Genomic DNA, 53,625 nt, shown 5'->3' on the forward strand with positions numbered 1-53,625 from the left:
GGTCACCGATGGCAATCGCGATATCGGCGAAATCATCTGCGCGCAGGCGGGCAGTCCCGCGCTCGCGCTCGGGGTGATGCCGCTGGAACGCGAACCAGCCACGCTGGCGGCGAGTGGTGTCGCCTTGAAGGAAATCCCGCTGCTGGACTAATCGCGTCCGCGCCAGCTTGATCCAGGTCAATTACGCGCGCCGGCGGATGCCTACACTGCGGAAAGTTGCCTTCCGCAAGGATGTATATGCATGCGCCACGACGTGATCATCATCGGTGCCGGTCCCGCGGGACTGTGCCTGGCCCGCGCCCTGGCCGGGCAATCCCTGCGGGTCGCGCTGGTCGAACGGCAGCCGGAAGCGGCCATCGCCGAACCGGCTTTCGACGGACGCGAAATCGCCCTCACCCAGGCTTCGATCCGCCTGCTGCGCGAACTCGGCGTGTGGGAACACATTCCCCAGGACGATGTCGCCCCGCTGCGCGCGGCGCGGGTCATGGAGGGTGAATCTCCGCACTGGATGACCGTGGAAGGCACGCTGGTCGGCAGGTCGCAACTGGGCAGCCTGGTGCCGAACCACCGTATCCGCGCCGCCGCCTGGCGGGCCATCCAGGATCTGCCGACGCTGGACTGGTATCCGGACGCGCGGGTCGAATCGGTCCGCACCACGCCGGAACAGGCCGAAGTGCATCTGCAGGACGGAACGCACCTGCATGCGTCACTCCTGATCGCCGCCGACAGCCGCTTCTCTGAAACCCGTCGCGCACTCGGCATCGGCGCCCGCCAGAACGATTTCGGCAAGAGCATGCTGGTATGCCGGATGCAACACGAACTTCCGCACCACGGCGTCGCATGGGAATGGTTTGGCCAAGGCCAGACCCTGGCCATGCTGCCGCTGCGCGAACATCTCTCCTCCGCGGTGCTGACCGTGCCCCACGCCGAAGCCCGGCGCCTGCAGGATCTGCCCGCCGAGGCATTCGCGGCCAGCATGCGCGAGCGTTATGGCAATCGCCTAGGCGCAATGCAACTGGAAAGCAGCCGCCATGTCTATCCGCTGGTCGGCGTCTACGCGCACCGCTTTGTCGGCCAGCGTTTCGCGGTGGCTGGCGACGCGGCGGTGGGCATGCACCCGGTGACCGCGCACGGGTTCAACCTGGGCCTGGCCAGCGTGGAGCGGCTGGCCGACATCGCCCGCATCGCGCGTGCGCAGGGACGGGATCTGGGCAGTGAAGCGCTGCTCTCACGCTACCAGCGCCGCCATCGCGCTGGCAGCCTGCCGCTCTACCTGGCCACCGCCACCGTCGTGCGGGTATTCACCGATGATCGACCGCCGGTGCGGAAGCTACGGGAAACCATCCTGCGCGCCGGCCAGCAGATGGTGCCATTCCGGCGCCTGCTGGCGGCGCAGCTCGTGGACGATGCGCCGCTGGACGCCCCGTTGCCGGCCCGTGTGCGCCGGGGGCTGGCGCAGTTGCTGCCACGCCGCGCCTGAGCGCTCAGCCCAGCCAGGCCTCGAAGCGATCCAGGAACATCTGCAGGCGCCTGCGGGCGCGCTCGTCGACGACGTCGCCAGCCGCGTCGATCAGTCCTTCCTTGAACTGGATGGCGATCTCCGGTTGCGGCAGCACCGCCACGTCCACCGCCGCCAACACGTTGCGCAGGTGCTGCTGCGAGGATACCGTGCCGTGCATCCCCGGCGACGTGCCGATGATGCCGGCGCGCTTGCCCGCGAAAGTGGTGCTGCCGGCCGGACGACTGGCCACGTCGATCGCGTTCTTCAGCACGCCGGGCATGGAGCGGTTGTATTCGGGCGTGACGAACAGCAACGCGTCGGCCTGCTCGATGCCTTGCTTGAAGCGCAGGCCCGCGGCCGGAAAATCCGCGTCGTCGTCCTGGTTGTAGAGCGGCAGATCACCGATTTCCAGGACCCGGAACGCAAACCGGTCCCCGGCCAGCCGCTGCACCGCGCCGGCCAGTTGGCGGTTGAAGGAATCCTTGCGCAGGCTGCCGATGATGATGGCCACGACCGGTGCCGGCATGGTGAACTCCCGTTGCGGTGAAGAGGCCACGAGCATAGCAGCCCCGCGACAGGGCCATGCCCTGTCGCGAAATCATCCGTGGCTCAGGCCAGCCGGTCCGCCGCCGCCACGATATCTTCGTCGCCCGGCAGCACCAGGAACGCGGCGCCGGCCAGCGGCGTGTAGGTATCGGTGCCAACGACGCGCTGGAACGGGCGCGCGCGGTAGCCGCCCTCCGCGATCGCGGTAATGACGCCCTCGCCCACGCCGGCCGAGTGACGGCCCTCGTCGACGATAAGGATGCGCTTGGCGGTGGCGGCCTGTTCGACGATGAACGCCTCGTTGAGCGGCACCAGCCAGCGCAGATCCACCACCCGCACCTTCCAGCCGTGCTTCGCCTCGATGCTGCGCGCGGCGCGCAGGCTCATCGGTACGCCGTTGCCGTAGCTGAAGATGACCAGATCGTCGGCGTCGGCGTCGTACACGCGGCCTTCGCCCAGCACCAGCGCCTGATCCTGCGCGGGATACGGGAACAGCCATTGGCCATCGCCGGGCTCGTACAGATCCTTGGTCATGTACAGCGCGATCGGTTCGAGGAAGGCGGTGACGCGACCGTCGACCTTGGCCAGTGCCGCCAGCGTACGCAGCATCATCGCCGCGTCGTCGCCGCGCGAGGGACAGCCGACGACCAATCCGGGAATGTCGCGCAGCGCGGTGATCGAATTGTCGTTGTGGAAATGTCCGCCGAAACCGCGCTGGTAGCCCAGGCCGGCGATGCGCACCACCATCGGATTGCGGTACTGGTTGTTGCTGAAGAATTGCAGGCTCGCCGCCTCGCCGCGGATCTGGTCGCAGGCGTTGTGGAAATAGGCCAGGTACTGGATTTCCGGCAGCGGCAGCATGCCCAGGTTGGCGTAGCCCTGGGCCAGGCCGAGGATCATCGTCTCGTCGAGCAGCGTGTTGAACACGCGGCTGCCCTTGAACGCCTTGTGCAGGCCCTTGGTGACGGTATACACGCCGCCCTTCTGCGCGACGTCCTCGCCGAACAGCAGCGTCTCGGGATACTTGCAGAACAGATCGTGCAGCGCGTTGTTGATCTGGATGGCGAGATGTCGCGGCGGCAGCTTCTCCGGCAGCTTTTCCTCGCTGCCGAACGCGGCCACGCGTTTGTCGTGCGGCGCGCTGCGGGCGGCTTCCGCGGCCACCTTGTCCGGGGTATACGGCGCCAGCGGCGCGATCACTTCCTCCAGCGTGGTGATCTTGGGACGGCGATCGGCTTCCTCGGCGGCGGCGAAGCAGCGCTGGCGGATGCTTTCGTAGAACGCCAGCAGCTCCTCGCGGCTCATCAGCCCGGATTCCAGCGCGATCGCCGCCGAACGCAGCAACGGATCGGTGGCTTCCACCGCGACCAGTTCCTCGATCGGCCGCCACTCGATTTCGAAGTCGGTGCCGGCATGGCCCATGATGCGGGTGGTCCGCAGGTGCAGGAAGGTCGGGCGCCGGGTGTTGCGGCAATGCTCCACCGCCGCCTGCACCTGGCCGTAACCGTTCGCCAGATCCAGGCCGTCGGCGTAGAAGTAATCCAGGTCGGCGCGATCGCGGAAATTGCGGCCCACCCAGCCGTCCGGTGTCTTCACCGAAATGCCGATGCCGTTGTCCTCGCACACGAACAGGACCGGCGCCGGCAGCTTCTGGTAGGCCGTCCATGCCGCCGCGTTGAACGCGGTCTGCGCGGTGGCGTGGTTGCTGGAGGCGTCGCCGAACGAGCAGATGGCGATGCTGTCTTCCGGAATCGGCGAGGCATGGCCGATGCGGCGGGCCTGCTCGATGGCGACCGCGGTGCCCAGCGCCTTCGGCAGGTGCGAGGCGATCGTCGAGGTCTGCGGCAACACCCACAACGGCTTGCTGCCCCATACCTTGTGGCGGCCGCCGGAGGCCGGATCCTCGGCGCTGGCGGCGAACGACAACGCCGAATCCATCACCGGATCCATGCCGGGCAGCTTGCGGAAGCGTTCGGCCATGAAACCGCCGCTGCGGTAGTGCAGGAACGCGGGATCGGTATGCCGGGTCAACCGCGCGACCATCGCATTGCCTTCGTGGCCGGAGCTGCCGATGGTGTAGAAGACCTTGTTCTGCACGCGCAGCACGCGCGCCATCAGGTCCAGGTGGCGCGAAACCAGCTGGGATTCCAGCAGTTCGGCGAATCCCCGCCGATCCAGCGCGCTGCCCGGGAGGATGGCGGATGCGGTTCCACGGCCGGATTGGCCGTTCCAGACCTTCACGAACTCGATGAAGTTCTGATCGCAGATTTCGGCGCGGTTGAGGCCCTTCATGCGGGCGGGAATGGTCTGGACGGTCATGGCACTCGTGGATGGATTCAGGAATTCGCCAGGCGCTCGGCGACATCGTCGGCGACCGCGGGCATGGGAACGAAGCCCGGTGTTGCGCCAACGCGCGACAGCCAGGCGGAAACGCGGGGAAACTTCGACAGTTCGAAGCCGCCATCGGCGGCGCAATGCGTATAGGCGAACAACGCGATGTCGGCGACGCCATAGTCGTCACCGGTGAACCAGTCCGCCTGTCGCAGGTGGCGTTCCATCACCGCCAGCGCCTGCTCGCCGCGCTCGATCAGGCGTGGCAGATCGGCGCGACGCGACGAATCCGCCGGCGTCCAGCCGCGGATGAAGCGCGCCACGGCGACGTAGGGCTCATGGCTGTACTGTTCGAAAAACAGCCAGCTCATCGCCTGCGCGCGCTGCCAGGCGTCGGCCGGCAGGTACGCACTGCCTTCGGCCAGCCAGCACAGGATGGCGTTGGATTCGGTCAGGACGCGGCCATCGCCGCGCTCCAGCATCGGCACCTTGCCGTTGGGATTCTTGGCCAGGTAGTCCGGCGTGCGGGTGGCGCCGTTCGGGCTGTCGACTTCGACCCAGCGGTAGTCGCGTCCCAGTTGTTCCAGCAGCAGGCGCACCTTGTGGCAGTTTCCGGACACCGAATAGCCGTGCACGGTGATCGATTCAGTGGACATGATGTTCCCGGGTGGCGAGGAATGCGGAAATGCGTTGCGCCTTGGCCAGATCCTTGTCGCGCCCGAACAGCAGCAGGATGCGTCGCTGCTCGGATGGCGTCGGCACGGGGATGGCGTGGCCGTTCACCTCCACCCGCAACTCCGAGGCCACCTGCACGGGCTGCCAGGCGTCCGCCACGCGGACTTCCAGACCGCCCATCACCTCCAGCGGCATCGGCAGGTGCGCGAAGCGTGCGAAGCGGGATCGGAAACGGCCATCCTCGGCAGGACGATAGTGATCATCGCGATGCGCCGTCCACGCTTGGGCCAGGACATCGGCATCCCGCACGCTGCACAGCAGATCGACATCGTTCGGCTCCGGTCCATCGATGCCCGCCAGGCGCATCGCGGCGCTGCCGATCACCCACCAGGGATCACGGAAGCAGGCGCGCGCGAGCGGCACCAGGCCAGCCAAGGTGGCCATCAGCCGTGTATCGATGGAAGCGGATGCAATCACCCCGCGCGTCCCGCGCGCCAGGCGTCGCGGCTTTGGCCCCAGACATCCAGTTCGATCGACTCGAACGGCGGCGGCAGCCGGGTCTGGCGCAACTTGCGCGATCCCAGGCGTTCGGCCAGCTTCTGCGACGGCACGTTTTCCGCGTCGATGCAGTGGATGATGTCGGTCCAGCCCAGGTTGTCGAACGCCCAGTCGATGGCCGGCCGCGCCGCTTCCAGCGCATAACCCTTGCCCTGGGCCGCCCGCCGGAGCGACCAGCCGACTTCGTTGCCCGGCCAACCCTCCGGCTTCCACGGCCCCAATTGGCCGAGCCACTCGCCGGTGGCGCGTTCGATGATCGCGAACATGCCGAACCCGTCGAGCCACCAGGAACCCGGCTGCCACAGGAACCGACGCCAGGCTTCCGGACGGGTGACCGCGCCGCCGATGAAGCGGGCGGCCTCCTCATCGGCCTGGAGCTCCGCGAAACCCTCGAAATCTTCGCGCCGCGGCGGCCGCAGGATCAGGCGTTCGGTTTCCAGCCTCAGTTCGTCGATACCCCGGCTCATGCGTCCTTTCCTCCCTGTGCGAACCACTGTTCGCGTGACTGTCCCCAGATTTCGACCGGTTTGCCTTCATGCGGCGCCGGCAACTCGCCCATGCGCAGGAAGCGCGAGCCCAGCTTGGCCGCGACCGTCTTGGAGTTCTGGTTGTCCGGATCGATCGTGTGGATCATCTCGTCCCAGCCCAGCGCGGCGAACGCCCAGTCCGCCGCGGCGCGCGCCGCTTCCGGCGCGTAGCCCCGGCCCCAGGCCTCGCGTGCGATGCTCCAGCCGATCTCGGTGCCGGGCCAGCCGAGCGGGCACCATGGCCCGACCCGTCCCACCCAGCGACCGCTGGCTTTCTCGATCACCGAGAACATCGCGAAGCCTTCCATCTGCCAGCAGCCGACCATCGCCGCCAGGCTGCGGTAGGCCATCGAACGCGGCTGCACGCCGCCGATGTAGTGGGTGGCTTCCTCGTCGGCGACGAACGCCGCCCACGGCTCGTAGTCCTCGCGGCGCTGCGGCCGCAGCCACAGGCGCTCGGTTTCCAGTTGCAGATCGAAGATGCTCAAGGTCTGCCCCTCATGTCACGGCGGAACGGAGGACGCCAGGCCGGCGACACGGGCATGGTGCCCGCACCGCGTTCACCTGCCGCCCTTCGCAGCGCCCGCCGCATCCGCGGCGGGCAATCGGTTCAGAATGCGCTGATCCCGGTCAGTTCACGGCCGATGACCAACTGGTGCACGGTTTCGGTGCCTTCATAGGTGATGACCGATTCCAGGTTCAGCGCATGGCGGATCGCGGCGTGCTCGGTGGTGATGCCGGCGCCGCCGAGCAGATCGCGGCACTCGCGGGCGATGTCGATGGCCATGCGGCAGTTGTTCCACTTGGCCAGCGACACCTGCTGCGGCTGCAGGGTGCCGGCGTCCTTGAGCCGGCCGAGCTGCAGCGACAGCAGCTGCGCCAGGGTGATCCGGCGGGCCATCTCGGCCAGCTTGATCTGCGCGCTCTGGGTCGCCGCCACCGGACGGTTGAACAGGATGCGTTCCTTGGAATAGTTCAGCGCCTCGTCCAGGCACGCGATGGCCGCGCCGATCGGGCCCCAGGTAATGCCGTAGCGGGCCTGGGTCAGGCAGCCCAGCGGGCCCTTCAGGCCCTTCACGTTGGGCAGGCGGCTGGAATCGGGCACGCGCACGTTGTCGAAGAACAGCGCGCTGGTCACCGACGCGCGCAGGCTCATCTTGTGCTTGATTTCCTGGGCGGTGAAGCCGGGCATGCCCTTCTCCAGCACGAAGCCCTGGATGCCTTCGTCGGTCTGTGCCCAGACAATGGCGATGTCGGCCAGGTTGCCGTTGGTGATCCACATCTTGGAACCGTTGATCACCCAGTCGTCGCCGTCACGGCGCGCGTTGGTCTTCATGTTGGCCGGGTCGGAGCCGCCATGCGGCTCGGTCAGGCCGAAGCAGCCGATCACCTTGCCGGCGGCCATGTCGGGCAGCCAGCGCTGGCGTTGCTCTTCGCTGCCGTAGGCATAGATCGGATACATGCACAGCGAGGACTGCACGCTGACGAAGCTGCGGATGCCGCTGTCGCCGCGTTCCAGTTCCTGGCAGATCAGGCCGTAGCTGACCCCGTTCAGGCCGGCGCAGCCGTACTTTTCCGGCAGCGAGGAGCCCAGCAGGCCCAGTTCGGCGATTTCCGGGACGAGTTCCTTCGGGAAGCGGCCCTGGTCGAACGCCTCGCCGATGATGGGACGCACGCGCTCGTCGGTGAAGCGGGCCACGGTGTCCTGCACCGCGCGCTCTTCTTCGGACAGCAGGGAACGGACATCAAACAGGTCGTACGGATTCAGGGCCATGCGGGATTCGAGCCGGTTCGGACAATCCCGCATTGTATGGGCTGCTCCGTCCGGGCGGTAAGCCTTCAGGTCGTAAAGGAAAGGCCGGCATTTCGCCGGCCTTTCGGGGGGTGTTTCGTGGAAACGCCGGGACCGGGCTCAGCCCTTGGCGGGAGTCGCCACGGCGGCGGTCTGGGTGACCACCTTGCCATCGATCACCGGCAGGCGATCGCTATCCGGCTTCTGGTCCAGACGCACGGTGTTCTCCTGGCCATCGAGACGGTAGGTCACGTCATAGCCGACCACCTTGTCGCCGCTGCCCATCGGGATGCGGCTGCCCGGCTTCTTGTCCATCCGCATGGTGCCGGTGGTGCCATCCGGGTTGCGGTAGGTGACGTTGTAACCGGTCACCCGCGACGACTCGGAGCTGGCGGTTTCGGTATGGCACTGGCGCTCGGTGCGTTCGACCACGCGGCCACCGACGTGGCGCTTGTCGACCTGATTGCCAATCACACCGCCGGCCACCGCGCCGGCCACGGTCGCGGCCTTGCGGCCACTGCCCTTGCCGACCTGATTGCCGAGCAGGCCGCCGATGACCGCGCCGGCCACGGTGCCACCGGTGTTGCCGTCGCGTTCGGGCAAGCGCTCCTGCACCACGACGTCCTGGCACACCTCGTGTGGCGTGCTGGTGGTGGTGGTCTCGCGCACCGGCTCGGTGCCGATCACGGTCGCATACAGTTTCTCGCTCGTGGTCACCGGCTTGACGTTGAGCACGTCCGCGTACTGCAGGCTGTCGGCCGGAATGACGTTGTCGGTTGCCGCCGCGTCATCGGTGGCGAGAGCCGGATCAGCCAGCGGCGCGGTTTCGGCCGTCGGCGTGCCCGCAGTCTTGTCGCCGCTCTTCATGAAAGCGGCGGTCGCCACGCCGCCAACCAGCAGCGCGCCGGCAGCGACCAGAATCATGGTGGTGTTGTTCTTCATCGCAGCCTCCATTGCGGGCCTCGCCCGAGTCACATTACGGGCATCATTCCACCACTACGAACCTGAACCAAGCCCCGTTTCATGCAGACGAAATCGTACTTTTCGTGAACGGCGGCGCAGTCCCGCGCGACGTGCTAGCGTGTCGCCCCATCGACCCTGCGGAGACCCGCGCCGTGGCCAATCCCCTTCTGTTGCCCGTGCTGGAATGGGCCCGGAGACTGCGTTACCCCACCCTGTTCAAGATCACCGCGGGGCTGTTCGTCCTCAGCGTGCTGCTGCCGCCCGGCATCGATCCGATTCCGTTCCTGGACGAACTGGTGTTCGGCCTGGGCACGCTGCTGCTGGCGAACTGGAAGCGCCGCAAGGAGCCGGCGCCGCCGCTGGAACCGGGCCGGCCGTCGCGCTGACGTGCGGTTGATCGACAGTCACTGCCATCTCGACGCCGCCGAGTTCGATGCCGACCGGGACGCGGTGATTGCCCGCGCGCGCGAAGCCGGCGTCGTCCACCAGGTGATTCCGGCGGTCGAGGCCGCCGGCTGGCCCGCACTGCGTGCGCTTTGCCGAGATCAACCGGATCTGCACCCGGCCTACGGCCTGCATCCGATGTACCTGGCGCGGCACCGCGGGGAGCATCTGGACGAATTGCGCGCATGGCTCGCAAACGAACGGCCGGTCGCGGTCGGTGAATGCGGCCTGGATTACTTCGTCGAGGATCTGGATCCGGCGACACAGCGGCGCTACTTCGATGCGCAATTGCGGCTGGCGCGCGAATTCGACCTGCCGCTGATCATCCATGCGCGACGCGCGGTGGACGCGGTCATCGCGGCGGTGCGCCGCGTCGGCGGCCTGCGCGGCGTGGTGCACAGTTTTTCCGGCAGCCCGGAACAGGCACGCCAGTTGTGGAATGCCGGCTTCCTGATCGGCCTCGGCGGGCCGGTCACCTACGAACGCGCGCAACGCCTGCGCGGGCTGGTCACCTCGATGCCGCTGGAACACCTGCTGCTGGAAACCGACGCACCGGACCAGCCCGACGTGGCGATCCGCGGCCAGCGCAACGAACCGGCGCGGGTGTCGGTCATCTGCCGGACCATCGCGCAGTTGCGGGGCGAACCCGAGGAGGACATTGCCGCCGTCACCCGCGGCAATGCCGCGCGCCTGTTCGGATTGGCCGCCTGAGTTTCAGGCCGCCGGCTTCTTTTCCTTGAGCAGCAGTTCCAGCGCTTTGCCGACCATGGCGAAGGCGAACGCGCCGGTGATATGGGTCGCCGCACCCAGGCCGACGCCGCAGTCGAGCTTCAGCGCCGCATCCGCGCCCAGTTGCGGGCGCAGGCCGCACACGCTGCCGTCGGCCTGCGGATACCTGACGTTCTCCAGCGAATACACCGCGGTCACGCCGAAGTAGCGATCCCGGTTCTTCGGGAAATTGAACTCGCCGCGCAGCTTCTTGCGCACCAGCGCCAGCAGGGCATCGTGTTCGGTACGGGAGAGATCGCGAAGGCGGATCTGGGTGGGATCGGTGCGCCCGCCCGCCGATCCGGACACGATGATCGGCAGCTTGCGCCGCCGGCACCACGCGATCATCTCGACCTTGGTGCGGAAACTGTCACAGGCGTCCAGGACCAGATCGAAGCCGCGATCCAGCAGTTCCTCCAGGTTGCTGCCGGTCAGGAACGCCGGGATCACCTCGATTTCGACGTCCGGATTGATCGCGCGGCAGCGCTCGGCCATCGCCTCGGCCTTGTTGCGCCCGTACTGGCCCTCCAGCGCGGGCAACTGGCGGTTGGTGTTGGACACGCAGATGTCGTCCGCGTCGATCAGGGTCAGGTGGCCGATCCCGGAGCGCGCCAGCGCCTCCACCACCCACGAGCCCACGCCGCCCAGGCCGACCACCGCCACGCGCCGCTCGGCGTAGCGGTTGACCGCGCCCTGCCCGTACAGGCGGTCGATGCCGGCGAAACGATCCTTGAGGACTTTCTTCATCCGGCAATTGTAGACATGGCGCGGGGTGTGACGTGCGTCGTAACATGGCACGAACTTTTCCAGAGGAGCCCGCCGCATGGCCAGCCAGCCGACCGCCAAGTCGTCCAACGCTTCCCGCTACCTGTTCCTGTTCCTGATCGGCCTGGTGATCGGCGCGGTCGCCACGGTGATGGCGATGCGCGCGATCCAGGCGCGCCAGGATCCCTTCCCCGACAGCGTCATGCACGTGATGCAGAAGCACGCCGGCCTGCTGGGCGACAAGGTGGCGCAAAGCCGTTGCGCGGCCACGGACACGGTGCCGCACGTGCGGGCCCTGCGCACGATGGCCAACGATCTGGAACTGGCCCTGCCCGGCCTGGCCGAGGATCAGCGCTTCGTGACCCATGCCAGCGACTTCCGCGCCAAGCTCGACGCCAGCCTGGCCACCCCGCCGACCGACTGCACCGCGGCCAAGGCGCTGGCCGATCAGGTCAAGGAAAGCTGCAAGGGCTGCCACCAGGACTTCCGCGGCTGAATTGCGGCTGACGCCGCAAGCCCGCGATGACGGCCCGGAGCGGTGCAGTTGTCGTGGGGTTCACGCAGCTGGCGCGAGGATGCGTGCGACCGGGCCGCGTCGTCGCGTCACCCGGTGCGGATCGAATGTCCAAGACCGGACCACGTGAACCAGGAGGAGCCATGAATCTTCGTATGTTTGCCATCGGTGCCGTTGCCTCGCTGGCACTGGCCGGTTGCGCCACCAGTTCGCCCGGCTATGGCGGCGGCGGTTACAACAGCGGCGGTTATCGCCCGGCGCCTTCGAACAACTACTGCGCGGACTGCGGCATCGTCGAACGCATCGATGTCGTGTCCTCCGGACGCTCGGCGCCCAGCGCGACCGGCGCGGTCCTGGGTGGCATCGTCGGCGCCGTCGCCGGCCGCCAGATTTCCGAGCACACCGGCGGCAGCAAGGGCAACAAGAACATCGCCACCGTCGCGGGCGCCGCGGCCGGCGCGATGGCCGGCAACGCCATCCAGAACCGCACCACCGGCGATAGCTACAACATCACCGTGCGCATGGACGATGGCCGTCGCCTGACCTTCACCCAGCACGATCTCGGCGGCATCCGCGAGAACACCTACGTGCGGATCCAGAACGGCCGGGTGGTCCTGCGATAACGCTGTCCCGCGACGGGACGCATTCCTGCCGCGCAAAGAAAAAGCCCGACCTGAGTCGGGCCTTTTCTTCGTGTCCGGTCGTCACAACCGGCGCGAATCTTGGCGAGACCTTACAGCGGCTGCACGGCGTCGGCCTGCAAGCCCTTCTGGCCCTGCACGACGGTGAAGCTGACCTTCTGGCCTTCCTTCAGGCTCTTGAAGCCCTGGGTCTGGATGGCGCGGAAATGCACAAACACGTCTTCACCGTTCTCACGGCTGATAAAGCCGAAGCCCTTGGCATCGTTGAACCATTTCACGGTTCCGGTTTCACGGTCGGACATCTACTTGCTCCTTGGAACTCTGGGTGGTGGAAACGCCTCTCGGCGGCTGGTTGCAAGGAGGAAGCGAGGTACAACGATGTAGCGGATCATGGATCTACCGCATCTAGGCCACGATTCACGGTGACCTTGGCAAACACAGCGAGCGCACACTAACCCGCAATTTGTGAAAATGCAAACCGTCCACGGCCCCCCAAAACGGCGCCCAACCCGTTGATTGGACAAGGAGAATTTCGCTTGGACCTCACCACCCTGTACTACGTGCTGGCCGTCGTGCTCATCCTGGTCGGGCTGGCCGGGGTCATCCTGCCGGCGCTGCCCGGCCTGCCGCTGGTGTTCGCGGGCATGCTGCTGGCCGCCTGGGCCGGGGATTTCCAGCAGATCGGCTGGGTGCCTCTGATCCTTCTGGGCCTGCTGACGGCGCTGTCGGTCGCAGTGGATTTCTTTGCCACCGTGGTCGGTGCCAAGCGCGTCGGCGCCAGTGGCAAGGCCCTGCTCGGCGCGGCGGTCGGTACGTTCGCGGGTCTGTTCTTCGGCCCGATTGGTCTGTTTGCCGGACCATTCGTGGGCGCCCTGCTCGGCGAGTTGTGGCACAGCCGCGAGATCGGGCAGGCCACCAAGGTCGGCCTGGGCACGTGGCTCGGCATTGTCCTGGGCGTGGTACTGAAGCTGGGGCTGGCGTTCGCGATGCTCGGCCTGTTCCTGTTCGCCTGGGTGTTCTGATCCCGCCGGCCTCATCACTCCGCCATCGGGCACAATCGCCCGGCTTCTTCGTTTCCCTGACTGGTCCGATCGCATGACACCCCACTCCACCCGGCACCTGCTGCCGTCCCTGATCGCCATGACCCTGGCCACCGCCCCGGCCTTCGCCCAGGAACCACAGCCCGCCGTGGTGACACCCGAGGCGTGCCGGGCCATCGAAACCGATGCCTCCCGTCTGGCCTGCTACGACGCCGTGTTCGGACGCAGGCCATCGGATACCCGCGCCGCCGACGCCGAGGCCACCGCCGCCCGCAGCAGCCTGGATCAACAGCAGGCGCAGCAGGCCCAACAGGAATCGGAGGCGGGCGAGGCGAGCAGCGAACGCCGCGAACACCGTCGCCTCGGCGCCTGGTTCCGGACCGACGATCCGATGCTGCAGGAAGCCCTGGCCAACGCCGGCAAGGGTTCGCTGCTGGACAGCCGCTGGGAACTGGCCAAGGACTCCAAGCTGGGGGTCTTCCAGTTGCGCGGCTACAAGCCGCTGTACCTGATGCCGGTGTTCTGGACCAGCGACAAGAACGAGATGCCGCATTCGCCCAACCCGCGCAACACGGTGACCGAGCCGCAGGCGCTGGACAACACCGAGGCCAAGTTTCAGCTGAGCTTCAAGACCAAGTTCGCCGAGAACCTGTTCGGCGACAACGGCGACCTGTGGGGCGGCTATACCCAGAGCTCGCGCTGGCAGGTCTACAACGGCGAGGAATCGCGTCCCTTCCGCGAAACCAACTACGAGCCGGAAGTGATGCTGGTGTTCCGCAACAACTACAGCCTCGGCGGCTGGAAGGGCCGCATGGCCGGCGTGGGCATCAACCACCAGTCCAACGGCCGCAACGATCCGCTCTCGCGCAGCTGGAACCGGGTGATCTTCACGGTCGGCCTGGATCGCGAGAACTGGGCGCTGGTGCTGCGCCCCTGGTGGCGCGTGCCGGACGGCAACGACGACGACAATCCGGACATCGAGGATTACATCGGGCGCGGCGACGCCATGCTGACCTACAGCAAGGGCGGCCACGAATTCACGGTCCTCGCCCGCCATTCGTTGCGCACCGGCGACAAATCGCACGGCGCGCTGCAGCTGGACTGGGGCTTCCCGATCCACCGCAGCTTCCGCGGCCACATCCAGGCCTTCCACGGCTACGGGGAAAGCATGATCGACTACAACCACAAGGCCACCTACATCGGCCTGGGCATCTCCCTGCTGGAATGGTACTGATGAGCGACGTGACGATTTACCACAACCCCGCCTGCGGCACCTCGCGCAACGTGCTGGGCCTGATCCGCAATGCCGGCATCGAGCCGCGGGTGGTGGAATACCTGAAGACAGCGCCGGATCGTGAAACCCTGACCGCGCTGATTGCGCGGATGGGCGTGCCCGTGCGCGAGGTCGTGCGCGCCAAGGAGCCCATCCACGCCGAGCTCGGACTGGACAAGGCGGGCGTGGACGACGGCGCGCTGATCGAGGCGATGCTCGCCCACCCGGTCCTGATCAACCGCCCCATCGTGGTGACTCCGGATGCGGTGAAGCTATGCCGGCCCTCGGAGACGGTGCTGGACATCCTGCCACAGCCCCAGCGCGGCGCCTTCAGCAAGGAAGACGGCGAGCCGGTGGTGGACGCGGCCGGAAACCGCGTGGCCTGACGTACACTCGGCGGGTACGGATACCCGCTTCGTCCGGAAAGGAATCGCATGCCGCGCAAGCACCGCTCGTTCTTCGCCTACGCCTCCGCCCTGCTCGGCCTGCTGAGCCTGATGGCGGTGCTGTGTTTCCACTTCCCCGAACTGCTGACCAGCAAGGAATTCCGCGCGGTCTACAGCGAGCAGTTCGCCCGCCACCTGCTGCTGGTCGGACTGAGCGCGGCGTTCGTGCTCGGCACCCTGGCGATCCTGCGCGATCGCAACAAACGCATTGCCCTGATCGGCGTGGGCAGCGCGACCCTGGCCGTGCTGCTCGGCGGCACCAACGTGCAGTTCGACGCCATCGGCAAGACGCCCTACTCGCTGGGCCTGGACTGGTTCGTCATCTCGCTGTTCTTCTCCGCGCTGGTGTTCGTGCCGCTGGAACGCTACCTGGGCAAGCGCCGGATCTCGCCGCTGCGGCCGGGCTGGCGCACGGACGTGGCCTACTTCTTCATGAGCCACGTGCTGGTGCAGTTCATCCTGATCCTGGTCACCGCCTCGACCTCGACGATCGCGGGGCTGGCCGTGTTCCCGGCGCTGAAGGACGCGATCCAGTCGCTGCCCGTGTGGGCGCAGTTCCTGCTGGCGGTGTTCGTGGCGGATCTGGCCCAGGCGCTGCTGCATCGCGCCTACCACAACGTGCCCTGGCTCTGGCGTTTCCACGCCGTGCACCATTCCAGCCGGGAAATGGACTGGCTGGCCGGCTCGCGCATCCACTTCGTCGAGATCGTCATGACCCGCAGCGCGGTGCTGCTGCCGTTGCTGGTCCTCGGCTTTTCGGCACCGGCGGTGAACGCCTACGTGATCCTGGTCGGCCTGCAGGCGGTGCTGGCCCATGCCAACCTGGGCATCCGTTTCGGCTGGCTGGAGTACCTGCTGGTGCTGCCGCGCTACCACCATTGGCACCACGCCCGGCACAAGGACTACCTGGACGTGAACTACGCCATCCACCTGCCGCTGGTGGACATGCTGATGGGCACCTTCAAGCTGCCGCCGCGCCAAGAGGACTGGCCGGAGGAGTACGGGGTGATGAAGCTGGAAACGGTCCCGCGCGGCATCCTGCGCCAGCACCTGATGCCGTTCCAGGGCGGGCGCAAGTTCGACGAATACGTCGACTGAGCGAGGCGTCCCGGTTCGGCTTGGGCACCTCGCCCGGAACCGATCACGTCCAGTCGGTCAGCCCTTCGCGCGCATAGACTTCCTTGAACGCGGGGCGCGACTTCATGCGATCGGCGTAGGCCTTCAGCACCGGCCAAGTGTCGGACGGCTTCGGCATGTTGCGCGACCAGCGCATCAGCATGGTGGTCATGAAATCGACCACGGTGAGCTGATCGCCCACCATCCACGGACCATCGGCTTGCAGGTGATCGGCCACGCGCTGCCATGCGGCCTCGATGCGCTGGCGTGCGTGCGCGCGCACCGCCTCGACGTTCTCCGCACCGGCGATTTCGTCGGAGTAGAACCAGGCCCGATACGCCGGCAGCAGCGTGTTGGCCATGAACAGCATCCACTGGTAGTAACGCGCACGTTCCGGCGTTCCCGCCGGCGGCGCGAGATTCGCCTGCGGGTACCGATCCGCCAGGTGCAGCAGGATGGCCGCCGATTCGGTGATCACCTGCCCGTCCAGATCCAGCGCCGGCACCACGCCCGCCGGATTGACCTTCAGGTACCCGGGCGCCTTCTGGTCGCGCTTGTCGAAGTCCAGCAGATGCAGCGTGTGCGGGACGTCCAGCTCGATCAGCAGCCAATGCACCACCAGGCTGGCGGTGCTGGGGGAGTAGTACAGGGTGGTCATACGCGCTTGTCTCTCATTGGCGAGTGGCACTTCAACACACAGGAGGATCGAACGGCGCCAGCACCACTGCGATTCGCGAATGATCGCTGTGCCCGCGAACGAGTCCGTTGAAGTCAGCGTAGATGCGTGGAACTGGCATGCATTCTCCCTATGCCACCACCACCGGGATCTTGCCGATGCGCGCCTGCCACTCCTTCGGGCCGGTGTTGTGCACCGAGGTACCCTGCGAATCGACCGCGACGGTGACCGGCATGTCCTGCACCTCGAACTCGTAGATCGCTTCCATGCCCAGGTCGGCGAAACCGACCACGCGCGCGGCCTTGATCGCCTTGGACACCAGGTAGGCCGCGCCGCCGACCGCCATCAGGTAGGCCGACTGGTGCTTCTTGATCGCCTCGATGGCGGCCGGGCCGCGCTCGGCCTTGCCCACCATGCCGAGCAGGCCGGTCTGCGCCAACACCTGCTCGGTGAACTTGTCCATGCGGGTGGCGGTGGTCGGACCGGCCGGACCCACCACTTCGTCGCGCACCGGATCGACCGGGCCGACGTAGTAGATGAAGCGGCCCTTCAAATCCACTGGCAACGATTCGCCCTTGTTGAGCATGTCGACCATGCGCTTGTGCGCGGCGTCGCGGCCGGTCAGCAGCTTGCCGTTGAGCAGCAGCACCTCGCCGGGTTTCCAGCTGGCGACGTCCTCGCGGGTCAGCGTGTCGAGATCGACCCGGCGGCCCTTGGAGGCGTCGTAGGTCAGTTCCGGCCAATCCTCGAGCGAGGGCGGATCCAGCATCACCGGGCCGCTGCCATCGAGGGTGAAATGGGCGTGGCGGGTCGCCGCGCAGTTGGGAATCATCGCCACCGGCAGGTTGGCCGCGTGGGTCGGATAATCCTTGACCTTGATGTCCAGCACCGTGGTCAGGCCGCCCAGTCCCTGCGCGCCGATACCCAGCGCATTGACCTTCTCGTACAACTCCAGGCGCAGTTCCTCGGCGCGGTTGGAAGCGCCGCGGGCCTGCAGGTCGGTGATATCGATCGGCTCCATCAGCGCTTCCTTGGCCAGCAGCATCGCCTTCTCGGCGGTGCCACCGATACCGATGCCGAGCATGCCCGGCGGGCACCAGCCCGCGCCCATGGTCGGCACGGTCTTGAGCACCCAGTCGACGATGGAGTCGGACGGGTTGAGCATCGCGAATTTCGACTTCGCCTCCGAGCCACCGCCCTTGGCCGCCACGATGACCTCGACGGTGTCGCCCGGCACGACCTTGACGTTGACCACGCCCGGCGTGTTGTCCTTCGTATTGGTGCGCTTGCCGGCCGGATCCGCCAGCACCGAGGCGCGCAGCTTGTTGTCCGGATGGTTGTAGGCACGGCGCACGCCCTCATGGACCATGTCCTCCACGCCCATCGTGGCGTCGTCCCAGCGCACGTCCATGCCGATTTCCAGGAACACGGTGACGATGCCGGTGTCCTGGCAGATCGGGCGGTGGCCTTCGGCGCACATGCGCGAGTTGATCAGGATCTGGGCGATGGCGTCCTTGGCCGCCGGCGACTCTTCGCGCTCGTAGGCGGCGGCGAGGTTCCGGATGTAGTCGACCGGGTGGTAGTAGCTGATGTACTGCAGCCCGTCGGCGATGGACTGGATGAGGTCTTCTTGCTTGATCGAGGTCATGTAGCCTGGAGCCGGGGCTGCCGGTGGGTAGCGGGCGGAGCCTGCCATTTTAGGCCAAAGTGGCGGCCCGGCCGGTTGTCACGCCTTGCCGCCCTGCCCCGTCCTGGCCCCATGAACGCCGAAACCACCTTCCAGAGCCATCGTTCCCGCCTGTTTTCGCTCGCCTACCGGCTGCTGGGAAGCCGCAGCGACGCCGAGGACGTGGTCCAGGACACCTGGCTGCGCTGGCGCCAGGCCGACACCGCGGCCATCCGCGATCCGGAGGCCTGGCTGGTGACCGCCGCCAGCCGGCTGGGCATCGACCGCCTGCGTGCCGCCAAGCTCCAGCGCGAACGCTACCCCGGCCCCTGGCTGCCGGAACCGGCCGAAATCGACGACCGTCCCGGCCCCGAACACGGCGCCGAGCTGGCCGAACAGGTCTCGCTCGCATTCCTGGCCGTGCTGGAACGGCTGGGACCGGAGGAACGCGCGGCCTTCCTGCTGAAGGAAGCCTTCGACTACGACTACACCCATATCGCCGAACTGATTGGCCACAGCGAGGCCAACTGCCGCCAGATGGTGCACCGCGCCCGCGAACGGTTGCAGGCGGCGCGGCCGCGTTTCGATGTCGCGCCGGAGCGCCACCGGCGCCTGCTGGAACGGTTCATGCACGCCGCGCGCGTGGGCAACCGGGAGGCCATCACCGCGCTGCTGCACGAGGACGCGCGGCTGGTATCCGACGGCGGCGGCAAGGCCACCGCGGCGATCCGCCCGCTGCATGGCAACGAACGCATCGCCCGCCTGTTCTGGGCCGCCTACCGGCGCCCGCAGCCGGATACGGAATGGCGCATGGGCCACGTCAACGGCGAACCGGCGGTGCTGCGCTACCGCGCTGGCCGGCTGGTGTCGGCGATGGTGGCGATCAGCGATGGCGAACGCATCGCCGAACTGCTGACCGTCATGAATCCGGACAAGCTTCCAGCCCACGGAAGTGTCACGCCCGCGAACAGGCCACCGTCCTTGGGGTGAAGCGCGACATTCCGTCCGCGCATTCCGGAAACACCGATGTCGCTCCCCCGCGTCGATTACACCTCCCTCGCCAGCGAAACCTACAAGGGGCTGCTGAAGGTCAGCCACGGCCTGCAGCGTGGTTCGCTGGACGCCGTCCTGGTGGCCCTGGTCAAGCAGCGCGCCTCGCAGATCAACGGCTGCACCTTCTGCCTCGACATGCATGGCAAGACCTTGCGCGAAGCCGGCGTCGATCCGCGCAAGCTCGACACCCTTGCCGCGTGGCATGAAAGCCCGTTCTACGATCCGCGCGAACGCGCCGCGCTGGCCTGGACCGACGCCCTGACCCGGGTCGGCGAGACGCACGCGCCGGACGAGGTATACGCCGGCCTGCTGCCGCACTTCGACGAAACCCAGATCGCCGAACTGACTTTCGTCATCGCCATCATCAACGCCTGGAACCGGATGGGTGTCGGACTGCGTTCGCCGCTTCCGGCGACCTGAACACCCGCCAGCCAATCCAAGCGACGTGGCCGCGCGGCCACGTCGTTTCCCGCGGGCCGGGCCGAGCAGGCACAATGCGCCATGGCTTCCGCCCCCGTTCCCCCCGCCGCCGCCGGCACCAAGCCCCGGCGCGGTGAAAAGTCCGGTCCCAGCCTGCGCGATCGCTTCAACGCGATGCGCAACCTGCCGCCTTTCCTGAAGCAGATCTGGGCGACCAGCCCCGGCCTGACCCTCGCCAGCCTCGGCCTGCGCCTGATCCGCGCGCTGTTGCCGGTCGCCACGCTGTACGTGGGCAAGCTGATCATCGACGAGGCGATCCGCCTGGTCGGCCTGGGCCTGCCGCAAGCCGGCCTGGCCGAGCTCTGGCACGGTGGCCAGCTCGACACGTTGCTCGGCCTGCTGGCGCTGGAATTCGGCCTGGCGATCCTGTCCGATCTGCTGGGCCGGTTCGTCAGTTATGCCGATGCGCTGCTGTCGGAACTGTTCACCAACGCCACCAGCATCCGCCTGATGGAACACGCGGCGCGGCTGGACCTGGAGGACTTCGAGGATCCGGACCTGCAGGACAAGCTGGATCGCGCGCGCCGCCAGACCATGGGGCGGATGAACCTGATGAGCCAGTTGTTCGGTCAGGCACAGGACGCAATCACCGTGATCAGCTTCGCCGCCGGCCTGCTGGTGTACGCGCCCTGGCTGATCCTGTTGCTGATCGTGGCGCTGGTACCCGCCTTCGTCGGCGAGGCGCATTTCAACGCGCTGGGCTATTCGCTCAACTTCCAGTGGACACCGGAACGGCGGCAACTGGAATACATCCGCCAGACCGGCGCCAGCGTGGAAACGGCCAAGGAGGTGAAGATCTTCAACCTCCATCGCTTCCTGATCGACCGTTACCGGCAACTGGCCGAAGGCTTCTACCGCGCCAACCGTGCGCTGGCCCGGCGCCGCGCGTTGTGGGGCACGCTGCTGGCCGGCCTGGGCACGCTGGGCTACTACGTCGCCTATGCCTACATCGCTTGGCGCACCGTGCGCGGCGATTTCAGCATCGGCGACCTGACCTTCCTGGCCGGCAGTTTCCTGCGCCTGCGCCAGTTGCTGGAAGGCTTGCTGATCGGTTTCTCGCAGGTCGCCGGGCAGGCGCTGTACCTGGACGATCTGTTCTCGTTCTTCGAAATCCGCCCGGAGATCGTCTCACCGCCCGGCGCGGCTCCGGTGCCGCGTCCGATCCGCGACGGTTTCCGTTTCGAGAATGTCGGCTTCCGCTATCCCGGCGCCGAACGCTGGGCGGTACGCGGGCTGGACTTCCGGTTGCGCGCCGGCGAGGTGCTGGCGCTGGTCGGCGAGAACGGCGCGGGCAAGACCACCCTGGTCAAGCTGCTGGCGCGGCTGTACGACCCCGACGAGGGTCGTATCCTGCTGGACGGGCGCGACCTGCGCGAATACGACGTCGACGACTTGCGCGCCAGCATCGGCGTCATCTTCCAGGACTTCGTGCGCTACCACCTGACCGCGGGCGAGAACATCGGCGTGGGCCAGGTCGACGCCATGGACGACGACGCGCGCATCCGCGAGTCCGCGCGCCGCTCGATGGCCGACGAGGTGATCGCCTCGTTGCCGAACGGCTACGACCAGTTGATCGGCCGCCGCTTCAAGACCGGCGTGGACCTGTCCGGTGGACAGTGGCAGAAAATCGCCATCGCCCGCGCCTACATGCGCGACGCGCAGGTGATGATCCTGGATGAACCGACCGCCGCGCTGGACGCGCGCGCGGAGTTCGAGGTCTTCCAGCGCTTCAAGGAGCTGTCCAGCGAGCGCACCGCGGTGCTGATCTCGCACCGCTTCTCCAGCGTGCGCATGGCCGACCGCATCCTCGTGCTCAATGAAGGCCGGCTCGAGGCCAGCGGCACCCACGATCAGCTCATGGCCGAAGGCGGCCGCTATGCGGAACTGTTCGAACTGCAGGCCGCCGGTTACCGTTGACCCCAACCCCCAGGGAGATTTCCGATGCCCCATCGTTCCGCCCTCGCGCTTGCCCTGTTCGCCGTCACCGCGTTGTCCGCCTGCCAGGCACGCGACGGCGATTCCCAGGCACCCACTGCCGCGAAGCCCGCGCCCGAGCAACCGCCCGCCGCGCGTACCCTGTCCAGCGCGCTGGGCAGCATCCAGGTCCGCGTGATCGCGCAGGGGCTGGATCATCCCTGGGGCCTGGCGCTGCTGCCGGAAGGCGGCTTCCTGGTCACCGAGCGTTCCGGCCAACTGCGCCGGGTTGGCGCCGATGGCGCCATCTCCGCGCCGCTGGCGGGCGTGCCGAAGGTGTTCGCCGAAGGCCAGGGGGGCCTGCTGGACGTCGTCCTCGCGCCGGATTTCGCCACCCGCCAGCGCATTTACCTGAGCTACGCCGAACCGGGTGACAACGGCACCGCCGGCACCGCGGTGGCCACCGCCACGCTGGGCGCCGATGCGCTGACGGAGGTGAAGGTCATCTACCGGCAGGAACCGAAGCTGGACGGTCCCAACCACTTCGGCTCGCGGCTGGCCTTCGACGGCCAGGGCCATGTGTTCATCAGCCAGGGCGAGCGCAATCATCGGCCCACCTCGCAGGAACTGGGCAAGCTGCAGGGCAAGCTGGTCCGGCTGAACCTGGACGGCAGCGTGCCGCAGGACAATCCCTTCGTCGGCAAGGCCGATGCCCGTCCGGAGATCTGGAGCTACGGCCACCGCAACATGCAGGGCCTGGCCATCGACCCGCGCACCGGCAAGCTGTGGGAATCCGAACACGGTCCGCGCGGCGGCGACGAGATCAACCTGCCGCAACCCGGCCGCAACTACGGCTGGCCGGTCATCACCCACGGCATCAACTACTCCGGCCTGCCGATTCCGGAAGCGCAGGGCCGCGAGAAAGCCGGCATGGAACAGCCCTATCACGTGTGGGAGAAGTCGCCGGGCCTCAGCGGCATGGCGTTCTACGCCGGCCATGCCGGATCGCCCTGGAACGACAGCCTGTTCCTCGGCTCGCTGGCCGAGCGCAACCTGATCCGCCTGAGCCTGAAGGGCGATGCGATCGTGTCGGAGGAACGCCTGCTCAACGAAATCGGCGAGCGCGTGCGCGACGTGCGGGTCGGTCCGGACGGTAGCGTCTACGTGCTGACCGACGAGAACGACGGCAAGCTGCTGCGGCTCACGCCGCCGGAGGCCACGCCATGATCCGTGCCGGCCTATTGCTCGCCCTTGCCCTGCTGCCGTTCGCCGGACCCGCGCAGACACCGCAGGGTTTCGCCGATGCCAAGGCGCAGGCGGATCGCGACGAGGCCTCGCTGGATCCGGTGAAGCGCGCGGCCTTCCAGCAGGCGCAGTCGCGGCAACTGGAAACCAGCGTCGCCAACTGCGCCGATCCGCGCCACGACACCGCCGCGTTCGTGATCCTCGTCGAGGTGGACGCGCGCGGCCGCATCGTCCGTACCTGGCGCCAGGGCGATACCGCGCTGGCGGTCTGCGTGGAGAAGGAACTCAATGGGCGCTTCCTGGAACCGCCGCCGCGTGCGCCGTTCCTGGCCGCGTTCGAACTGAGCTTCACCCCATGAGCGCGGCCGACATCAATGCGTTGTTGCGCGCGCGGCTGCCGGCGGGCGCGCCGTTGCAGATTCCGCCACCCTGCCTGCTGGACATGCAGGGCGAGGTGGTCGAGTACATTGAAGGCGAATCGCTGCGCATGCGCTTTCCGGTCCTGGCGCGCTACCAGAATCCGATCGGCCACATGCAGGGCGGCTTCATCGTCGCCGCGCTCGACAACACCCTGGGCCCGTTCTCCTACCTGATCGCCCCGCCCAGCGCGACCACCTCGCTCAATACCCAGTACCTGCGCCCGGTGACGCCGGATGTGTCGCACATCGTCTGCACCGCGCGGCTGATCGAACGCACCCGCGGCCAGCTGCACCTGGCCGGCGAAGCACGCGGCCCCGACGGCAAGGTGCTGGCGCTTTGCCAGGCGGTGTGCCAGATCCTGCCGGAGCGTCCGGCGCGCTGATGCGTTGAGTTCCCATGTGGGAGCGACGTAAGTCGCGACCGGATGGCCGGTCACGCGGAAACGCCAACGTGATTCGTCGTGACAGGTGACAGGACCGAAAGAGTGCGCCCCGTGGACGTCCCATCGCGACTCACGTCGCTCCCACAACTGCCGATGAAGATCAGAACAACTCGCCCTGCGGTGGCACCGGGAGGGAGTAGTCCAGGCGGCCGTCCACCAGGCGCGCGGCGCGGGTCAGCGGGTGGATTTCGTGCCGCCCATCATCGAGCAGGTGCAAGACCTCCCAGCCGTCGGCGGTGAACGCGTCGGCGATCAGGCCGCGATGGCAGTTGCGCCAGTCCGCCTCGGCGCACAGGAACGCCGTGGGGCGCCGTGCTGCGACTTCGGCCAGCGCGGCGCGGGCATCGATGAACATCGGCGTCTGCATGTAGTCCGCGTAGCCGCGGAAGCCGGGTTGCCGCCAGGCGGTATTGCTCGAATCAGGTCGCGGTTCGCGGCGTCCGCCCAGCGAAGGCATCGGCAGGTAATCGACATCCAGCTCCGACAGGCCACGCATCAGCGCGGCACCGGCGAACTGCGGATACCGTTGCGAAGCCGCGTAGCGGCGCACGTCGGCCACGACCTCGATACCCGCGCCGGCGAGTATCGCCACGAAGGCATGCCAGTCGCGGCTGGAATGCCCGATCGTCCAGATGCGGGGTGGTGCTTCAGGCAAGCTCGAAGCGGTCCGCATCGAGCATCGCCGGGAAGCGCTCGCGGTGCGCCGCCAGCGCCTCGGCCGAAATGGTCGTGGTGGTGACGCCCTCGCCCGGCCCCAGTTCCACCAGGGGCTGGCCGAGGAAATCGATCGCCGCGCTGTCGCCGGAATAATCAAGATTGTTGCCGTCGGTGCCGGCACGGTTGACCGCGGCGACGAAACACAGGTTCTCGATGGCGCGCGCGCGCAGGAGCGTGCGCCAGGCATGGGCACGCGCGGCCGGCCAGTTGGCGACGAAGATCTGCAGGTCGAAATCCAGCTGCCTCGGTCGCTCCACATCGTAACGATTGCGGCAGAACACCGGGAAACGCAGGTCGTAGCAGACCTGCGGATTGATCCGCCAGCCCTTCCATTCCACGGTGAGGCGCTCGCGGCCGGCGGCGTAGCGTTTGTGTTCGTTGGCGTAACGGAACAGGTGGCGCTTGTCGTAGCTGTGCAGAACGCCGTCGGGCGTGGCCCACAGCAGGCGGTTGAACACGCCCTCGTCGGTGCGCAACTGCACGCTGCCGGTCACCGCCGCGTCGAGTTTGCGGGCCTGCTCGCGGATCCAGGCAACGGTTTCACCGTCCATGCCTTCGGCGCGGTCGATGGCATCGTTGCTGAAGCCGCTGGTGAAGGTCTCCGGCAGGATCACCAGATCCGTCTGGCCCGCCAGCGGCGCGATCAGGTCGCCGTAATACGCGCGGTTGCCGGCCGGGTCATGCCAGCGGGTGATGCCCTGGACGAGGGAGAGGCGCAGGTCCTGCATGTCGGTCTGGATCCGTCGGGTGATGGAAAACTACAGCTTCTTCAGGCGTTCAATGGCCGCGTCCAGCGTGGCCGCGTTCTTGGCGAAGCACAGGCGCGCCAGACGCTGATCCGCCGGCGCGTTCTCGTAGAACGGCGACAGCGGAATCGCGGTGACGCCATGTTCGATGGTCAGCCAGCGCACGAACTCGGTGTCCGGCAGATCGCTGACCGCCGAGTAGTCCACCAACTGGAAGTAGCCGCCCGGCACCGGCAACGGCTTCAGCCGGGTTTCCAGCAACTGCGCGCGGAAGCGATCGCGCTTTTCCTGGTAGAACGCGCCCAGCTGTTCGTAGTGTTCCGGTTCGTCGCGGATCATCGCCGCGAACGCGTGCTGGGCCGGCGCGAAGGTGCAGAACACGTTGTACTGGTGGACCTTGCGGAACTCGGCGCTCAGCGCGGGGGGTGCGATGGCGTAGCCGATTTTCCAGCCGGTGCAGTGGTAGGTCTTGCCGAAGCTGGACACCACGAAGGCGCGCTCGGCCAGTTCCGGATAGCGCAGCACCGACTCATGCCGGCGGCCGTCGAACACGATGTGCTCGTAGACCTCGTCGGAGATCAGGAAGATGCCGGTATCGCGCAGGATCTCGGCCAGTGCCGTCATGTCCGTTTCGTCCAGCATCGCGCCGGAAGGATTGTGCGGGCTGTTGATGATCAGCAGTCGCGTGCGCGAGGTGATCGCGGCGCGGATCTTGTCCCAGTCCACCGCGAAGCTGCGCGGATCCAGCGCGACGTGGACCGCGCGCGCGCCGGCCAGTTCGATCGCCGGCTCGTAGCTGTCGTAGGCCGGATCCAGCACGATCACTTCCTCGCCCGGGCGTACCACCGCATGGATGGCATTGAACAGCGCCTCGGTGGCGCCACTGGTGACGGTGATTTCGGTATCCGGATTGACCTGGCGGCCATAGCAGCGCAGCACCTTTCCGGCGATTGCCTGGCGCAGTGGCGCCACGCCGGTCATCGGCGCGTACTGGTTGTGGCCCTCGCGCATGGCGCGGTCCAGTTCGTCGACCAGCCGTTGCGGCACCGCGAAGTCGGGGAAACCCTGTCCCAGGTTGACCGCGCCGTGCTCGGCGGCCAGTTGCGACATCACGGTGAAGATGGTGGTGCCCACCTTGGGCAGCTTGGTTTCGAGAGGCATCCGCCGGTCCGGTCTCACAGGGGGACTGCGGAGTGTACGCAATGAAGGCGTCCGGCGATGATGGGGCCATGAACGGATACAGCGTTCCCGATCCGGAAAAATGCCGGCTGGCGCGCGCCTGGTGCGCGGCCCGGTACGAGGTGCTGCTGGACGATCGCGCCTGGCCGCTGCGGATCGGCGAGCCGGCCGCGGCGCTGGAGGCGCGCCTGCCGGCCTGCGACTACCTGTGGATCACGGCCTGGAACCCGCCCCTGGCCACGCGCACGGACGAGGACAACCGCGCGGCCGACCGGCGCCTGCAGGCCCGCCTGCGCGAGGCCGGGCATGTCCATGTGCCGGCCCGGGCCGGTGACGACCGCGGCGGCTGGCTCGAGCCCGGCTGGCTGGTGCTGGATCTGGCGCGCGAGGACGCCGATGCGCTCGCGCGCGCCTTTTCCCAGGGCGGCATCCTGCACTGGCGGCAAGGGCAACCGGTCCGGCTGAGGCTGATGTGGACGCGGCCAGGTGATGCGCCGGATCTTGCGGCGGTGGAATGGGCCGGCTGAGCGCCAGCCGCGCAACGAGCGCCACGCGGAGGCTCGCATACAATAGCCGGCTGATTGCCGCCCGAGACCCGCCTTCTTCGAAGGCTTCCGCCTGATGATCGATTCCGTTCCGAACCCTCCGCCGCTGCTGGCCGCCCACGGCCTCGCCTTCTCGCGCAACGACGAACCGGTGTTCGGCCCGCTGGACTTCGCGGTGGATGCCGGTGAAGCGCTGCTCGTGCAGGGCGGCAATGGTGCCGGCAAGACCACCCTGCTGCGCGTGCTGGCCGGGCTGCTGCGCGCCGATCGCGGCGACATCACCATCGACGGACGCGCGGCCAACGCCACCCAGCGCTCGCGGGCGATTGCCTACCTGGGCCACTTGCCCGCGCTGAAGGCGGATCTGGACACGCTGGAGAACCTCAACTTCCTGTGCGGGCTGCATGGTCGCCGCGCCCGCCAGATGCCCGGCAACGCACTGGCGATGGTCGGCCTGGCCGGCTACGAGGACGCGCTGGCGCGGCAGCTCTCCGCCGGCCAGAAGAAACGCCTCTCGCTGGCGCGCCTGTGGCTGTCGCCGGCGCCGCTGTGGCTGCTCGACGAGCCCTACGCCAATCTCGACCTGGAGGGCATCAACCTGGTCAACCGGATGATCTCCGCGCACCTGCGCAGCGGCGGCGCCGCGCTGGTCACCACCCATGGCGCCTACGCCGCCCCTCCGGTGCAGACCCGGATGCTGATGCTGGGAGGCGCGGCATGAGCACGCCCGGCCTGTTCGCGTCGGCTTCGGCGCTGGTCGTGCGCGACCTGCGGCTGATGTGGCGCCGTCGTGGCGATGCGCTGCAACCGGCGCTGTTCGCCCTGCTGGTGGTGGTGGTGTTCGCACTCGGACTGGGCGGCGAGCCGGACGCGCTCGGCAAGGTGGCCTCGGCGGTGATCTGGGTGGCGGTGCTGCTGGCCGGCCTGCTGTCGCTGGACACGCTGTTCCGCGGCGACGCCGAGGACGGTTCGCTGGAACAGTGGATCCTCGCGCCGGTGCCGCTGGCCTGGCTGGTCGCGGTGCGCGTGCTGACCCACTGGGCGACCACCGCGCTGCCGCTGATCATCGTGACCCCGCTGCTGGGCGAACTGCTGCACCTGCCGCGCCCGCAACTGCCCGCCCTGCTCGCCTCGCTCGCGCTTGGCACGCCGTTGCTGAGCCTGCTCGGCGCCGTGGTCGCCGCGTTGACGGTCGGCATGCGACGCTCCGGAATCCTGGTCGCGTTGCTGGCGCTGCCGCTTTACGTGCCGATCCTGGTGTTCGGCGCAGGCAGCGTCGCCGCCAGCGCGCAGGGCCTGGACGGCAGTGGCGCGTTGCTGCTGCTCGGCGCCGGGCTGGTCCTGGCACTGGTATTGGCGCCATTGACCGCCGCCGCCGCGATCCGCATCGCCCTCAACTGATTCCACGCCGCCATGACGGATTTTCCCGAACCGCCGCCGTATCCGTCCGACAAGTCCGCGCGCCCGCGCACCGATGTCTCGGGACGGATCGAACTGCGCATCGAAAGGTTCATCGAGGCGGCCACCGAGGTGTTCCTCGAAAAGGGCTACCGCAATGCACGGCTGAACGACGTGGTCGCGCGCTCGGGGGGCTCGCTGTCCACGCTCTACAACGCGTTCGGCGACAAGCACGGCCTGGCGCTGGCGATCATGAAGCGCAGCATCGCCGCCTTCGGCGAAGGCCTGGAAATGCTGTACCGCTCCGACCTGCCGCCCGAACAGGCACTGCCGCTGGCCGCCGAGCGCATGGTCGAGGAAATCCTGTCGCCGGGCCGCATCGTCACCCACCGCATCGTGGTCGGCGAAGGCCTGTGCTTTCCCGAATTGCGCGACTGGTTCATGGAGCACGGCGTGACGCCGGCCGAGCGCCTGCTTACCCAGTACTTCGAACGCGAGAAACTGAGCGGCCGGCTGATCCTGGAGCACCCTGCCATCGTCGCGGACCGCTTCTACATGATGGTATTCGGCGGCGTGATCCTGCGCTCGGTCAACGGCCGCATCGGCGTGGCCGACAAGCCGCGGGTGAAGGTGGAGGCCCGCGAAGCGGTGTCGATTTTCCTGGAAGGCGTCCTGCCCCGCCCGCACGCCTGATCCGGCGGCATACCGGCCGAAAATCCCCCCATCGCGTCCCGCCAGCCAACGGGGTCGCGCGCCATCCAATGCTGCACCGCAGCTTGATCTCCATCACGCATTCACTCAGCGTTTATCGTAATGAACGTTACAAGCCCTGCGGCTAGCCAGCCTTGGCAAGCCAGGCGCAAGGGAGAACAGGATGCGGCGCGCATTGTTGGGTCTGATGTTTGTCCTGGCCGCGGCGGCCATGCTCGGAGCGAGCTGGCTGGCGCCGGTGATGGCGCAGAGCGCCCCGGCCGGTTTTGATCCCTCGAAACTCCCCGCCACCCATTTCGGCAGCCAGGACGGCACGGCCCACCATTTCGCCGACGCGCCGGGTTTCGCCTTCGCCACCGTGCCGGCCAATCCGTTGCAACCGACCGCCAAGCCGATCGGCGAGGCGACCTGCACGGCCTGCCACGGCAAGGAACAGGCCAACTTCGCCCACAGCGTGCATGCACTCGGCATGCAGGCCGCGCAGCAGGCCAATCCGGCCACCCCGACCTGCGAGGCCTGCCATGGTCCCGGTTCGGCGCACGCCCAGAACCCGACCGCCAAGGGCAGCATCATCGCCTTCACCCACGATGGCGGCACCCCGGTGTCGGCGCAGACCGGCAGTTGCCTGGGCTGCCACGCCGGCGGTCCGCGCGACAGCTGGCTGGGCTCGGTGCACCAGCGCAACGATCTGTCGTGCAGCGATTGCCACAACCCCATGGCGCGCCTGTCCGCCGAAGGACTAACCGCGCGCCAGTCGGTCAGCGAGACCTGCGCGACCTGCCACAAGGACGTCCGCCAGCAGTTCAACCGCCGCTCGCACATGCCGCTGCCGGAAGGCGAGATGACCTGTGCCGATTGCCACAATCCGCATGGCACCCTCAACGCCTCGTTGCTCAAGACCGACACCGTCAACGAGACCTGCTACCAGTGCCACGCCGAAAAGCGCGGCCCGTTCCTGTTCGAACACGCGCCGGTGCGCGAAAGCTGCCTGAACTGCCACACCCCGCACGGATCCAACCAGCACGCGCTGCTGGTGGCGCCGGTGCCGATGCTGTGCCAGCAGTGCCACTCGCACACGCGCCACCCGAATGATCTGCTGACCAGCGCGTCGCTGGGCACCGGTCCCGCGCCGGACGAACGCCTGATGGGACGCGGCTGCCTGACCTGCCACGCGCAGATCCACGGCTCCAACCACCCGTCCGGTCCCCGTCTCCACAAGTAGCGGAGGGAGCATGATGGTCTCGACGTTCCGCACGCTCCGGTTGCCGCAAGTGGCCGCGCTGGCCATGGCGCTGTCGTTGGCCGCCACCGCGCAGGCCCAGGACAGCGGCCTGGGTACCGACCTGCATTTCGGCAATGCGCTGGACACCAGCGGCATGCATGGCATCGGCTGCGATGCCGACGGCATGAGCTGGCTGCGCGCCGGTTCCCGGCGCACGCCGACCGGTTTCCTGTATCCCTGCGCGCCCGCGTGGCCCGAGCTGAAACCGCACGGCGAATGGGCCTACGAAGGCAGCGTGGGTTTGGGTTACCTGCACGTGTCCGGCGACGAACGCGCGACCCAGTGGCGCCGCTTCAACGATTTCGATGATGGCGTGATGGTGGATGCACGCTTCCGCCTGCAACGCGCCAGCGACGGCAGCTACCTGGATTTCCGTGCCAGCCGCATCAACGAGCACAACCAGTTCTATCGCGCGGTGTTCGGCCGCGCCGGCAAGTTCCGCGTACAGGCCTTCGTGCGCACCCAGCCCAACGTGACCAGTGGCAACGCGCGTTCGATCTGGAACGGCGTCGGCGGCCAGCACCTCACCCTCGCCGGTGGCCTGACGCCCGCCGCCAGCACTCCGGCGCAGGTGGCCGCGGTGGCGGGCGCGCAGCCGGAGCGCTTCCTGCGCGTGGTCCGCGACAAGCAGGGCGTGGGCATCAACTATTTCCTCAATCCACGCTGGGCGGCCTACTTCAACGCCAGCCACGAACAGCGCGAAGGCGCGCGTCCGTTCGGCGGGCCGTTCTTCTTCAACTACCCGTTCCCGGCCAACGGCGGCATCTACGAGATCCCGCGCCCGATCGACGACAGTACGGTGAACGTCAACGGCGGCGTGCGCTTCACCGGCAACCTGTGGCGGATGGATGTCAGCTATACCGGTTCGTTCTTCCGCAACCGCTTCAACGGCTACGACTACCAGGTACCGTTCGGCCTGTACTCGGTCGTGCCGGGGGTGACCCCGCCACAGCGCACCAGTGGCGAGTTCGCCTACGAGCCGGACAACGACTACCACCAGTTGCGCGCGGTGTTCACCCGCAAGCTGCCGTGGAATGGCGAACTGACCTTCAACACATCGCTGGGCACGATGCGCCAGAACGAACGCCTGCTGGCGCCGATGAACTGCCAGGGCCAGTTCGGCCTGCCTATCGGGCCGGGCTTCCTGTTCGACTGCGCCGACTGGAACACCCCGGATGCGCTGTCGCGCAAGACCGCCGATCTCGGCATCGACACCCAGCGCCTGGACGTGCGCGCGGTGTTCCAGCCGCGTACCACGCTGACCGTGCGCGGGCAGGCCAAGTACTACCGCGAGGACTATGACGGCACCTACCAGGCCTACAACCCGCTCACCGGCCAGTGGGGCTATGTGGCCGAGAACGGTTCGCAGGGCAGCGTGGTTCCCGGCGAAATGGGCGTGTGGGATCCACTGCTCGCGCCCTCGGTGATCACCCGGGTGCGCAACCTGCCGCTGGACAAGGAAACCCGGGAGGTTTCGATGGGCCTGGACTGGCGCCCGACCCAGCGCAACACGCTGGGCGTGACCTACACCCACACCGCCATCGAGCGCGCCCATCGCGAAGTCGCCACCACCCGCGACGACAGCCTGCGCCTGACCTGGAACAACCGCGCCCGCGAATGGCTGACCCTGCGCGCCAACTACACCTACCTGGATCGCAGCGGCAGCCGCTATTTCTACGATCCCTACGAATTCACCTTCTCCACGGATCTGCCCGGCTTCGTCGAGCCGGCCGGCGGCGTGCCCGCGCATACGGTGTCGGCGCTGCGCAAGTACGACCTCGCCAGCCGTACCCAGCACAAGCTGGATCTGATGGCGACGTTCATCCTGCCGCGTGAAATGACCCTCTATGCGTCGGTGCGCGGCGAGCGCAACGACTACGACGCCGAACTGGGCCGGCAGGACTACGACACACGCGGCGCCAGCCTGCAATGGGAATGGCAGCCCGCCACCACCACCGTGGCCAGCGCATGGCTGGGTTACGACCGCTCGGATCTGGGTATCGCCAACGTCAACGACGCGGCGCTGACGCCGGATCCGACGCTGGGCGGCCCCACTTACCCGCATGCCAACCGCTGGTGGATCGACGATCGCCAGCGCAACCGTTACGCCGGCATCAATCTCAACCAGGCTATCGGCCGCGCCCAACTGGACGTCGCGTGGAACTGGACCGACTCGCGCGGCACCACCCGCTACCGCTTCGCCTCGCACGGCGCGCTGGCCAATCCGGCGCTGGCGGCCTCGGCCGATGGCCGCTATCCGCCGATGATCTACCGGGTCAATGCGCTGTCGGTGGGGCTGAGCTTCCCGCTCAACGCACGAACCCGCATGCGTGTGTTCGACACCTACGAGCGTGGCCGGCTGTCGGACTGGCACTACCTGGGTTTCGACGAGGCGCGCGTGTTCGACCATCGCGTCTATACCGATGGCGGCCCCGGCGACTACCGGGTCAATCTGGTTGGCGTGAGCCTGGAGGTGTCGCTATGAACCCGCCCACCGGCACCGGCCTGTTCACCGCCATCGTGTTCGCGCTGGGTGTGGCGGCGCTGGCCGGCACGAGCGAATCGGTCGCGCAGGATCCCGCTGCGGAGACATCCACGGAAAATGCACAGGCCGGCACCGCGCCGGCCGAGCCCACCGCGACCGTAGCGCCTGCCGCCATGCCGCCCGCATACCGTGACCTGCGCCGGATCACCCGCCTTCGCGGCGACCCGGCGGCCGGCAAGGCCAAATCCGAACTGTGCGCGGCCTGCCACGGCGCCGCCGGCATTTCGATTGCGCCGAACTTTCCCAACCTGGCCGGCCAGCGCGCCGAGTACCTGTACTGGGAACTGGTCGAATACCAGAGCGGCGCGATGCCGGAATCGGCGATGACGCCGCTGGCCGCCAGCCTGAACGACCAGGACATGCGCGATCTGGCCCTGTACTACGCCAGCCTGCCCGCCGGCCGCGCGCCCGCGCAGGAAGAAGCGCCGGCACCGGATACGGCCCTGCTGGAACGGGGCCGGCAGTTGTTCATGGAAGGCGACCCCGGCAAAGGACTGCCACCCTGCCAGGGCTGCCACGGCGCCGACGCCGGCGGCCACCCGCTGGCCACGCGCGACGATCGCGATGGCCATGCGCCGTGGTCGGCGTATCCTTCGCTGCGTGGACAGAACGCGATCTACCTGCAGGTGCGCCTGAATGCCTTCCGCACCGCCCAGCTCCATCATTCGACCAACGATTTCGTGATGGGCGGCGTCGGCCAGCGACTGGACGACGACACCATCTCCGCCCTGTCGGCCTGGCTGGCCGCGCAGGGTCCCTGAACCACCCGTCCCAACCCCACGTTCCGGAGAATTTCCATGAACCACCGCCTTGCCTCCTGCCTTGCCCTGCTCGCCCTGGCCGCCTCGCCGCTGGCCGCCCGCGCCGCCACCTGCTCGGTCAACCTGGAGGGCAACGACGCGATGAAGTACAACCTGTCCAACATCGACGTCAGCAAGAGCTGCACCACCTTCACCATCAACCTCAAGCACACCGGCAAGCTGGCCAAGAACGTCATGGGCCACAACGTGGTCGTCGCCAAGACCGCCGACATCGCCGGCATCGACACCGACGGCATCAAGGCCGGGCTGGCCGCCGACTACATCAAGGCCGGCGACGCCCGCGTCATCGCCCACAGCAAGGTGGTCGGCGGCGGCGAAAGCACCTCGGTTCAGATTCCGGTCGCCAAGCTCGCCGGCACCGGACCGTTCTCGTTTTTCTGCAGCTTCCCCGGCCATTCGGCGCTGATGAAGGGCACCTTGACCCTCAAGCCTTGACCGGGGTCAAGACAGACGGGGCCCCGCGCGGTTGGCGCGGCGGCCCCAAGTCTGGGAAAATGGGGTGATTTCACAGAACAGAGCTGCGGAGCGGGCCAGGGTGGCGCGCTCCATCGACCGCGAGCGATGAAACACCTTCCATGAATCCCCTCGTCCGCTGGTTCCACCAACTCGGTTCGCCGCCCTATTTCGATCGCTTCGCCGCCCGCTGGACGCCCTGGTGCTACCTGGCGGCGATCGTGCTGTTCGGTTTCGGCCTGTGGCAGGCGCTGTTCGTCGTGCCTGCCGATTACCAGCAGAGCGACAGTTTCCGCATCCTCTACATCCACGTGCCCTCGGCCTGGATGAGCCTGTTCGTGTTCGGCCTGATGGCGTTCTATGCCGCCATCGCGCTGATCTGGCGGATCAAGCTGTGCGAGATCCTGGCCATGGCCTGCGCGCCGATCGGCGCCGGCTTCACCGTCATCACCCTGGCGACCGGCTCCATCTGGGGCAAGCCGATGTGGGGCACGTGGTGGGACTGGGATCCGCGCCTGACCACCGAACTGATCCTGCTGTTCCTGTACCTGGGCGTGATGGGCCTGTACAACGCCATCGATGACCGCCGCGCCGCCGCGCGCGCCGCCGGCCTGCTGTCGATTGTCGGCGTGGCGCTGCTGCCGATCATCCGCTACTCGGTGGTGTGGTGGAATTCGCTGCACCAGGGCCAGACCATCAGCCTGATGGGCGGCTCGCGGATGGACCCGAGCATGATGCTGCCGCTGTGGCTGATGGTGGCGGCCACCAAATTCTGGTTCGCCGGCTCGCTGCTGGCCCGGGCCCGCGCGGACAACCTACGTCGCGAGTCGGGCAAGGACTGGGTCGCCCGACTGGCCGGAACCAAACCATGAACTACCTGTCCTATGTCGTCGGCGCCTACGCCGTGTTCGCCATCGTGCTGTTGTGGGACTTCATCGCCCCGCGCCTGCAGATCCGCCGCGAACTGCGTGCCGCCCGCCTGCGCGCCGCGCGCGAAGCCCGCGCCGCCGCGCCCTCGCCGATGGAGTTGAACCGATGAATCCCGTCCGCCGCCGCCGCCTGATCTGGGTGCTGCTGCTGGTACTCGCCGCCGGCGTCGCCGCCTCGCTGATCGCGATGGCCCTGCAGCGCAACGTCGCCTACCTGTACACCCCGGCCGAAGTGCTGCGCGGCGAAGCCGGCGAACATGCGCGCTTCCGCCTGGGCGGCATGGTCGAAAAGGGTTCGTTCAAGCGCGAAACCGGCTCGCTGCAGGCGCACTTCCGGGTCACCGACGGCGACGCCCAGTTGCCGGTGGTCTACGACCGCATCCTGCCGGACCTGTTCCGCGAGGGCCAGGCGGTGGTGGCGACCGGTTCGATGAAGGACGGCGTGTTCGTGGCCGAGGACGTGCTGGCCAAGCACGACGAGACCTACATGCCCAAGGAAGTGGCCGACAAGATGGGCAAGGCGCACCGGAAACACGACGTGCCGGCCGCCCCCGCGACGGGGTCGGCGAATTGAGCCAACCCGCGCCTCGACCCGGCACGCGCGAGGGCCCGTGCGTTTCCACCACCGCGTTGCAGCCCCGGCTGCGGGCATTCCACTTCCCTTTCCACGGACCCCGCTGAGCCATGCTGCCTGAACTCGGTCAAGTCACCCTGATCCTGGCACTGCTGGTGTCCCTGCTGCAGGCGATCCTGCCGCTGGCCGGCGCGCATCGCGGCAAGGCGGCGTGGATGGCGGTGGCGCGCCCGGCGGCCTATGGCCAGCTGTTCCTGCTGCTGGCGGCGTTCGTGGTCCTCACCGTGGCTTTCGTCACCCAGGATTTTTCGGTCAAGTACGTGGCGGAGAATTCCAACTCGCTGCTGCCGATGATGTACCGCTATTCCGCGGTATGGGGCGCGCACGAAGGCTCGCTGCTGCTGTGGGTGCTGGTACTCGGCATCTGGACCGCCGCGGTCGCCGAGTTCTCCCGCCACCTGCCGGAAACCGTGGTCGCGCGGGTGCTGGGCGTGATGGGCGTGGTCAGCGTCGGCTTCCTGGCCTTCCTGATCTTCACCTCCAATCCGTTCGCGCGGCTGCTGCCGGCGCCGCTGGAAGGGCGCGATCTGAATCCGCTGCTGCAGGATCCGGGCCTCATCATCCACCCGCCGATGCTCTATACCGGCTACGTCGGCTTCGTGGTGCCGTTCGCGTTCGCCATCGCCGCGTTGCTGGACGGTCACATCGACGCGCGCTGGCTGCGCTGGACCCGTCCCTGGACCAACGTGGCCTGGGCGTTCCTGACCCTGGGCATCGCGCTGGGCAGCTGGTGGGCCTATTACGAACTGGGCTGGGGCGGCTGGTGGTTCTGGGATCCGGTCGAGAACGCCAGCTTCATGCCGTGGCTGGCCGGCGCGGCGCTGCTGCATTCGCAGGCCGTCACCGAGAAGCGCGGCAGCTTCGGCGGCTGGACCCTGCTGCTGGCGATCGCCACCTTCTCGCTGTCGCTGCTGGGCACCTTCCTGGTCCGCTCGGGCGTGCTGACCAGCGTGCATGCGTTCGCCGCGGATCCTTCGCGCGGCCTGTTCATCCTGATCTTCCTCGGCGCGGTGGTCGGCGGTTCGCTGGTGCTGTACGTGCTGCGCGCACCGCGCATCGCCGGCGGCGCCTTCGTCGCCAGTTCGCGTGAAACCCTGCTGCTGGCCAACAACGTGCTGCTGGCCGCGGCCTGCGGCATGGTCCTGCTGGGCACCTTGTATCCGTTGCTGGCCGACGCGCTGGAACTGGGCAAGATCTCGGTGGGTCCGCCCTACTTCGGCCTGCTGTTCGTGGTGCTGATGACGCCGCTGGTGATGCTGCTGCCGTTCGGTCCGCTGACCAAGTGGCAGAAGGATCAGCCGCGCAAGCCGCTGGCGATGCTGGTGCCGTGGCTGGTGGCGGCGCTGGTGCTGGGCGCCATCGCCTACTTCATGGCGCCGCAGGGACCGCTGAAGACCGCGGCCGGTGTTGCCGCCGGTGCGTGGGTGGCGCTGGGCACGCTGCGTTTCGTGTGGACCCGGCTGCGCGCCAACGGCAAGTTCACCCCGGAAATGCTGGGCATGGTGCTGGCGCACTTCGGCATCGCCGTGTTCCTGATTGGCGCGCTGCTGGTGGAAGCGCAGAACGTGCAGCGCGAACTGGCGATGAAGCCCGGCCAGACCATCGAGCTGGCCGGCTACGGCTTCCGCTTCGAGGGCGTGGAGGAAACCCGCGGCCCCAACTACCTGTCCGACCTCGGACACGTGCAGGTGCTGCGTGGCGACAAGCCGCTGGTGCGGCTGAATCCGGAAAAGCGCGCCTACGCCAGCGGCGGCCAGGTGATGACCGAGGCCGGCATCCGGCCCAGCCTGTTCGGCGATGTCTACGTGGCCCTGGGTGAACACCTGGGCGATGGCGCGTGGGCGGTACGCGTGCACATCAAGCCCTTCGTGCGCTGGATCTGGCTGGGTGCCCTGCTGATGGCGCTGGGCGCGTTCGTCACCGCCACCGATCGGCGTTTCCGCCGCAAACCCGAAGCGCCCAGACCCGAGGCCCAACCGGCATGAATACCCCTTCCGACAATCCCGGCCAGAACAAGTCGCGCGGCGCGCTGGTGTTCGCCGCGGTCATCATCGGCCTGTTCTTCGTCGGCCTGATGGGCCTGCTCGCCTATGGCGTCAAGCAATCCGGCCGCGCGGATCGGGAAGCCCTGCCCTCGCCGCTGATCGGCAAGCCGGCGCCCGCCTTCGATCTGCCGCTGCTGCACGATCCGGCCACCCGCATCGACAACGCCGATCTGGCCGGCGCGCCCTACGTGATGAACGTGTGGGGCAGTTGGTGCCCGGAATGCCGGGTCGAGCATCCGGTGCTGACCAAGTTCGCGCTGACCAAGCGCGTGCGCTTCATCGGCTACAACCTCAAGGACGAACGCGGCGAAGCGCTGCGCTGGCTGGAGCAGTTCGGCAATCCCTACGTACTGGTGATTGCCGACGAGGACGGCCGCGCGGCGATCGACTGGGGCATCTACGGCGCGCCGGAAACCTTCCTGGTCGACGCCAAGGGCATCGTGCGCTGGAAGCATGTCGGCGCGGTCACCGACGAGATCATCGCCAAAGAACTGATCCCGGCGCTGGAAAAGGCGGAAGCGCAGCAATGACCGCCCTGTCCCGTCACCTGCGCGCGCTGACACTGGCGCTGCTGCTCGGCGTCGCCGGTCCCGGGTTCGCCCAGGCCAGCGATCCGACCCCGCTGCAATTCAACGACAACGCCGAGGAAACCCGCTTCCACCGGCTCACCGCCGAACTGCGCTGCGTGATGTGCCAGAACCAGTCGCTGGCCGATTCCAACGCGCAGATCGCGCACGACCTGCGCCGCGAGGTGCTGGACCTGATGCGCCAGGGCAAGTCGGATGCCGAAATCAAGCGGTTCCTGGTGGATCGCTACGGCGAATTCGTGCTGTACAAGCCGGAGATGTCGCCCGGCACCTGGTTGCTGTGGTTCGGGCCGGTGCTGCTGGTGATCGCCGGTGGCGTGGTGGTGCTGCGCATCGTCAGGCGCAGGAGTGGCGGTCGCGACATCGCCGAAGCCGACGACAACCAGGAGTGGTGATGACCGCTTTTTCCGCCATCGCGGCGCTGTTGACCCTGCTCGTCCTGGTGGGCGTGCTTTGGCCCCTGTGGCGCTCTTCGCGCCGGCTGTTCGTGGGCGCGGTGGCGACCCTGGGCATCGGCACCCTGGCGCTGTACCGGCTGCTGGGTACGCCCGCGGCCATCGAAATGCCCGCCACGATGCCGGAAGCGGCCATGCCCGCCAGCCTGGACGACGCGGTCAAACAGCTGGAAGCCGAACTCAAGCGCAATCCCAACGAACCCGAGGGTTGGCGCCTGCTCGGCCGCTCCTACCTGAGCATGGAGCGCTACGTTGAAGCGCGCACGGCTTTCGAGACCGCGCTCAAGCTGGCCCCGGACGACGCCAACCTGCTGGTCGAAAACGCGCAGGCCCGCCTGTACGCAAGCCCGGACAAGCAGCTCGACGCACAGGCGGTCGGCCTGCTGCAGCGCGCGTTGAGCATCGAACCGCAGCACCAGCGCGCGCGCTGGTTCCTCGGCGTGTCGCAGCGCCAGCAGGGCCAGCCGGCCGAGGCCGCGCGCACCTGGGAACCGCTGCTGGCGCAGGTCGACGGCGGCACCGCCACCACCCTGCGTACCCAGATCAACCAGGCCCGCGCCGAAGCCGGGCTGGAGCCGCTGCCCGAACCCGCCGCGGCCCCGGCCGTGGCCAGTGGCAAGACGCTGCTGCGGGTCAGCGTGGACATCGCGCCGGAACTGAAGGCGCAGCTGAGCGGCGGCGAGACCCTGTTCGTGTTCGCCCGCCAGGCCGGCGGACCGCCGATGCCGGTGGCCGCCAAGCGGGTGCCGGCCACCTCGTTCCCGATCACCCTGGAACTGGGCGACGGCGACAGCCCGATGCCGACCCTCAAGCTCTCGCAGGTCGCCAAGGTCGAACTGGGCGCGCGGGTCTCCCGCGCCGGCGACGTGATGGCCAAATCCGGCGATCTGGAAGCGGTGGCGGTGCCTGCCGAAGTGGGCGCCGCCGATGCCTATTCGTTGCGGATCCAGCGCGTCGTGGAATGAGCGGCACCGGCCCGCGCCGGCAGCCGCAGGCTAAACTTGCGGGATGACCGAATTCATCCCGCCCGGCACGCGCTTCCACGCACTGCCCTCGCCCTTCCCGATGAAACGCGGCGGCGCCCTGCACGGCGCGCGCATCGCCTATGAAACCTGGGGCCGGCTCAATGCCGCCGGCGACAACGCCATCCTGATCGTCACCGGCCTGTCGCCGGACGCGCACGCCGCACGCAACGAAGGCAACGACGAGGAAGGCTGGTGGGAAGCGATGCTCGGGCCGGGCAAGCCGATCGATACGGATCGCTGGTTCGTGATCTGCGTGAACTCGCTGGGAAGCTGCAAGGGTTCGACCGGTCCGGCCTCGATCAATCCGGCCAGCGGCGAACTCTACCGGCTGGATTTCCCGGAACTGTCGATCGAGGACGGCGCCAATGCCGCCCATGCGGTGGTGCAGGCACTGGGCATCGGGCAACTGGCCTGCATCATCGGCAACTCGATGGGCGGCATGACCGCGCTGGCCTACCTGCTGCTGCATCCCGGCAGCGCGCGCGCGCACATCAACATCTCCGGCAGCGCCCAGGCCCTGCCCTTCTCCATCGCCATCCGTTCCCTGCAACGCGAGGCGATCCGCCTGGACCCGGCATGGAACCAGGGCCACTACGACGACGAGCGCTATCCCGAATCCGGCATGCGCATGGCCCGCAAACTGGGGGTCATCACCTATCGCTCGGCGCTGGAGTGGGATGGCCGCTTCGGCCGGGTGCGACTGGAATCGGACCGCCCGGACGAGGATCCGTTCGGGCTGGAATTCCAGGTGGAAAGCTATCTGGAAGGCCATGCGCGCCGTTTCGTGCGCCGTTTCGACCCCAACTGCTATCTCTACCTGAGCCGTTCGATGGACTGGTTCGACCTGGCCGAGTACGCCAGCGGCGACGTGATGCAGGGCCTGGCGCGGATCCGGGTGGAGCGGGCGCTGGCGATCGGTGCGGTGACCGACATCCTGTTCCCGCTCCAGCAGCAGGAACAGATTGCCCAGGGACTGGCGCGGGGCGGTGCGCGCGCGGAGTTCGTGCCGCTGGAATCGCCGCAGGGCCACGACGCCTTCCTGGTGGATTTCGCCCGGTTCGGCCCGGCGGTGGCCGGTTTCCTGGCGGCGCTCTGAGGCGTCGCCATACCGTCGCGACCGGGACCCGCCCGGACTAGAATGGCGGCACCACTATTCCCGGGTGCCTTCCATGTCCCTCGATTTTCCCGGCCACGATCGGCTGGTCGCCACGCTCGACGCCGCCGTCGCGCTGGGCGACGATCGCGCCATCACCGATGCGCTGCGCAAGTCGCTGTGCGAACTGATCCGCGACGAATCGGTCACCCTGCCCGGCTGCGTGCTGGAGCCCATCGCCGACCACTACGCGCGGCGCGAGCTGTACACCAGCCCCGAGTACGGCTACAGCGTCATCGCCATGACCTGGGGTCCGGGCCAGGGCACCAAGATCCATGACCACTCCGGCATGTGGTGCGTGGAAGGCGTCTGGCGGGGTCGTCTGGAAATCACCCAGTACGAGTTGGCCGAACACGACGACGAGCGCTACCGCTTCGTCGCCGCCGGCACCATCGAGGCCGGCACCGGCTCGGCCGGCAGCCTGATTCCGCCCCACGAATACCACACCATCCGCAACCCCAGCGACGACGCCATCGCCGTGTCCCTGCACGTCTACCAGCGCACCATGGTCCGCTGCGGCATCTACACGCCGGAAGCCGACGCCAGCGGCGCGGAAGGCTGGCAGCGCCGCGGCGAGCGCCTGCTCGGCACCGACCGCGTGGTCTGACGGGCTGTCCGGGCCCGCGGGCCTCGGCTATACTCGCTCCGTTGCCGAAGTGGCGGAATGGTAGACGCAGCGGACTCAAAATCCGCCGCCCTTAAAAGCGTGTGGGTTCGAGTCCCACCTTCGGCACCAGACCCGGAAGAGGCCCGACGAAAGTCGGGCCTCTTTTTTTGTCCCGGATTTGGACCGTTAGAAAATTGATGTTGGGAAAGTGGCCAAAGGTGTGCTATACCTGAATCGTCACAGTACGAGCAGAACAGATGCGCGTCATTCATGCCAAATGGCAGTTGACAAACGGGGAGCGCATTCAGGTGAGAACCATTCCATCGGCCCTTCGGGACGCCCAGCCAACCTGCCGGTACCGCCAGTGAGCAATTCGACCGATTTCCGTGGCACCGTTTCTTCCCGCTCTGTGAATTCCAGCGCATTCCTGCGCAGCCGCCGCAACGTCGAACTGTGCAAACGGGGCGAGATGCGGGCCGAACGCTTCCTGGACGCCGCCACCGAGGTCTTCGCCGAGAAAGGCTACCAGCACGCCAAGCTGAGCGAAATCGTCGCCCGCGCCGGCGGCTCCCTGGCGACCCTGTACCGGATCTTCGGCGACAAGGAGGGGCTGGCCTACGCCATCCTGGAACGCCGCCTGGAGAACCATGTCGGCATCCTCAACGACATGAATTTCTCCGATCTGCCGCCGGAGCAGGCGCTGCGCGAAGTCGCCATCCGCATCGCCGATTCGATGGTCAAGGCGGAATCGCGGGTGGTCTACCGCATCGTGATTGGCGAGGGCGAGTCGTTCCCCGCCCTGCGCGACTGGTTCTTCGAGCATGCCGTGGCCGAGACCCGCGGCATCCTGACCCGTTTCTTCCAGCAGGAAATGGACAACGGCCACCTGAAGCTGGCCTCGGCCGAGGCGGCCGCCACCCAGTTCTACATGATGATGTTCGGCAACCTGATCATCCGGGTCGCCAGCGGCTATCTGGACAAGCTCGATCCCGCCTCGCTGCGCGAGCAGGCCGTGGCCAACGTCGACCTGTTCCTGCAGGGTGCGTTGCCGCGCGGATAATCCCGTGGCCGTCCCGGTGATCCAGGTGGTGCCGGCATCCCCTTCGCGATGGACCTGAAGAGCGGTTATCCCTACTGGGCCATCAAGAATGGCCTGCTGAACCCCTTTCCCGCGCTGACCGGCGATCTCGCCTGCGAGGTCGCAGTCATCGGTGGCGGCATCACCGGCGCGCTGATCGCCGATCACCTGCAGGCGGCCGGGCATGAGGTCGCGGTCATCGAGCAGGGCGAAATCGGCTGGGGCAGCACCGCCGCCAGCACCGCTCTGCTCCAGTACGAAATCGACACCCACCTGCTCGATCTCGCGCAGCGCGTGGGCGCACAGGACGCCGCACTGGCCTATCTGGGCTGCGCGCAGGCCCTGGATCAGCTGCGCGAGCTGGCTACCGGGATTCGCGACATCGGGTTCGCCTGGACGGACAGCCTGTACCTGGCGACCCGTCGCCGGGAACGCGACGGATTGGCTGAGGAAGCCGCAGCCAGGCGTCGGTTGGGGTTGCGGGTCGACTACCTGGATTCGGGCGACTTGGCCGAACGGTTCGGGATATCGCGACCCGCCGCCCTGCTGAGCCACCAGGCCGCCCGCGTGGATCCCTACCGCATGGCCCATCGCCTGCTCCAGCGCCTGCAGGCGCGCGGTGCCTCTGTCCACGGGCACACCCCGATCGTCGATCTCCAGCCACAGGCGCGCTCGGTGCGGCTGCGAACCGGACAGGGCGGTTGGATCCGCGCCCGCCACGCCATCCTCGCCACCGGCTATGCGGCGCAGCAGTGGCTGCGCGTGCGCGTGGCGCGCAACCACAGCAGCTACGCCTTCGTCAGCGATCCGATCGCACCCGAGGCCCTTGGCTTTCTCGAACGCACCGTGCTGTGGGAAACCGCCCGTCCCTATCTGTACCTGCGCGCGACACCGGACCACCGGATCATCGTCGGCGGCGAGGATGACCGCATCGACATTCCGGCACGACGGGACGCGCGGGTGATGAAGAAGGCGCGGGCGCTGGGCGGCAAGCTGGGCGAACTGCTGCCACATCTCCAGTGCGATCCGGCGTTCGCCTGGGCAGGCACCTTCGCCGAGACCCCGGATGGGTTGCCGTTCTTCGGCCCCCATCCGCAGTATGGCCCGCGCGTGCATTTCGCGATGGCCTACGGCGGAAACGGCATCACCTACAGCCGGATCGGCGCGGACCTGCTGCTGGCCGCCCTCGAACGGCGCCGGCATCCATTGGCGGAATTGTTCTCGTTCGCTCGCCTCGCGCGATCCTGATCCGATTTCATCCGGCGACGACGCCACCGCGCGTAGGTTCGAACCTCCCATCCCGGAGCATTCCAATGCCACGAGGAGAGAAGAGCGCCTACAGCGATCGGCAGAAGCGCAAGGCCGAGCACATCGAGGAAAGCGAGCGCGAGCAGGGTCGTTCCGAAGAGGACGCCGAGCGCATCGCCTGGGCCACGGTCAACAAGCAGGAAGGCGGGGGCGCGAAAAAGAAGAGCGCCCGCAAGACCACCAGGAAGGCCGCGAAGAAAACCGCGCGGAAGGCGCCTCGCAAGACCGCGGAGAAAGCCGCGAAGAAAGCCACAAAGAAGACCGCGCGCAAGGCGGCCGGGAAAACCCCGAAGAAAGCGGCGAAGAAGGCACCTCGCAAGGCCGCCAAGAAGGCGGCAAGGAAGACCACCCGCAAGACGGCGAAGAAAACGGCACGCAAATCCGCGCGGAAAAGCCCCCGCAAGGCCGCGAAGAAAACCACCCGCCATTCGAATGGACGTACCCGCGGGGATTGAATGCGTCCGCCCGGGGGACGGCAAGGAGCGTCCGTTCGCCGCATCGCGGTACCGGACCCTTCGCATTCCCGCAGGAAGCCACGCCCCCCGAACCGGCGTGGGGACCTATCGCTTCGCGGGTTCCCCACCCGGCCACCAACCGCGTCCGGTCAGCGCGTAGCGGTCGGCGGCGCGTTCGAACGGGTTGCGCACGCTGACCCCGCCGCACAGCAGGTAGATCGGCAGGAACAGTGGCCCCAGCACCATGTACTGGAACACGTGCGCGCGCTCGTGGTCGCCCAGCCGGATCGGCGGATGCTCGCAGTGGCCGGCGCGCTGCTCGTAGGTGATGCAGGTGGAATCCAGGCTGTCGCCGGTATGCAGGATGGTGTTGCCGAAGGTGATCGCGCCACCCGGGCCCCACGGCCAGTGGTGGAATACCAGCGCGCAGTCGCGCCGGCTCCAGCGCGCGCGCGCGCCGAATGCCAGTCCCAGGCTCCCCGCCAGCAGGCCGACCAGCGTGTTCGGCAAGGCCCAGAGCATGCCCAGCCCGCGCAACGCGGGCAGCCAGACGGGCGGCGTTCGCGCCCGCTCGTTCAATCCGCCTCGTTGGGCATCAGCAGCCACAGGATGAGATAGACCAGGATGCCGGGGAACGCGGCCGAGGCGATCGAGACAATCACGAACACGGCGCGCAGCAGGGTGGCATTCCAGCCGAACCGGTGCGCGATGCCGCCCATCACCCCCGCGAGCATGCGGTCGTTCAGTGACCGGGCCAGTGGTTTGGACGCGGTGTTCATGGTGATCGGCTCCCCACAGTCGTCGCGGCCAGTCTAGCGCTCAGCGCGGCGGCGCACCTGAACCACGCAGCGCCTTCAGCCGCGCCAGGAACCAGGCGCCCGCGTCGGTCTCGGGCTGGCCCGGACAGCGCACCCGGTAGGCACGTCCGCTCAGGCTGCTCTTGCTGGCGGCACGCTCGATGAACTGTTCGGCCGTATCCACCAGATCCCGCTTGAGCAGGTAGTCGTACTTGCGCCGCAGGTGCGCCCGAGCATCGGTCCGTCCATACCACTTGCCGTTGCGCTGGAACTCGCACGCGGAGTTGGACAATCCATCCATCAATTGGGTGATCTCGCGCCGGGCCTGTTCGCCAGGCGCCGCCGACGCGGTCACCGCCAGCGAGGCCAGGCCGATACCGCACGCGAATGAAACAAGAATTCCCTTGCGCATGTTGGTGTCCCGTACTCAGTCCAGGTCGCGCAGCCTAGGCGATGGCCGGTTAACCGATCGCAACCGCGGGCGGCATGCCACCGCTCGCGGCCCCCGCCTCGCAGCTATGCGCGCTGCGCCAGCCACTGGTGGATCGCGCCGGGCACCTCGCGCTGCGCGCGGCTGGAGACGTAGATACCGATGTGGCCACCCTTGAAACTCAGTTCGGTGTAGTCCTCGGTACCGACCAGATCCCGCAGCGCGCGCGAGGCGTTCGGCGGCACCAGATGATCCTGTTCGGCATAGATGTTCAGTACCGGCATGTCGACGTCGCCCAGATGCACTTCCTCGCCATCGATATCGATGCCGCCATTGACGAAGCCGTTGCCCTGGTAGAACTGCTTGATGAACTGGCGGAACGCCTCGCCGGCCAGATCCGGTGAATCGAAGATCCACTTCTCCATCCGCAGGAAATCCTCCAGGCCCTTGCGATCGTCCAGTACGTCGACCAGGCCGACGTACTTCTGCAGGTTCAACCGGAACGGCTTCAGCATCAGGTAGCAGGCATTCATCATGTCGGCCGGCACGTTGCCGATCGCATCGACGAACAAATCCACGTCCATCTCGCGTGTCCAGTGCGAGAGCATGTTGTCCGGAGTATGGAAATCCACCGGCGTGACCATGGTGATCAGGTTGCGCACCCGCTCCGGATGCAACGCCGAATAGCATAGCGAGAACGCGCCGCCCTGGCAGATGCCCAGCACGTTGATCGCCGGGAGGCCATGCTGCCGGCACAGATGCTCGACCGCGCCGTCGATGAAGCGGTTGATGTAGTCGCCCAGGGTCAGGAAGCGGTCCGAACGATCCGGATAGCCCCAATCCAGCACGTAGACGTCCTCGCCGAGCGCCAGCAATCCCTTCACCAGCGAGCGGTCCTCCTGCAGATCGACCATGTAGGGACGATTGACCAGCGCGTAGACGATCAGCAGCGGCACTTTCGCGGTGGGCGCCTTGGGACCGACGAACCGGTACAGCACCGCCCGGCCGTCACGCCAGACTTCCTGGCGCGGGGTGGCGCCGTAGTCGACGTCCTCCACCTGCGGCAGGGTCTGCAACCCGGCGGCCAGCTTCTGCTGCGCCTGCAGCGTTTCCTGGGCGAGTTCGTCGACGCTGATGTTCAGGGGACCGTTCACTTGCGCCCTCCCTGCCCGCGCTTGCCCTTGCCGCGTCCGGCGGTGGCGCCGCCGTCATGGGCATTGCGTGCCACCCAATCCTTCATCGACACCACTTCGCCGTCGCCGCCGCGTGCGGCACGGACCGGAGTCTTCTCCGCCGGTTTTGCCGCCTTCGTGGTGCGAGACGACTTCATCGTCTTCGCAGCCTTCACTGCCTTGGCCGGCTTTGCGCCGCTGGCGCCACCGGCGCTCTTCGCGGCCGTCGCGGTTGCCGCCCGGGGGGCGCGGGAAGGCTTCGCACCGCCGCGCGGTTTCGCCGGGCGCGCGGCGCGGGTGGCCGGAGCCTCCTGTGCGCGGCGTCCTTCACCGCCGGCACGCGATGCCTGCCGGCGCGCGGGCTGCGCCGCGTCGCGCGGATCCAGCGCGTCGTCGCGGCGGCTCATCCGGCGCAGTTGGCGTTCGAGTTCGGCGATCTTGCGGTGCGCCGAATCCACCTCGGTGCGGCCAGGCATGCCCAGGGCCACGCAGACCTGTTCGATTTCCGTCTGCACGCCCAGGCGCAAGCGCATCTGGGCATTGGTCAGATGGCCATAGACATGGCGGAATTCCGGCGACAGCGCCACTTCCGCATAAGCCTGTTCGGCGGCATCGATCCACAGGTCGAACAACGCGCGCGCGCTGGTGATCTGCTGGCCGGGCTCGGCACGCGCCTCGAGCAGGGCTTCGAACCGTTCGAACGCCAGCACGGCGACCTTCAGCATTACCCGCTCGTACTCGCCCAGCGCCTGCTGGTAATCCTGCTGGGCCTGCGCCAGCGCCTGCCAGCGCTCCTGGTGTTCACGCGCCGGACCGAACGCGGGCAGATGCAGCCAGCGCTCGTTCTCGCGGCGCAGGTTGTCCATGTACGGCGATACCTGCCGGTACCAGTGTTCGAAACCGCCCGCGCCGCCGCCTTGCAGGCCACGGAAGAAATCCATCCACGGCCCCTGCCCGGCATCCATGCCCAGTGCCTGCTTCCAGGCCGCCGTCACGTCGCCGGCGCCGGCGTTCTGGCCGGCGAACCGCGCGGCCACCTGCTGCATGAGGCCATACCAGTCAGCGCTTTGCTGGCGGAACCGGTGCATCGCATCCTCGGCGGGACCGCGTCCGCCGGGCATCAGCCGGCTCCACCAGTCCAGCGCCTGCGTCCAGCCCGGCGCCGGTGCCGGCGCGGACGCGCCGGAAGCCTGCCGCAGGGCGTCGCCCCACAGATTCCAGAACTGGCGGGCCATCGCTTCGAAGTCGCCCGCGCCCGGTGGTACATGCTCGGCCATAAGTCCTCCTGTGCCCCGATTCTAGCCGCGCGCGGCGACGCGCGGGTGACGGTTCAGGGCTTGGGGATGCGCAGGGTCTTGCTGATCATCAGCGTGCCGGAGACGGCATACAGCAGCACCAGCGGATGCAACAGCCACGGTCCCAGCCGCCAGCCACCCAGCCACAGCGCCTCGCCGATGTGGCCCAGGTAGGCCGCTACCGCCAGCACCATCACCAGCACCAGGCTGGTGGGAATCGGCGTGCCCTCGAAGTACTTCACCTTGTCGTCGCCGCCCGCCAGCGCTTCGGCGGTGACGTTGTAGCGCGCCAGCCGGCTGACGCCGCAGGCGACGAAATACGACAGCACCAGCCAGTCCCAGCCGCCCTGCATGCCGCAGGCGTAAGCGAGCGCGGCCGGGGCGACGCCGAAGGAAATCACGTCGGCCAGCGAATCCAGCTCGCGCCCCAGCACCGATGCCTGCTTGCGCCAGCGTGCCACCCGGCCGTCCAGCGCGTCGAAAATGAAAGCCAGGGGAATCAGCGCCATGCCAATCATCAGATCGCGGATCACCCCGTCCTGGAGAAAGCGCATCGCCGCGAAGATCGCGCCGGTCCCGCAGAACGCGTTGCCCAGCGTGAACCAGTCCGCAAGCTGGAAATCGCGAAGCATCGAAAAATGGCGGGACACGGAAACACCCGGAAATGGCCAGCCGACAGGTTAGCCCAATCGCGCCGGAGACGGTGTCCTGGCCATCGCTGCGCCCCGCCCGAACCGGGCGGGGTCGCGGACGCCCGATGTCAGGGCGATGACGGCAACGCCAACTGTGCCGCGTCGAGCCGGCCGGCACCGCGGCCACGGGCCTCGATGACCCGATCCGCGGATGCGCGCGCCTGCCCGTCCAACTGCGCCGACACCTGGTCCAGCGCGGCGTACACGTGCGGTAGCAGCGGTGCATAGCGGGCCGCGTACGCCGGCAGCGCCAGGAAGCCATCGAAATGCTGTGCGTTGCGGACCTGCCAGTACGCCACCTCGCGGCCGGCTGCCTTCGCCTGCGCCACATAGGGCGCGCTGCTGAAGGCCGGCGGCACCAGACCGTCGTCGCTGCCATGCACCACGATCACAGGCAGGCCCGCGCGCGGCGGCTGCGCGCGCAGTTCGGCGATGCCGCGCTGCACGCGCCGCGCCGCCTCGTCCTGGCCGTCGTTGAGCGCGCGCAGGCATTGCAGGCCCGACAGGGTGAAATCGGGCGCGGCCAGGCGGGTGTCGACGATGCCCACGCCGGCGCCCGGCGGAATGCCACTGCCGTCGGCCCACCACGCCGCGCGCTCGCTGGCGGTGGCGGCGCGCGCGCTGGAATCGGGATTCAACGCCGCGAAGGAGAATCCGCAGGGATGCGCGCCGACGCCATGGCGCCCGTAGGCGGAGGCGTAGGTGACCGCAATCGCGCGCCACAGGTCGAAACCCACGCTCAGCGCGCCGGCGGTCAGCGCCTGATCGGTCCAGCCGTGTTCGCGCAGCTTCGCGTGGGCCGAACGCGCCTGCGCGGCCAGGTCGGCGCCCTCGATCAGGCCGGCCGCCTTCAGCGAGGCGCAGCGCGCCTGCCACAGCGGTTCGGCCTGCGCGCGCAGCGGCGGCTGCGGCAGGCTGTCGGCCGGCAGCGCGAGCAGCGCGCACGGCATCAGCAGCGCCGCCTCGGTGGTGTAGTCGTACAGCGAACGCGCGCCGGGACCGTTCGTGTGGATGTTGGGTTCGCCCGCCACCACCGCGTCCAGCCAGTCGCCGTCCAGTTCGGCGGCGCGCAGCACCGCACCGCCGCCATTGGAGATGCCGACCGCGATCACCCGGGTATTGTCGAAACGGAACGGCGCGGCCTGCGGAAACGCGCGATCCAGCGCGGCCAGCGCGAAGTCCGCGGCCTGCTTGACGTGCCGCCCCCAGTCCGCTTCGGGATTGTCCTGCGAATGGGCGTGCTTGATCGCCACGCCCGAGGCACCGACCGGCGCGTCGGGGACGAACGCCAGCGGTTCGCCCAGCGCGCCGCCGCTGCCGTCCTCGCGCATGCCGGTCTGCGTGTCCAGATCGAAATAGTCGGTGCCGGCGCCCTTGTCGGTGTAGGCGACCGCGCACCCCTTCGGCAGGCCCCAGGCGCCGGCCACCGCGATGGCGCCGTAGACGCCGCGCGAACCCGACGAGGCGGTGACCACCACGCAACGCCGCTTCAGATCGAAACCATCGGGCACCTGCACGAGTACGCGATGCGGCTGCTTCGCGCCGGGCAGCGTCGCCAGCGCGCTGTACTCGCGTCCGGGCACCGCGGCGGTGCTGCCGTAGACCTCGCCGTAGCCGCCGGTGGCGGACAGATCGGCGATGCCGCGCCAATTGTTCCAGAGCGCGCGCCGGCGCAGTTCCGCCGGGGTCGGATGGGCGGTGTCGGCGAAGGCCGGCGGGGTCATCGCCTGCAGGCCGGCCAGGCCCAGGCCGGCAGTCAGCAGATCGTCGCTGCCGCGGTGCTCGGTGACGCGCTGCGGTTCGATCACGGTTTCGTGGGTCATGGTTCGGGTCGGGGAACTGCCGCAGGCGGCCAGCGCCATGGTCAGGGCGGCGGCCAGAGCGATACGCGCCATCGGTAGGATTCCAGGTCCGGGAAATGCGACCAAACTAGTCGCCGCGGCGCTGGCCGTCATCGTACTTTGGTACCACGGGGACCACCGCCATCGGCTGTTAACCTAACACTTTCAGGAGGTTCCCCCATGCAGACCCTTTCGATCCTCGTCACCGGCGCGGCCAGCGGCATCGGCGCCGGCGTCGCCAGCCGGCTGGCCGAAGCCGGCCACCACCTCATCGTCAGCGATCTGGACCCGGCCGCCGCCGAGACCGTCGCCGCCGGCATCCGCGCCGCCGGTGGTTCGGCCGAGTCGGTGGCGCTGGATGTGACCTCCGACGACAGCGTCGCCGTCGCGCTGGCCACGATCTCCCGCCCCGTCGACGTGCTGGTCAACAACGCGGGCCTGCAGCATGTCTCGCCGCTGGAGGAGTTTCCGCTGGGCAAATGGGATTTCCTGATCCAGGTGATGCTGGTCGGCGTGGCGCGGCTGACCCGCGCGGTCCTGCCGGGCATGCGCCAGCGCGGGTTCGGCCGCATCGTCAACATCGGCAGCATCCACGCGCTGGTCGCCAGCCCGTACAAGAGCGCCTACGTCGCCGCCAAGCACGGCCTGGTCGGCTTCTCCAAGGTGATCGCGCTGGAAACCGCCGACACCGACATCACCATCAACACGGTCTGCCCCAGCTACGTGAAGACCCCGCTGGTGGACAAGCAGATCGCCGACCAGGCACGCACGCGCGGCATTCCGGAAGCCGAAGTGGTCAGCCAGATCATGCTCAAGCCGATGCCCAAGGGCGTGTTCATCGAAATGGACGAACTGGCCGGCATCACCGCCTTCCTGTGCTCCCCCGCCGCCCGCAACATGACCGGCCAGACCCTGGTCGTGGACGGCGGCTGGACGGTGCAGTGAAGGCCTGGAATCGAGAATCGGGAATGGGGAGTCGAAAGCGCAAAGAGCTCCGTTCGCCTTGTTTCCGCGCTCGTGGCCGAACGCTTCTACGATTCCCAATTCTCCATTCCCTATTCCCGGCAACCGAATGCCTACCCTGCTGATCGCCGACGACCATCCGCTGTTCCGGGCCGCGCTGCGCGGCGCGGCGGCCGATGCCGTGGCGCGGATGTCGGTGCTGGAGGCCGAATCGCTGGACGGCGTGCTGGCGGCGCTGGACGCGCATGACGATGTGGATCTGGTGCTGCTGGATCTGCACATGCCCGGCAACCACGGGCTGGCCGGGCTGGCCGCGATCCGCGCGCAGTTTCCCGCGGTCGCGGTGATCGTGGTGTCGGCCAACGATGACCCACGGGTGGTCCGGCGCGCGCTGGACCACGGCGCCGCCGGCTACCTGCCCAAGAGCGCGGGGCTGGAGGAACTGCGCGATGCCATCCGCAGCGTGCTCGCCTGCGAGCAATGGCTGCCGCCGGCGCTGCGCGCCACCGTGGCGCGTGCACAATCCTCGCGCCACGACGCCGAACTGGCCGCGCGCCTGGCGAGCCTGTCGCCGCAGCAGTTCCGGGTGCTGACCCTGGTGGCCGAAGGCTTGTTGAACAAGCAGATCGCCGATCGCCTGGACGTGCAGGAGCGGACCATCAAGGCCCACCTGTCGGCGATCTTCGATCGCCTGGGCGTGCGCAACCGCACCCAGGCCAGCGTGATCCTGCGCGAGCTCGAACTCAGCGATCCGGCCCGCCAGATCGAAGCGTGAGACGATTGCGGCATGCAATCCCCGCCTGATGCCCGCATGAACGCCGCTCCCGCCCCCCGCGCCGCCACACCCGACGATGCCGCCGGGATCGCCCGCCTGTCCGGGCAGTTGGGCTATCCCGTCGATGCCGCCTCGATGGCAGCCAGGTTGCAGCAGTTGCTGCCGCGCGACAGCCATTTCATCCGGGTCGCCGCCGATGGCCCGCACCTGCTTGGCTGGATCGCCGCCGAACAACGCCTGACGCTGGAAACCGGCGACAGCTTCGAAATCGTGGGCCTGGTGGTGGACCGCGACGCCCATCGCGGCGGCATCGGTTCGGCGCTGGTCGCCGCGGTCGCGGACTGGGCCCGCTCACGTGGCGGCCCGAGACTGATCGTGCGATCCAACGTGGTTCGCACGGAATCGCATCCGTTCTATGAACGCCTGGGGTTCGCCCGCATCAAGAGCCAGCACGTCTACCGGCGGGATCTCTGACCCGGCAACGGTTCGCGCTCGATTCCAGTCCCCGTCATCCCGGCGAAGGCCTGAATCCATCGACGCGAAATCCGGGCCATGGTCAAGTGGAAAACCCTGGTCATTTTTTCGCCATCCATCTTGACAGGTCCATGGCGCAAGGGCCGCGTGGGCTTATCCACATGTTTGTCCGCGAACCATCCACATGCGCTGTGGAAAACCTGAAACTTTCGTTTCACGGACGTGAAACGCAATGGTCATTTTTTCGCCAACCTGCTTGACAGCCTTGCCGCACAAGGCTGCCCGGCGCTTATCCACATGTTTCTCCGGATTCGGTCCACACAAGATGTGGACAACCGCGCCAGCTCATTCCGCGTAATGCGGATGACGCGCCCGCGCGCGATCAGATGCGCGAGTACTGCCAGGACACCATGCGTCCGACGCGGTACGGCATCACCCCGTGGAACCCGCGCGGATCCGCGTCGAACACCAGCGGCAGGAAATGGCGGTCGCCGTCCCACAGCGGCAACTCCAGGATCCGCTCCACCGGTACCCATTCCAGCGCGCCTTCCGGATTGCGCTCATGGGGCGTGCCGGAATACGCGGTGATCAGGAACACGAAGCCCAGCCAGTCCTCGCCCTGCTTGCCGAAGCCCGGCCAGCTGATGGTGCCGCGCAGCGCCAGTTCGTCGCATTCGATGCCGGCCTCCTCGCGGATCTCGCGGCGCATGCCGGCCA

General features: G+C 67.9%; 62 protein-coding genes and 1 tRNA gene (2 of these 63 running past the window's edge). 40 read left to right on the forward strand and 23 right to left on the reverse strand.

The window, feature by feature from the left end; translation table 11 throughout:
- Positions 1 to 151, forward strand: the 3' end of a protein-coding gene (locus FG323_RS04245; protein WP_343192858.1) for a folate-binding protein. 953 nt of this gene lie to the left of the window's left edge; only the last 151 of its 1,104 coding nucleotides appear in the window; its start codon lies off the left edge, out of view; the stop codon is at positions 149 to 151.
- A gap of 90 nt (positions 152 to 241) precedes the next feature.
- Entirely contained in the window at positions 242 to 1,480 is a 1,239-nt protein-coding gene (ubiM, locus tag FG323_RS04250) for a 5-demethoxyubiquinol-8 5-hydroxylase UbiM (protein WP_141453187.1), read from the forward strand.
- Between the two features lie 4 nt (positions 1,481 to 1,484).
- On the opposite strand, the gene FG323_RS04255 is transcribed toward ubiM, so the two are convergent.
- From FG323_RS04255 to FG323_RS04290, 8 genes are all read right to left on the reverse strand, one after another.
- On the reverse strand, positions 1,485 to 2,027 hold the full coding sequence (locus FG323_RS04255; RefSeq protein WP_141453188.1) for an NADPH-dependent FMN reductase: 543 nt from the start codon (positions 2,025 to 2,027) through the stop codon (positions 1,485 to 1,487).
- Positions 2,028 to 2,110: 83 nt separating this feature from the next.
- Positions 2,111 to 4,366 carry a thiamine pyrophosphate-dependent enzyme gene (locus FG323_RS04260; protein WP_141453189.1) on the reverse strand — a complete coding sequence of 752 codons (2,256 nt, stop codon included), beginning with the start codon at positions 4,364 to 4,366 and terminating at the stop codon, positions 2,111 to 2,113.
- A 17-nt stretch (positions 4,367 to 4,383) separates the two neighbouring features.
- Complete coding sequence (locus tag FG323_RS04265) at positions 4,384 to 5,034, reverse strand: glutathione S-transferase family protein (RefSeq protein WP_141453190.1); 651 nt, start codon at positions 5,032 to 5,034, stop codon at positions 4,384 to 4,386.
- Positions 5,024 to 5,497: a hypothetical protein gene (locus FG323_RS04270; RefSeq protein WP_220094123.1), complete on the reverse strand. Its 474-nt coding sequence runs from the start codon at positions 5,495 to 5,497 to the stop codon at positions 5,024 to 5,026. The genes FG323_RS04265 and FG323_RS04270 overlap by 11 nt, the downstream gene beginning before the upstream one ends.
- A 29-nt stretch (positions 5,498 to 5,526) precedes the next feature.
- Positions 5,527 to 6,078, reverse strand: a complete 552-nt coding sequence (locus tag FG323_RS04275) for a GNAT family N-acetyltransferase (protein ID WP_141453191.1) — start codon at positions 6,076 to 6,078, stop codon at positions 5,527 to 5,529.
- Complete coding sequence (locus tag FG323_RS04280; RefSeq protein ID WP_141453192.1) at positions 6,075 to 6,626, reverse strand: GNAT family N-acetyltransferase; 552 nt, start codon at positions 6,624 to 6,626, stop codon at positions 6,075 to 6,077. Before FG323_RS04280 ends, FG323_RS04275 begins: the two co-directional genes overlap by 4 nt.
- Before the next feature lie 122 nt (positions 6,627 to 6,748).
- A complete protein-coding gene (locus FG323_RS04285) occupies positions 6,749 to 7,912 on the reverse strand; it encodes an acyl-CoA dehydrogenase family protein (protein WP_141453193.1) in 1,164 nt (387 codons plus the stop codon).
- 138 nt (positions 7,913 to 8,050) lie between these two features.
- Positions 8,051 to 8,872, reverse strand: a complete 822-nt coding sequence (locus tag FG323_RS04290; protein WP_141453194.1) for a glycine zipper 2TM domain-containing protein — start codon at positions 8,870 to 8,872, stop codon at positions 8,051 to 8,053.
- A gap of 173 nt (positions 8,873 to 9,045) precedes the next feature.
- Here FG323_RS04290 and FG323_RS04295 point away from each other — a divergent pair, with 173 nt between their 5' ends.
- Both FG323_RS04295 and FG323_RS04300 read left to right on the forward strand, forming a co-directional pair.
- Positions 9,046 to 9,279 carry a DUF6116 family protein gene (locus FG323_RS04295; RefSeq protein WP_141453195.1) on the forward strand — a complete coding sequence of 78 codons (234 nt, stop codon included), beginning with the start codon at positions 9,046 to 9,048 and terminating at the stop codon, positions 9,277 to 9,279.
- Position 9,280: 1 nt separating this feature from the next.
- A complete protein-coding gene (locus tag FG323_RS04300) occupies positions 9,281 to 10,048 on the forward strand; it encodes a TatD family hydrolase (RefSeq protein WP_141453196.1) in 768 nt (255 codons plus the stop codon).
- A 3-nt stretch (positions 10,049 to 10,051) separates the two neighbouring features.
- Here FG323_RS04300 and FG323_RS04305 read toward each other — a convergent pair whose 3' ends face one another.
- Positions 10,052 to 10,852, reverse strand: a complete 801-nt coding sequence (locus FG323_RS04305; RefSeq protein WP_141453197.1) for a tRNA threonylcarbamoyladenosine dehydratase — start codon at positions 10,850 to 10,852, stop codon at positions 10,052 to 10,054.
- A gap of 76 nt (positions 10,853 to 10,928) precedes the next feature.
- Between FG323_RS04305 and FG323_RS04310 the strand changes: the two genes are divergently transcribed.
- Positions 10,929 to 11,366 (forward strand): cytochrome c, encoded by a 438-nt coding sequence (locus FG323_RS04310; RefSeq protein ID WP_141453198.1) that lies wholly within the window; start codon positions 10,929 to 10,931, stop codon positions 11,364 to 11,366.
- A 161-nt stretch (positions 11,367 to 11,527) separates the two neighbouring features.
- Positions 11,528 to 12,007, forward strand: coding sequence for a glycine zipper 2TM domain-containing protein (locus FG323_RS04315; protein ID WP_141453199.1), 480 nt, complete (start codon positions 11,528 to 11,530; stop codon positions 12,005 to 12,007).
- Between the two features lie 110 nt (positions 12,008 to 12,117).
- Here the strand turns inward: FG323_RS04315 and FG323_RS04320 are convergent, their stop codons facing one another.
- Positions 12,118 to 12,327 (reverse strand): cold-shock protein, encoded by a 210-nt coding sequence (locus FG323_RS04320; protein WP_141453200.1) that lies wholly within the window; start codon positions 12,325 to 12,327, stop codon positions 12,118 to 12,120.
- 234 nt (positions 12,328 to 12,561) lie between these two features.
- Here FG323_RS04320 and FG323_RS04325 point away from each other — a divergent pair, with 234 nt between their 5' ends.
- The 4 genes from FG323_RS04325 (at position 12,562) to FG323_RS04340 (ending at position 15,882) form a co-directional block, all read left to right on the forward strand.
- Positions 12,562 to 13,047 carry a DUF456 domain-containing protein gene (locus FG323_RS04325; protein WP_141453201.1) on the forward strand — a complete coding sequence of 162 codons (486 nt, stop codon included), beginning with the start codon at positions 12,562 to 12,564 and terminating at the stop codon, positions 13,045 to 13,047.
- Positions 13,048 to 13,120: 73 nt separating this feature from the next.
- Positions 13,121 to 14,299 carry a phospholipase A gene (locus FG323_RS04330; protein ID WP_141453202.1) on the forward strand — a complete coding sequence of 393 codons (1,179 nt, stop codon included), beginning with the start codon at positions 13,121 to 13,123 and terminating at the stop codon, positions 14,297 to 14,299.
- Positions 14,299 to 14,724, forward strand: coding sequence for an arsenate reductase (glutaredoxin) (gene arsC / locus FG323_RS04335; RefSeq protein ID WP_141453203.1), 426 nt, complete (start codon positions 14,299 to 14,301; stop codon positions 14,722 to 14,724). Before FG323_RS04330 ends, arsC begins: the two co-directional genes overlap by 1 nt.
- Before the next feature lie 48 nt (positions 14,725 to 14,772).
- A complete protein-coding gene (locus FG323_RS04340; protein ID WP_141453204.1) occupies positions 14,773 to 15,882 on the forward strand; it encodes a sterol desaturase family protein in 1,110 nt (369 codons plus the stop codon).
- 43 nt (positions 15,883 to 15,925) lie between these two features.
- On the opposite strand, the gene FG323_RS04345 is transcribed toward FG323_RS04340, so the two are convergent.
- Positions 15,926 to 16,558, reverse strand: coding sequence for a glutathione S-transferase family protein (locus FG323_RS04345; RefSeq protein ID WP_141453205.1), 633 nt, complete (start codon positions 16,556 to 16,558; stop codon positions 15,926 to 15,928).
- 148 nt (positions 16,559 to 16,706) lie between these two features.
- Positions 16,707 to 18,224 (reverse strand): fumarate hydratase, encoded by a 1,518-nt coding sequence (locus FG323_RS04350; protein ID WP_141453206.1) that lies wholly within the window; start codon positions 18,222 to 18,224, stop codon positions 16,707 to 16,709.
- Between the two features lie 111 nt (positions 18,225 to 18,335).
- Between FG323_RS04350 and FG323_RS04355 the strand changes: the two genes are divergently transcribed.
- The 6 genes from FG323_RS04355 (at position 18,336) to FG323_RS04380 (ending at position 23,736) form a co-directional block, all read left to right on the forward strand.
- On the forward strand, positions 18,336 to 19,232 hold the full coding sequence (locus FG323_RS04355) for an RNA polymerase sigma-70 factor (protein ID WP_141453207.1): 897 nt from the start codon (positions 18,336 to 18,338) through the stop codon (positions 19,230 to 19,232).
- A gap of 36 nt (positions 19,233 to 19,268) precedes the next feature.
- Complete coding sequence (locus FG323_RS04360) at positions 19,269 to 19,715, forward strand: carboxymuconolactone decarboxylase family protein (protein WP_141453208.1); 447 nt, start codon at positions 19,269 to 19,271, stop codon at positions 19,713 to 19,715.
- Between the two features lie 81 nt (positions 19,716 to 19,796).
- Positions 19,797 to 21,692, forward strand: coding sequence for an ABC transporter ATP-binding protein (locus FG323_RS04365; protein ID WP_141453209.1), 1,896 nt, complete (start codon positions 19,797 to 19,799; stop codon positions 21,690 to 21,692).
- 24 nt (positions 21,693 to 21,716) lie between these two features.
- Entirely contained in the window at positions 21,717 to 22,916 is a 1,200-nt protein-coding gene (locus FG323_RS04370) for a PQQ-dependent sugar dehydrogenase (protein ID WP_141453210.1), read from the forward strand.
- The gene (locus FG323_RS04375; protein ID WP_141453211.1) at positions 22,913 to 23,293 is read left to right on the forward strand and encodes a hypothetical protein; all 381 of its coding nucleotides are present in this window, start codon (positions 22,913 to 22,915) and stop codon (positions 23,291 to 23,293) included. The genes FG323_RS04370 and FG323_RS04375 overlap by 4 nt, the downstream gene beginning before the upstream one ends.
- Positions 23,290 to 23,736 carry a PaaI family thioesterase gene (locus FG323_RS04380; RefSeq protein WP_141453212.1) on the forward strand — a complete coding sequence of 149 codons (447 nt, stop codon included), beginning with the start codon at positions 23,290 to 23,292 and terminating at the stop codon, positions 23,734 to 23,736. The genes FG323_RS04375 and FG323_RS04380 overlap by 4 nt, the downstream gene beginning before the upstream one ends.
- Before the next feature lie 160 nt (positions 23,737 to 23,896).
- On the opposite strand, the gene FG323_RS04385 is transcribed toward FG323_RS04380, so the two are convergent.
- The 3 genes from FG323_RS04385 to FG323_RS04395 are packed head-to-tail and all read right to left on the reverse strand — an operon-like array spanning position 23,897 to position 26,420.
- Positions 23,897 to 24,451: a DUF488 domain-containing protein gene (locus tag FG323_RS04385; RefSeq protein ID WP_220094124.1), complete on the reverse strand. Its 555-nt coding sequence runs from the start codon at positions 24,449 to 24,451 to the stop codon at positions 23,897 to 23,899.
- The gene (locus tag FG323_RS04390) at positions 24,444 to 25,241 is read right to left on the reverse strand and encodes an amidohydrolase (protein WP_141453214.1); all 798 of its coding nucleotides are present in this window, start codon (positions 25,239 to 25,241) and stop codon (positions 24,444 to 24,446) included. Before FG323_RS04390 ends, FG323_RS04385 begins: the two co-directional genes overlap by 8 nt.
- 30 nt (positions 25,242 to 25,271) lie before the next feature.
- Positions 25,272 to 26,420, reverse strand: a complete 1,149-nt coding sequence (locus tag FG323_RS04395) for a pyridoxal phosphate-dependent aminotransferase (protein ID WP_141453215.1) — start codon at positions 26,418 to 26,420, stop codon at positions 25,272 to 25,274.
- A 68-nt stretch (positions 26,421 to 26,488) separates the two neighbouring features.
- Here FG323_RS04395 and FG323_RS04400 point away from each other — a divergent pair, with 68 nt between their 5' ends.
- The 21 genes from FG323_RS04400 (at position 26,489) to FG323_RS04500 (ending at position 44,469) form a co-directional block, all read left to right on the forward strand.
- Positions 26,489 to 26,965: a DUF3293 domain-containing protein gene (locus FG323_RS04400; RefSeq protein ID WP_141453216.1), complete on the forward strand. Its 477-nt coding sequence runs from the start codon at positions 26,489 to 26,491 to the stop codon at positions 26,963 to 26,965.
- 94 nt (positions 26,966 to 27,059) lie between these two features.
- Positions 27,060 to 27,704 (forward strand): heme ABC exporter ATP-binding protein CcmA, encoded by a 645-nt coding sequence (gene ccmA / locus FG323_RS04405; protein ID WP_141453217.1) that lies wholly within the window; start codon positions 27,060 to 27,062, stop codon positions 27,702 to 27,704.
- Entirely contained in the window at positions 27,701 to 28,384 is a 684-nt protein-coding gene (gene ccmB / locus FG323_RS04410) for a heme exporter protein CcmB (RefSeq protein WP_141453218.1), read from the forward strand. Before ccmA ends, ccmB begins: the two co-directional genes overlap by 4 nt.
- Before the next feature lie 12 nt (positions 28,385 to 28,396).
- The gene (locus FG323_RS04415) at positions 28,397 to 29,074 is read left to right on the forward strand and encodes a TetR/AcrR family transcriptional regulator (RefSeq protein WP_141453219.1); all 678 of its coding nucleotides are present in this window, start codon (positions 28,397 to 28,399) and stop codon (positions 29,072 to 29,074) included.
- 181 nt (positions 29,075 to 29,255) lie between these two features.
- Entirely contained in the window at positions 29,256 to 30,314 is a 1,059-nt protein-coding gene (locus FG323_RS04420) for a DmsE family decaheme c-type cytochrome (protein ID WP_141453220.1), read from the forward strand.
- Positions 30,315 to 30,327: 13 nt separating this feature from the next.
- Entirely contained in the window at positions 30,328 to 32,859 is a 2,532-nt protein-coding gene (locus tag FG323_RS04425; protein ID WP_181444080.1) for an MtrB/PioB family outer membrane beta-barrel protein, read from the forward strand.
- The gene (locus FG323_RS04430) at positions 32,856 to 33,680 is read left to right on the forward strand and encodes a c-type cytochrome (RefSeq protein WP_141453222.1); all 825 of its coding nucleotides are present in this window, start codon (positions 32,856 to 32,858) and stop codon (positions 33,678 to 33,680) included. Before FG323_RS04425 ends, FG323_RS04430 begins: the two co-directional genes overlap by 4 nt.
- Before the next feature lie 36 nt (positions 33,681 to 33,716).
- The gene (gene azu, locus FG323_RS04435) at positions 33,717 to 34,175 is read left to right on the forward strand and encodes an azurin (protein WP_141453223.1); all 459 of its coding nucleotides are present in this window, start codon (positions 33,717 to 33,719) and stop codon (positions 34,173 to 34,175) included.
- Positions 34,176 to 34,315: 140 nt separating this feature from the next.
- On the forward strand, positions 34,316 to 35,065 hold the full coding sequence (gene ccmC / locus FG323_RS04440) for a heme ABC transporter permease CcmC (protein WP_141453224.1): 750 nt from the start codon (positions 34,316 to 34,318) through the stop codon (positions 35,063 to 35,065).
- The gene (ccmD, locus tag FG323_RS04445) at positions 35,062 to 35,232 is read left to right on the forward strand and encodes a heme exporter protein CcmD (protein ID WP_141453225.1); all 171 of its coding nucleotides are present in this window, start codon (positions 35,062 to 35,064) and stop codon (positions 35,230 to 35,232) included. Before ccmC ends, ccmD begins: the two co-directional genes overlap by 4 nt.
- The gene (ccmE, locus tag FG323_RS04450) at positions 35,229 to 35,696 is read left to right on the forward strand and encodes a cytochrome c maturation protein CcmE (protein ID WP_141453226.1); all 468 of its coding nucleotides are present in this window, start codon (positions 35,229 to 35,231) and stop codon (positions 35,694 to 35,696) included. Before ccmD ends, ccmE begins: the two co-directional genes overlap by 4 nt.
- A 110-nt stretch (positions 35,697 to 35,806) precedes the next feature.
- A complete protein-coding gene (locus FG323_RS04455; RefSeq protein WP_141453227.1) occupies positions 35,807 to 37,741 on the forward strand; it encodes a heme lyase CcmF/NrfE family subunit in 1,935 nt (644 codons plus the stop codon).
- On the forward strand, positions 37,738 to 38,331 hold the full coding sequence (locus FG323_RS04460; protein WP_141453228.1) for a DsbE family thiol:disulfide interchange protein: 594 nt from the start codon (positions 37,738 to 37,740) through the stop codon (positions 38,329 to 38,331). The genes FG323_RS04455 and FG323_RS04460 overlap by 4 nt, the downstream gene beginning before the upstream one ends.
- On the forward strand, positions 38,328 to 38,783 hold the full coding sequence (locus FG323_RS04465) for a cytochrome c-type biogenesis protein (protein WP_141453229.1): 456 nt from the start codon (positions 38,328 to 38,330) through the stop codon (positions 38,781 to 38,783). The genes FG323_RS04460 and FG323_RS04465 overlap by 4 nt, the downstream gene beginning before the upstream one ends.
- A complete protein-coding gene (locus FG323_RS04470) occupies positions 38,783 to 39,808 on the forward strand; it encodes a tetratricopeptide repeat protein (RefSeq protein WP_141453230.1) in 1,026 nt (341 codons plus the stop codon). The genes FG323_RS04465 and FG323_RS04470 overlap by 1 nt, the downstream gene beginning before the upstream one ends.
- Before the next feature lie 43 nt (positions 39,809 to 39,851).
- Positions 39,852 to 40,964: a homoserine O-acetyltransferase gene (locus tag FG323_RS04475; RefSeq protein ID WP_141453231.1), complete on the forward strand. Its 1,113-nt coding sequence runs from the start codon at positions 39,852 to 39,854 to the stop codon at positions 40,962 to 40,964.
- Positions 40,965 to 41,037: 73 nt separating this feature from the next.
- Complete coding sequence (locus FG323_RS04480; protein WP_141453232.1) at positions 41,038 to 41,628, forward strand: cysteine dioxygenase family protein; 591 nt, start codon at positions 41,038 to 41,040, stop codon at positions 41,626 to 41,628.
- 43 nt (positions 41,629 to 41,671) lie between these two features.
- Positions 41,672 to 41,757, forward strand: a tRNA-Leu gene (locus FG323_RS04485).
- A 235-nt stretch (positions 41,758 to 41,992) separates the two neighbouring features.
- The gene (locus FG323_RS04490; protein WP_181444081.1) at positions 41,993 to 42,688 is read left to right on the forward strand and encodes a TetR/AcrR family transcriptional regulator; all 696 of its coding nucleotides are present in this window, start codon (positions 41,993 to 41,995) and stop codon (positions 42,686 to 42,688) included.
- 48 nt (positions 42,689 to 42,736) lie between these two features.
- Complete coding sequence (locus tag FG323_RS04495) at positions 42,737 to 43,954, forward strand: FAD-dependent oxidoreductase (protein WP_141453233.1); 1,218 nt, start codon at positions 42,737 to 42,739, stop codon at positions 43,952 to 43,954.
- A 65-nt stretch (positions 43,955 to 44,019) separates the two neighbouring features.
- The gene (locus tag FG323_RS04500; RefSeq protein ID WP_141453234.1) at positions 44,020 to 44,469 is read left to right on the forward strand and encodes a hypothetical protein; all 450 of its coding nucleotides are present in this window, start codon (positions 44,020 to 44,022) and stop codon (positions 44,467 to 44,469) included.
- A 105-nt stretch (positions 44,470 to 44,574) separates the two neighbouring features.
- Here the strand turns inward: FG323_RS04500 and FG323_RS04505 are convergent, their stop codons facing one another.
- The 7 genes from FG323_RS04505 to FG323_RS04535 form a co-directional block, all read right to left on the reverse strand.
- Positions 44,575 to 44,991, reverse strand: a complete 417-nt coding sequence (locus FG323_RS04505; RefSeq protein ID WP_141453275.1) for a hypothetical protein — start codon at positions 44,989 to 44,991, stop codon at positions 44,575 to 44,577.
- Between the two features lie 53 nt (positions 44,992 to 45,044).
- The gene (locus FG323_RS04510; RefSeq protein ID WP_141453235.1) at positions 45,045 to 45,248 is read right to left on the reverse strand and encodes a PspC domain-containing protein; all 204 of its coding nucleotides are present in this window, start codon (positions 45,246 to 45,248) and stop codon (positions 45,045 to 45,047) included.
- A gap of 40 nt (positions 45,249 to 45,288) precedes the next feature.
- The gene (locus tag FG323_RS04515; RefSeq protein WP_181444082.1) at positions 45,289 to 45,678 is read right to left on the reverse strand and encodes a DUF5329 domain-containing protein; all 390 of its coding nucleotides are present in this window, start codon (positions 45,676 to 45,678) and stop codon (positions 45,289 to 45,291) included.
- A gap of 104 nt (positions 45,679 to 45,782) precedes the next feature.
- A complete protein-coding gene (locus FG323_RS04520) occupies positions 45,783 to 46,850 on the reverse strand; it encodes a class III poly(R)-hydroxyalkanoic acid synthase subunit PhaC (RefSeq protein ID WP_141453236.1) in 1,068 nt (355 codons plus the stop codon).
- On the reverse strand, positions 46,847 to 48,145 hold the full coding sequence (gene phaE / locus FG323_RS04525; protein ID WP_141453237.1) for a class III poly(R)-hydroxyalkanoic acid synthase subunit PhaE: 1,299 nt from the start codon (positions 48,143 to 48,145) through the stop codon (positions 46,847 to 46,849). The genes FG323_RS04520 and phaE overlap by 4 nt, the downstream gene beginning before the upstream one ends.
- 53 nt (positions 48,146 to 48,198) lie before the next feature.
- A complete protein-coding gene (locus FG323_RS04530; RefSeq protein ID WP_181444087.1) occupies positions 48,199 to 48,795 on the reverse strand; it encodes a CDP-alcohol phosphatidyltransferase family protein in 597 nt (198 codons plus the stop codon).
- Positions 48,796 to 48,923: 128 nt separating this feature from the next.
- The gene (locus FG323_RS04535; RefSeq protein ID WP_255470018.1) at positions 48,924 to 50,750 is read right to left on the reverse strand and encodes a D-(-)-3-hydroxybutyrate oligomer hydrolase; all 1,827 of its coding nucleotides are present in this window, start codon (positions 50,748 to 50,750) and stop codon (positions 48,924 to 48,926) included.
- A 126-nt stretch (positions 50,751 to 50,876) separates the two neighbouring features.
- Here FG323_RS04535 and FG323_RS04540 point away from each other — a divergent pair, with 126 nt between their 5' ends.
- The 3 genes from FG323_RS04540 (at position 50,877) to FG323_RS04550 (ending at position 52,908) form a co-directional block, all read left to right on the forward strand.
- Positions 50,877 to 51,641, forward strand: coding sequence for a 3-hydroxybutyrate dehydrogenase (locus tag FG323_RS04540; RefSeq protein WP_141453239.1), 765 nt, complete (start codon positions 50,877 to 50,879; stop codon positions 51,639 to 51,641).
- Positions 51,642 to 51,768: 127 nt separating this feature from the next.
- Positions 51,769 to 52,434, forward strand: coding sequence for a response regulator transcription factor (locus tag FG323_RS04545; RefSeq protein ID WP_141453240.1), 666 nt, complete (start codon positions 51,769 to 51,771; stop codon positions 52,432 to 52,434).
- 12 nt (positions 52,435 to 52,446) lie between these two features.
- Positions 52,447 to 52,908: a GNAT family N-acetyltransferase gene (locus FG323_RS04550; protein WP_141453241.1), complete on the forward strand. Its 462-nt coding sequence runs from the start codon at positions 52,447 to 52,449 to the stop codon at positions 52,906 to 52,908.
- 382 nt (positions 52,909 to 53,290) lie between these two features.
- On the opposite strand, the gene FG323_RS04555 is transcribed toward FG323_RS04550, so the two are convergent.
- Positions 53,291 to 53,625: the 3' portion of an 8-oxo-dGTP diphosphatase gene (locus FG323_RS04555; protein WP_141453242.1), read on the reverse strand. 154 nt of this gene lie beyond the right edge of the window; the window shows 335 of its 489 coding nt (coding positions 155-489); its start codon lies beyond the right edge, outside the window; it ends in the stop codon at positions 53,291 to 53,293.

Source organism: Pseudoxanthomonas sp. z9 (genome assembly GCF_006542425.1).
Lineage (GTDB): Bacteria > Pseudomonadota > Gammaproteobacteria > Xanthomonadales > Xanthomonadaceae > Pseudoxanthomonas_A.

Bases quoted from the DNA above. Each gene is read 5' to 3' on its own strand.
- ubiM (WP_141453187.1), top strand. From the start codon at position 242: ATGCGCCACGACGTGATCATCATCGGTGCCGGTCCCGCGGGACTGTGC.
- FG323_RS04255 (WP_141453188.1), bottom strand. From the start codon at position 2,027: ATGCCGGCACCGGTCGTGGCCATCATCATCGGCAGCCTGCGCAAGGAT.
- FG323_RS04260 (WP_141453189.1), bottom strand. From the start codon at position 4,366: ATGACCGTCCAGACCATTCCCGCCCGCATGAAGGGCCTCAACCGCGCC.
- FG323_RS04265 (WP_141453190.1), bottom strand. From the start codon at position 5,034: ATGTCCACTGAATCGATCACCGTGCACGGCTATTCGGTGTCCGGAAAC.
- FG323_RS04270 (WP_220094123.1), bottom strand. From the start codon at position 5,497: ATGGCCACCTTGGCTGGCCTGGTGCCGCTCGCGCGCGCCTGCTTCCGT.
- FG323_RS04275 (WP_141453191.1), bottom strand. From the start codon at position 6,078: ATGAGCCGGGGTATCGACGAACTGAGGCTGGAAACCGAACGCCTGATC.
- FG323_RS04285 (WP_141453193.1), bottom strand. From the start codon at position 7,912: ATGGCCCTGAATCCGTACGACCTGTTTGATGTCCGTTCCCTGCTGTCC.
- FG323_RS04290 (WP_141453194.1), bottom strand. From the start codon at position 8,872: ATGAAGAACAACACCACCATGATTCTGGTCGCTGCCGGCGCGCTGCTG.
- FG323_RS04305 (WP_141453197.1), bottom strand. From the start codon at position 10,852: ATGAAGAAAGTCCTCAAGGATCGTTTCGCCGGCATCGACCGCCTGTAC.
- FG323_RS04310 (WP_141453198.1), top strand. From the start codon at position 10,929: ATGGCCAGCCAGCCGACCGCCAAGTCGTCCAACGCTTCCCGCTACCTG.
- FG323_RS04315 (WP_141453199.1), top strand. From the start codon at position 11,528: ATGAATCTTCGTATGTTTGCCATCGGTGCCGTTGCCTCGCTGGCACTG.
- FG323_RS04320 (WP_141453200.1), bottom strand. From the start codon at position 12,327: ATGTCCGACCGTGAAACCGGAACCGTGAAATGGTTCAACGATGCCAAG.
- FG323_RS04330 (WP_141453202.1), top strand. From the start codon at position 13,121: ATGACACCCCACTCCACCCGGCACCTGCTGCCGTCCCTGATCGCCATG.
- arsC (WP_141453203.1), top strand. From the start codon at position 14,299: ATGAGCGACGTGACGATTTACCACAACCCCGCCTGCGGCACCTCGCGC.
- FG323_RS04340 (WP_141453204.1), top strand. From the start codon at position 14,773: ATGCCGCGCAAGCACCGCTCGTTCTTCGCCTACGCCTCCGCCCTGCTC.
- FG323_RS04345 (WP_141453205.1), bottom strand. From the start codon at position 16,558: ATGACCACCCTGTACTACTCCCCCAGCACCGCCAGCCTGGTGGTGCAT.
- FG323_RS04350 (WP_141453206.1), bottom strand. From the start codon at position 18,224: ATGACCTCGATCAAGCAAGAAGACCTCATCCAGTCCATCGCCGACGGG.
- FG323_RS04355 (WP_141453207.1), top strand. From the start codon at position 18,336: ATGAACGCCGAAACCACCTTCCAGAGCCATCGTTCCCGCCTGTTTTCG.
- FG323_RS04360 (WP_141453208.1), top strand. From the start codon at position 19,269: ATGTCGCTCCCCCGCGTCGATTACACCTCCCTCGCCAGCGAAACCTAC.
- FG323_RS04365 (WP_141453209.1), top strand. From the start codon at position 19,797: ATGGCTTCCGCCCCCGTTCCCCCCGCCGCCGCCGGCACCAAGCCCCGG.
- FG323_RS04370 (WP_141453210.1), top strand. From the start codon at position 21,717: ATGCCCCATCGTTCCGCCCTCGCGCTTGCCCTGTTCGCCGTCACCGCG.
- FG323_RS04375 (WP_141453211.1), top strand. From the start codon at position 22,913: ATGATCCGTGCCGGCCTATTGCTCGCCCTTGCCCTGCTGCCGTTCGCC.
- FG323_RS04380 (WP_141453212.1), top strand. From the start codon at position 23,290: ATGAGCGCGGCCGACATCAATGCGTTGTTGCGCGCGCGGCTGCCGGCG.
- FG323_RS04390 (WP_141453214.1), bottom strand. From the start codon at position 25,241: ATGCAGGACCTGCGCCTCTCCCTCGTCCAGGGCATCACCCGCTGGCAT.
- FG323_RS04395 (WP_141453215.1), bottom strand. From the start codon at position 26,420: ATGCCTCTCGAAACCAAGCTGCCCAAGGTGGGCACCACCATCTTCACC.
- FG323_RS04400 (WP_141453216.1), top strand. From the start codon at position 26,489: ATGAACGGATACAGCGTTCCCGATCCGGAAAAATGCCGGCTGGCGCGC.
- ccmA (WP_141453217.1), top strand. From the start codon at position 27,060: ATGATCGATTCCGTTCCGAACCCTCCGCCGCTGCTGGCCGCCCACGGC.
- ccmB (WP_141453218.1), top strand. From the start codon at position 27,701: ATGAGCACGCCCGGCCTGTTCGCGTCGGCTTCGGCGCTGGTCGTGCGC.
- FG323_RS04415 (WP_141453219.1), top strand. From the start codon at position 28,397: ATGACGGATTTTCCCGAACCGCCGCCGTATCCGTCCGACAAGTCCGCG.
- FG323_RS04420 (WP_141453220.1), top strand. From the start codon at position 29,256: ATGCGGCGCGCATTGTTGGGTCTGATGTTTGTCCTGGCCGCGGCGGCC.
- FG323_RS04425 (WP_181444080.1), top strand. From the start codon at position 30,328: ATGGTCTCGACGTTCCGCACGCTCCGGTTGCCGCAAGTGGCCGCGCTG.
- FG323_RS04430 (WP_141453222.1), top strand. From the start codon at position 32,856: ATGAACCCGCCCACCGGCACCGGCCTGTTCACCGCCATCGTGTTCGCG.
- azu (WP_141453223.1), top strand. From the start codon at position 33,717: ATGAACCACCGCCTTGCCTCCTGCCTTGCCCTGCTCGCCCTGGCCGCC.
- ccmC (WP_141453224.1), top strand. From the start codon at position 34,316: ATGAATCCCCTCGTCCGCTGGTTCCACCAACTCGGTTCGCCGCCCTAT.
- ccmD (WP_141453225.1), top strand. From the start codon at position 35,062: ATGAACTACCTGTCCTATGTCGTCGGCGCCTACGCCGTGTTCGCCATC.
- ccmE (WP_141453226.1), top strand. From the start codon at position 35,229: ATGAATCCCGTCCGCCGCCGCCGCCTGATCTGGGTGCTGCTGCTGGTA.
- FG323_RS04455 (WP_141453227.1), top strand. From the start codon at position 35,807: ATGCTGCCTGAACTCGGTCAAGTCACCCTGATCCTGGCACTGCTGGTG.
- FG323_RS04460 (WP_141453228.1), top strand. From the start codon at position 37,738: ATGAATACCCCTTCCGACAATCCCGGCCAGAACAAGTCGCGCGGCGCG.
- FG323_RS04465 (WP_141453229.1), top strand. From the start codon at position 38,328: ATGACCGCCCTGTCCCGTCACCTGCGCGCGCTGACACTGGCGCTGCTG.
- FG323_RS04470 (WP_141453230.1), top strand. From the start codon at position 38,783: ATGACCGCTTTTTCCGCCATCGCGGCGCTGTTGACCCTGCTCGTCCTG.
- FG323_RS04475 (WP_141453231.1), top strand. From the start codon at position 39,852: ATGACCGAATTCATCCCGCCCGGCACGCGCTTCCACGCACTGCCCTCG.
- FG323_RS04480 (WP_141453232.1), top strand. From the start codon at position 41,038: ATGTCCCTCGATTTTCCCGGCCACGATCGGCTGGTCGCCACGCTCGAC.
- FG323_RS04495 (WP_141453233.1), top strand. From the start codon at position 42,737: ATGGACCTGAAGAGCGGTTATCCCTACTGGGCCATCAAGAATGGCCTG.
- FG323_RS04500 (WP_141453234.1), top strand. From the start codon at position 44,020: ATGCCACGAGGAGAGAAGAGCGCCTACAGCGATCGGCAGAAGCGCAAG.
- FG323_RS04505 (WP_141453275.1), bottom strand. From the start codon at position 44,991: ATGCTCTGGGCCTTGCCGAACACGCTGGTCGGCCTGCTGGCGGGGAGC.
- FG323_RS04510 (WP_141453235.1), bottom strand. From the start codon at position 45,248: ATGAACACCGCGTCCAAACCACTGGCCCGGTCACTGAACGACCGCATG.
- FG323_RS04515 (WP_181444082.1), bottom strand. From the start codon at position 45,678: ATGCGCAAGGGAATTCTTGTTTCATTCGCGTGCGGTATCGGCCTGGCC.
- phaE (WP_141453237.1), bottom strand. From the start codon at position 48,145: ATGGCCGAGCATGTACCACCGGGCGCGGGCGACTTCGAAGCGATGGCC.
- FG323_RS04530 (WP_181444087.1), bottom strand. From the start codon at position 48,795: ATGCTTCGCGATTTCCAGCTTGCGGACTGGTTCACGCTGGGCAACGCG.
- FG323_RS04535 (WP_255470018.1), bottom strand. From the start codon at position 50,750: ATGGCGCGTATCGCTCTGGCCGCCGCCCTGACCATGGCGCTGGCCGCC.
- FG323_RS04540 (WP_141453239.1), top strand. From the start codon at position 50,877: ATGCAGACCCTTTCGATCCTCGTCACCGGCGCGGCCAGCGGCATCGGC.
- FG323_RS04545 (WP_141453240.1), top strand. From the start codon at position 51,769: ATGCCTACCCTGCTGATCGCCGACGACCATCCGCTGTTCCGGGCCGCG.
- FG323_RS04550 (WP_141453241.1), top strand. From the start codon at position 52,447: ATGCAATCCCCGCCTGATGCCCGCATGAACGCCGCTCCCGCCCCCCGC.